General features: G+C 63.2%; 53 protein-coding genes and 1 riboswitch (2 of these 54 running past the window's edge). Of the genes, 31 read left to right on the top strand and 22 right to left on the bottom strand.

What is annotated here, in order from left to right:
* Positions 1–384: the 5' portion of a flagellar basal body-associated protein FliL gene (gene fliL / locus M0D67_RS11800; RefSeq protein ID WP_154559840.1), read on the bottom strand. 123 nt of this gene lie to the left of the window's left edge; only the first 384 of its 507 coding nucleotides appear in the window; the start codon lies at positions 382–384; its stop codon lies off the left edge, out of view.
* A 10-nt stretch (positions 385–394) separates the two neighbouring features.
* Here fliL and M0D67_RS11805 point away from each other — a divergent pair, with 10 nt between their 5' ends.
* Positions 395–610, top strand: a complete 216-nt coding sequence (locus M0D67_RS11805) for a hypothetical protein (RefSeq protein ID WP_266238861.1) — start codon at positions 395–397, stop codon at positions 608–610.
* A gap of 748 nt (positions 611–1,358) precedes the next feature.
* On the opposite strand, the gene M0D67_RS11810 is transcribed toward M0D67_RS11805, so the two are convergent.
* The 6 genes from M0D67_RS11810 to fliF all read right to left on the bottom strand — a co-directional run bounded on the left by M0D67_RS11810 (position 1,359) and on the right by fliF (position 8,547).
* On the bottom strand, positions 1,359–2,897 hold the full coding sequence (locus tag M0D67_RS11810; protein ID WP_266238862.1) for a flagellar hook-length control protein FliK: 1,539 nt from the start codon (positions 2,895–2,897) through the stop codon (positions 1,359–1,361).
* A 61-nt stretch (positions 2,898–2,958) separates the two neighbouring features.
* Complete coding sequence (fliJ, locus tag M0D67_RS11815; RefSeq protein WP_154559838.1) at positions 2,959–3,408, bottom strand: flagellar export protein FliJ; 450 nt, start codon at positions 3,406–3,408, stop codon at positions 2,959–2,961.
* Positions 3,409–3,410: 2 nt separating this feature from the next.
* Entirely contained in the window at positions 3,411–5,099 is a 1,689-nt protein-coding gene (fliI, locus tag M0D67_RS11820) for a flagellar protein export ATPase FliI (RefSeq protein ID WP_171927623.1), read from the bottom strand.
* The gene (gene fliH, locus M0D67_RS11825; RefSeq protein WP_171927622.1) at positions 5,093–5,776 is read right to left on the bottom strand and encodes a flagellar assembly protein FliH; all 684 of its coding nucleotides are present in this window, start codon (positions 5,774–5,776) and stop codon (positions 5,093–5,095) included. Before fliH ends, fliI begins: the two co-directional genes overlap by 7 nt.
* Positions 5,763–6,758, bottom strand: a complete 996-nt coding sequence (fliG, locus tag M0D67_RS11830) for a flagellar motor switch protein FliG (protein WP_054040817.1) — start codon at positions 6,756–6,758, stop codon at positions 5,763–5,765. Before fliG ends, fliH begins: the two co-directional genes overlap by 14 nt.
* Complete coding sequence (gene fliF, locus M0D67_RS11835; protein ID WP_171927621.1) at positions 6,748–8,547, bottom strand: flagellar basal-body MS-ring/collar protein FliF; 1,800 nt, start codon at positions 8,545–8,547, stop codon at positions 6,748–6,750. The genes fliG and fliF overlap by 11 nt, the downstream gene beginning before the upstream one ends.
* A gap of 237 nt (positions 8,548–8,784) precedes the next feature.
* Between fliF and fliE the strand changes: the two genes are divergently transcribed.
* The 5 genes from fliE to M0D67_RS11860 all read left to right on the top strand — a co-directional run bounded on the left by fliE (position 8,785) and on the right by M0D67_RS11860 (position 12,050).
* Positions 8,785–9,120, top strand: a complete 336-nt coding sequence (gene fliE, locus M0D67_RS11840) for a flagellar hook-basal body complex protein FliE (protein ID WP_171927620.1) — start codon at positions 8,785–8,787, stop codon at positions 9,118–9,120.
* Positions 9,121–9,415: 295 nt separating this feature from the next.
* A complete protein-coding gene (gene fliS / locus M0D67_RS11845; RefSeq protein ID WP_093640913.1) occupies positions 9,416–9,850 on the top strand; it encodes a flagellar export chaperone FliS in 435 nt (144 codons plus the stop codon).
* Positions 9,847–10,173: a flagellar protein FliT gene (locus M0D67_RS11850; protein ID WP_154559833.1), complete on the top strand. Its 327-nt coding sequence runs from the start codon at positions 9,847–9,849 to the stop codon at positions 10,171–10,173. Before fliS ends, M0D67_RS11850 begins: the two co-directional genes overlap by 4 nt.
* Before the next feature lie 81 nt (positions 10,174–10,254).
* Entirely contained in the window at positions 10,255–11,685 is a 1,431-nt protein-coding gene (locus tag M0D67_RS11855; RefSeq protein ID WP_171927619.1) for a flagellar hook-length control protein FliK, read from the top strand.
* A complete protein-coding gene (locus M0D67_RS11860) occupies positions 11,685–12,050 on the top strand; it encodes an EscU/YscU/HrcU family type III secretion system export apparatus switch protein (RefSeq protein ID WP_154559831.1) in 366 nt (121 codons plus the stop codon). The genes M0D67_RS11855 and M0D67_RS11860 overlap by 1 nt, the downstream gene beginning before the upstream one ends.
* A gap of 116 nt (positions 12,051–12,166) precedes the next feature.
* On the opposite strand, the gene M0D67_RS11865 is transcribed toward M0D67_RS11860, so the two are convergent.
* Both M0D67_RS11865 and M0D67_RS11870 read right to left on the bottom strand, forming a co-directional pair.
* Positions 12,167–13,585 (bottom strand): coniferyl aldehyde dehydrogenase, encoded by a 1,419-nt coding sequence (locus M0D67_RS11865; protein WP_171927617.1) that lies wholly within the window; start codon positions 13,583–13,585, stop codon positions 12,167–12,169.
* 43 nt (positions 13,586–13,628) lie between these two features.
* Positions 13,629–15,326: an isovaleryl-CoA dehydrogenase gene (locus tag M0D67_RS11870; protein ID WP_171927616.1), complete on the bottom strand. Its 1,698-nt coding sequence runs from the start codon at positions 15,324–15,326 to the stop codon at positions 13,629–13,631.
* A gap of 308 nt (positions 15,327–15,634) precedes the next feature.
* Between M0D67_RS11870 and M0D67_RS11875 the strand changes: the two genes are divergently transcribed.
* Together M0D67_RS11875 and M0D67_RS11880 are read left to right on the top strand one after the other, a co-directional pair.
* Positions 15,635–17,284: a GMC family oxidoreductase gene (locus M0D67_RS11875; RefSeq protein WP_171927615.1), complete on the top strand. Its 1,650-nt coding sequence runs from the start codon at positions 15,635–15,637 to the stop codon at positions 17,282–17,284.
* Between the two features lie 172 nt (positions 17,285–17,456).
* The gene (locus M0D67_RS11880) at positions 17,457–19,181 is read left to right on the top strand and encodes an OmpA family protein (protein ID WP_266238863.1); all 1,725 of its coding nucleotides are present in this window, start codon (positions 17,457–17,459) and stop codon (positions 19,179–19,181) included.
* Between the two features lie 142 nt (positions 19,182–19,323).
* Here the strand turns inward: M0D67_RS11880 and M0D67_RS11885 are convergent, their stop codons facing one another.
* Positions 19,324–20,298, bottom strand: a complete 975-nt coding sequence (locus tag M0D67_RS11885) for a LysR family transcriptional regulator (protein WP_171927613.1) — start codon at positions 20,296–20,298, stop codon at positions 19,324–19,326.
* 224 nt (positions 20,299–20,522) lie between these two features.
* Between M0D67_RS11885 and M0D67_RS11890 the strand changes: the two genes are divergently transcribed.
* From M0D67_RS11890 to M0D67_RS11950, 13 genes are all read left to right on the top strand, one after another.
* Positions 20,523–21,320, top strand: a complete 798-nt coding sequence (locus M0D67_RS11890) for a glycosyltransferase family A protein (protein ID WP_171927612.1) — start codon at positions 20,523–20,525, stop codon at positions 21,318–21,320.
* A 154-nt stretch (positions 21,321–21,474) separates the two neighbouring features.
* A riboswitch (S-adenosyl-L-homocysteine riboswitch) is annotated at positions 21,475–21,609 on the top strand.
* A 33-nt stretch (positions 21,610–21,642) separates the two neighbouring features.
* Positions 21,643–23,058, top strand: a complete 1,416-nt coding sequence (gene ahcY / locus M0D67_RS11895; RefSeq protein WP_154559824.1) for an adenosylhomocysteinase — start codon at positions 21,643–21,645, stop codon at positions 23,056–23,058.
* 152 nt (positions 23,059–23,210) lie between these two features.
* Entirely contained in the window at positions 23,211–23,564 is a 354-nt protein-coding gene (locus M0D67_RS11900) for a phage holin family protein (RefSeq protein WP_028198543.1), read from the top strand.
* Between the two features lie 11 nt (positions 23,565–23,575).
* Positions 23,576–24,406, top strand: coding sequence for a methylenetetrahydrofolate reductase [NAD(P)H] (gene metF / locus M0D67_RS11905; protein WP_171927611.1), 831 nt, complete (start codon positions 23,576–23,578; stop codon positions 24,404–24,406).
* A 310-nt stretch (positions 24,407–24,716) separates the two neighbouring features.
* Positions 24,717–26,360 (top strand): ABC transporter substrate-binding protein, encoded by a 1,644-nt coding sequence (locus M0D67_RS11910; protein WP_171927610.1) that lies wholly within the window; start codon positions 24,717–24,719, stop codon positions 26,358–26,360.
* Positions 26,361–26,562: 202 nt separating this feature from the next.
* Entirely contained in the window at positions 26,563–28,191 is a 1,629-nt protein-coding gene (locus M0D67_RS11915) for an ABC transporter substrate-binding protein (protein ID WP_171927609.1), read from the top strand.
* Positions 28,192–28,323: 132 nt separating this feature from the next.
* Complete coding sequence (locus M0D67_RS11920) at positions 28,324–29,334, top strand: ABC transporter permease subunit (RefSeq protein ID WP_154559820.1); 1,011 nt, start codon at positions 28,324–28,326, stop codon at positions 29,332–29,334.
* Positions 29,335–29,341: 7 nt separating this feature from the next.
* The gene (locus M0D67_RS11925; protein WP_171927608.1) at positions 29,342–30,259 is read left to right on the top strand and encodes an ABC transporter permease subunit; all 918 of its coding nucleotides are present in this window, start codon (positions 29,342–29,344) and stop codon (positions 30,257–30,259) included.
* 1 nt (position 30,260) lies between these two features.
* On the top strand, positions 30,261–31,265 hold the full coding sequence (locus tag M0D67_RS11930; RefSeq protein WP_266238864.1) for an ABC transporter ATP-binding protein: 1,005 nt from the start codon (positions 30,261–30,263) through the stop codon (positions 31,263–31,265).
* Entirely contained in the window at positions 31,262–32,281 is a 1,020-nt protein-coding gene (locus M0D67_RS11935; protein ID WP_154559817.1) for a peptide ABC transporter ATP-binding protein, read from the top strand. Before M0D67_RS11930 ends, M0D67_RS11935 begins: the two co-directional genes overlap by 4 nt.
* Entirely contained in the window at positions 32,274–33,425 is a 1,152-nt protein-coding gene (locus M0D67_RS11940) for a TraB/GumN family protein (RefSeq protein WP_171927606.1), read from the top strand. Before M0D67_RS11935 ends, M0D67_RS11940 begins: the two co-directional genes overlap by 8 nt.
* A gap of 202 nt (positions 33,426–33,627) precedes the next feature.
* Positions 33,628–33,906, top strand: a complete 279-nt coding sequence (locus M0D67_RS11945; RefSeq protein ID WP_171927605.1) for a BrnT family toxin — start codon at positions 33,628–33,630, stop codon at positions 33,904–33,906.
* Positions 33,907–33,957: 51 nt separating this feature from the next.
* Positions 33,958–34,215 carry a BrnA antitoxin family protein gene (locus tag M0D67_RS11950; RefSeq protein WP_097390646.1) on the top strand — a complete coding sequence of 86 codons (258 nt, stop codon included), beginning with the start codon at positions 33,958–33,960 and terminating at the stop codon, positions 34,213–34,215.
* A gap of 98 nt (positions 34,216–34,313) precedes the next feature.
* Here M0D67_RS11950 and M0D67_RS11955 read toward each other — a convergent pair whose 3' ends face one another.
* The 6 genes from M0D67_RS11955 to pxpB all read right to left on the bottom strand — a co-directional run bounded on the left by M0D67_RS11955 (position 34,314) and on the right by pxpB (position 40,839).
* Positions 34,314–36,119, bottom strand: a complete 1,806-nt coding sequence (locus M0D67_RS11955) for a tetratricopeptide repeat protein (RefSeq protein ID WP_266238865.1) — start codon at positions 36,117–36,119, stop codon at positions 34,314–34,316.
* A 218-nt stretch (positions 36,120–36,337) separates the two neighbouring features.
* Entirely contained in the window at positions 36,338–37,294 is a 957-nt protein-coding gene (locus M0D67_RS11960) for a DUF979 domain-containing protein (protein WP_171927603.1), read from the bottom strand.
* Positions 37,291–38,040 (bottom strand): DUF969 domain-containing protein, encoded by a 750-nt coding sequence (locus M0D67_RS11965; RefSeq protein ID WP_154559812.1) that lies wholly within the window; start codon positions 38,038–38,040, stop codon positions 37,291–37,293. Before M0D67_RS11965 ends, M0D67_RS11960 begins: the two co-directional genes overlap by 4 nt.
* Before the next feature lie 324 nt (positions 38,041–38,364).
* Complete coding sequence (gene pxpA, locus M0D67_RS11970; protein WP_154559811.1) at positions 38,365–39,117, bottom strand: 5-oxoprolinase subunit PxpA; 753 nt, start codon at positions 39,115–39,117, stop codon at positions 38,365–38,367.
* Positions 39,118–39,136: 19 nt separating this feature from the next.
* The gene (locus tag M0D67_RS11975) at positions 39,137–40,189 is read right to left on the bottom strand and encodes a biotin-dependent carboxyltransferase family protein (RefSeq protein WP_266238866.1); all 1,053 of its coding nucleotides are present in this window, start codon (positions 40,187–40,189) and stop codon (positions 39,137–39,139) included.
* Complete coding sequence (gene pxpB / locus M0D67_RS11980) at positions 40,186–40,839, bottom strand: 5-oxoprolinase subunit PxpB (RefSeq protein WP_266238867.1); 654 nt, start codon at positions 40,837–40,839, stop codon at positions 40,186–40,188. Before pxpB ends, M0D67_RS11975 begins: the two co-directional genes overlap by 4 nt.
* 207 nt (positions 40,840–41,046) lie before the next feature.
* Between pxpB and M0D67_RS11985 the strand changes: the two genes are divergently transcribed.
* A complete protein-coding gene (locus M0D67_RS11985) occupies positions 41,047–41,559 on the top strand; it encodes a winged helix DNA-binding protein (RefSeq protein ID WP_115783482.1) in 513 nt (170 codons plus the stop codon).
* 58 nt (positions 41,560–41,617) lie between these two features.
* Here M0D67_RS11985 and M0D67_RS11990 read toward each other — a convergent pair whose 3' ends face one another.
* Complete coding sequence (locus M0D67_RS11990; protein WP_266238868.1) at positions 41,618–42,160, bottom strand: 5-formyltetrahydrofolate cyclo-ligase; 543 nt, start codon at positions 42,158–42,160, stop codon at positions 41,618–41,620.
* A gap of 77 nt (positions 42,161–42,237) precedes the next feature.
* Here M0D67_RS11990 and M0D67_RS11995 point away from each other — a divergent pair, with 77 nt between their 5' ends.
* The 4 genes from M0D67_RS11995 (at position 42,238) to M0D67_RS12010 (ending at position 47,156) form a co-directional block, all read left to right on the top strand.
* Positions 42,238–44,205 (top strand): lytic transglycosylase domain-containing protein, encoded by a 1,968-nt coding sequence (locus M0D67_RS11995; RefSeq protein ID WP_266238869.1) that lies wholly within the window; start codon positions 42,238–42,240, stop codon positions 44,203–44,205.
* 81 nt (positions 44,206–44,286) lie between these two features.
* Positions 44,287–45,240, top strand: coding sequence for a complex I NDUFA9 subunit family protein (locus M0D67_RS12000; RefSeq protein ID WP_266238870.1), 954 nt, complete (start codon positions 44,287–44,289; stop codon positions 45,238–45,240).
* A gap of 30 nt (positions 45,241–45,270) precedes the next feature.
* A complete protein-coding gene (locus M0D67_RS12005) occupies positions 45,271–45,924 on the top strand; it encodes a glutathione S-transferase family protein (RefSeq protein WP_171927598.1) in 654 nt (217 codons plus the stop codon).
* Complete coding sequence (locus M0D67_RS12010; RefSeq protein WP_171927597.1) at positions 45,921–47,156, top strand: multifunctional CCA addition/repair protein; 1,236 nt, start codon at positions 45,921–45,923, stop codon at positions 47,154–47,156. Before M0D67_RS12005 ends, M0D67_RS12010 begins: the two co-directional genes overlap by 4 nt.
* A gap of 777 nt (positions 47,157–47,933) precedes the next feature.
* On the opposite strand, the gene M0D67_RS12015 is transcribed toward M0D67_RS12010, so the two are convergent.
* Together M0D67_RS12015 and M0D67_RS12020 are read right to left on the bottom strand one after the other, a co-directional pair.
* The gene (locus tag M0D67_RS12015; RefSeq protein ID WP_171928508.1) at positions 47,934–48,128 is read right to left on the bottom strand and encodes a DUF2905 domain-containing protein; all 195 of its coding nucleotides are present in this window, start codon (positions 48,126–48,128) and stop codon (positions 47,934–47,936) included.
* A gap of 22 nt (positions 48,129–48,150) precedes the next feature.
* Positions 48,151–49,341 carry a class I SAM-dependent methyltransferase gene (locus tag M0D67_RS12020; RefSeq protein WP_266238871.1) on the bottom strand — a complete coding sequence of 397 codons (1,191 nt, stop codon included), beginning with the start codon at positions 49,339–49,341 and terminating at the stop codon, positions 48,151–48,153.
* A 13-nt stretch (positions 49,342–49,354) separates the two neighbouring features.
* Between M0D67_RS12020 and M0D67_RS12025 the strand changes: the two genes are divergently transcribed.
* The 5 genes from M0D67_RS12025 (at position 49,355) to glmS (ending at position 55,041) form a co-directional block, all read left to right on the top strand.
* Entirely contained in the window at positions 49,355–50,173 is an 819-nt protein-coding gene (locus tag M0D67_RS12025) for an SDR family oxidoreductase (protein ID WP_266238872.1), read from the top strand.
* Positions 50,174–50,269: 96 nt separating this feature from the next.
* Positions 50,270–50,665, top strand: coding sequence for a dihydroneopterin aldolase (locus M0D67_RS12030; protein ID WP_063497570.1), 396 nt, complete (start codon positions 50,270–50,272; stop codon positions 50,663–50,665).
* Between the two features lie 3 nt (positions 50,666–50,668).
* The gene (gene ttcA, locus M0D67_RS12035) at positions 50,669–51,667 is read left to right on the top strand and encodes a tRNA 2-thiocytidine(32) synthetase TtcA (RefSeq protein WP_266238873.1); all 999 of its coding nucleotides are present in this window, start codon (positions 50,669–50,671) and stop codon (positions 51,665–51,667) included.
* 134 nt (positions 51,668–51,801) lie between these two features.
* Entirely contained in the window at positions 51,802–53,163 is a 1,362-nt protein-coding gene (glmU, locus tag M0D67_RS12040; protein ID WP_154566327.1) for a bifunctional UDP-N-acetylglucosamine diphosphorylase/glucosamine-1-phosphate N-acetyltransferase GlmU, read from the top strand.
* A 60-nt stretch (positions 53,164–53,223) separates the two neighbouring features.
* Positions 53,224–55,041 carry a glutamine--fructose-6-phosphate transaminase (isomerizing) gene (glmS, locus tag M0D67_RS12045; protein WP_154566328.1) on the top strand — a complete coding sequence of 606 codons (1,818 nt, stop codon included), beginning with the start codon at positions 53,224–53,226 and terminating at the stop codon, positions 55,039–55,041.
* Positions 55,042–55,122: 81 nt separating this feature from the next.
* Here the strand turns inward: glmS and M0D67_RS12050 are convergent, their stop codons facing one another.
* From M0D67_RS12050 to M0D67_RS12060, 3 genes are all read right to left on the bottom strand, one after another.
* Positions 55,123–55,713, bottom strand: a complete 591-nt coding sequence (locus tag M0D67_RS12050; protein WP_154566329.1) for a hypothetical protein — start codon at positions 55,711–55,713, stop codon at positions 55,123–55,125.
* Positions 55,714–55,810: 97 nt separating this feature from the next.
* Entirely contained in the window at positions 55,811–56,071 is a 261-nt protein-coding gene (locus tag M0D67_RS12055; protein ID WP_093641155.1) for a DUF6723 family protein, read from the bottom strand.
* 213 nt (positions 56,072–56,284) lie between these two features.
* Positions 56,285–56,464, bottom strand: partial view of a glutathione S-transferase family protein gene (locus tag M0D67_RS12060; protein ID WP_266238874.1) — the end only. 468 nt of this gene lie beyond the right edge of the window; only the last 180 of its 648 coding nucleotides appear in the window; the start codon falls outside the window, past its right edge; its stop codon occupies positions 56,285–56,287.

Raw genomic sequence — 56,464 nt, forward strand, 5'->3', positions numbered from 1 at the left:
CGCGAGTTCTTCCGGATGTTTGTTCGACAGTGCGAGGAGGATGCGGCTGCGCACTTCCGGCATATGGTCGGAGAGTTCCTGCTGGGTTTTCGGGTCGTTGAGCTTGAGCGTCAGGCCGATCCGTAGGAAGTGTTGCTGGCCGTCGTCCGATTGCAGGTTGACTGTCATCGATTCGAGCGGGAAGAAGAGCGGCACGGCGAGCGGCGCCGGTGCGCTGGCGGTTGGCGCTGACGCGGGGGCCGGGCTGCGCTTGGACATGAAGAACCACACACCCGCGCCGGCAGCGCCTGCGGCGATGATCGCGATGAGGACGATCAGGATGATGCGCTTCAAGGGGCCCGGGGAAGCGGGCGCGGCTTGCTGGTTTGCGGTCGTGGTTGCCATGAGGTTTGCTTTGCTTGCCTTTAGTGCTGATGATGGTGATTGTTGTTTATTTGCCTGCGGCGCGATGGGTCGAAAAGAAGGGTTATTGAGGGCTATCTCTTGTTTTTGCCTTTCAGGCGGGGATTGCCTGACGGCGCTGGTTTTAGGTTTTTTTGCCTTCGGTGGGGGAGGGGTTGCCTGCGCGGCGCTTTTTGTCAGTGTTCTTAGGGCTTTGGCCTTTCCTTGATTTGTTAGTGGTGTATTAGCGTTGCCCCTGTGCGGGGCGGCACCTACTTTTCTTTGCATGCCGCAAAGAAAAGTAGGCAAAAGAAAGCGGCTCAAACCGCTAATGCTAAGTGGGAACCGTGGTCTGCTGCGGGTAGTGGTGCATCTGGAATCTGTGTTCGTGCACCTGCATACGCCAGTGACAAGGGAGTCATACTTCCGGCGGCGCTGCGCGCGCCGAAGAGCAGTTCATAAAACCACCCGCTACGTTTCAACTCCCATGTTTCACTCGGAACCACGGTTTGCCATTGCATATCACTATCAATAGGCACAGCTACGAGTGTTGCGACACACGGCCTTCATTGGAAGTGAGGGCTGCATGACTGCAGAGGCGCTTCGCCGAGGCGAAGCCGACTGCTCCCACAGACCTGAACCGAAGCCCTTGGTTTCCCTGGCAGACCCGTCCGCGACGCACGTAGTGCGGAGTGGGAGCGGATGAGTCCTTTGTCACTAACGCGGAGTGTGCGAGAACACGGATTCCAGATGTACCACTACCGCTTGCAAACTACGGTGCCCACTTAGCAGTAGCGGTTTGAGCTGCTTTCTTTTGCCTACTTTTCTTTGCAGCCGGCAAAGAAAAGTAGGTGCCGCCCCGCACAGGGGCAACGCTAATAGACCACTAACAAAACAAGGAAAGGCCAAAGCCCTAAGAACACTGACAAGCAAGCGCCGCGCAGGCAATCCCCCGCCCGACCGGGCAAAACCCCAGATTAAGCAAACGTATCCACCAACCCAACAGTCCGCCGAACGGCAACATTAGCAACGTTAGAGTCAGAATCAGAACCACCAGCGCCGCCGGCAAAACCCCCAGCACCACCGCGCGCCCCAGAGCGCCCCGAATCTGCACTTTGCGGCTGCCCGCCCTGCCGGGCAAACCCATCGCTAACACTAGCGCTCCCAAGCCCAATACCGTTGGACTCCATCGCCTCGCGAAGCTTCGGCAACGCCGCCTCGACAGCCTCCCGCACCTGCTGGTGCTGCGAAACAAACAACGCATGTGCATGGTTATCGGCAACCTGCAACACAACCTGTAGCGGCCCCAGATCCTTCGGATTCAAAGTCAGCTCGGCACTCTGCGAATGCGCATTCGACAAAAACACCACCTTCTGACTCAACGCGTCTTCCCAATCCGTCGTGCCCACCTGCGGTGACAACATATTCGCCACTTCGGCAGCACCGGTATTACCCGTCGTCTGCACGGCCGCCGTTGTACTCGCGGCGCTCGCCGCAGCCTGGCCAGCCGCCAGCGCAGCAGTCGCGACATCCGCTGCACTCTTGAAGGACGCCAGATCGTCAGCCTGCGCACCACCGGCCGTCGCAGTCGCCGTCGCGCTCAGCGCGTCAGCCGCTGCCTTCGCTGCCGCCGATGGATCCGCCACGGTCGTGGCAGCAGCCGTCAACGCGGTCTTGCCTGCGCTCGATCCCTTGCCGTCGCCGAACAAACCGGCTGCCAGTGTCTTGCCGTCCGCCGTTCCGTTGAGTCCGTTACTCGTGCCAGCACCCAAACCGTTCGCCGCCGTTGCGGCATTCGCTGCCGCGCCGCTCGCCAGTGCCTGTGGCGGAACCACGCCCTGGCCGCTCGCCAGCGCGGCCAGCGCCGCCTGCAAGGCGTCCTGCGCCGACTTCGAATCGGTCGCGCCAGTCTTTTTGCCCGTGGTGGTGCCCGTCGTCGTGTCCGTGCCCGTGCCGGGCAGCGTGGTCGCAGCGTCAGTCAGCGCCGTGGCGGGATCAGCGGTCGTCGGGTCGGTGGCGCTATTCGCATTGGCCTGCGCTTGAGCCTGCGCCTGTGCAGCGGCAGCCGCTGCTGCGGTGGCAGCATCGGTCTGCATAGTCGTGTTGCCGGACTTCGCGGGCGTCGCGCCGGTCTTGTCGGTCGAGGCTTGCTGCGTATTGGCAGCGGAAGCGGACGACGAAGCCGACGATGAGCCGGACGAGGAAGCGCTCGTCGAATTGCTGTTGTCCGTGTTGCTGCTCGCGGCATCCTGGCTCTTCGTCGAAGGATCGGGCGGCGGCGGCGCGTCATGCACGCTGGACGAAGCTGCCGAGGACGACGAAGCGGACGCGGACGAAGAGGACGACGGAGCCGGCGGCTTGCTCGCACTCTGCGCGGCCGCGTTGTTTTGCAGATCGATGCTCTGCTGCAGGGTTTGCGAGAACGGCTTGGCGTTCGCCGCAGCGGCCATCGCCGCGCTGGTGGACGTGCTGCTGGCCGAGCCGAGCAGTGAGCCGATCTGTGAAAGAAGCGACATAGGGAATCCTGTCAATCTGTCAAACGGGGTGTTCGGTCAATCGAAGCGGTGCCCGGGCGCATCAGACGCCCTCGACACGCATCCTCAGAATGCGGGCGGCGTGTTCGTCTGAATCGCGCTGGTCGCGCCGCGCCATGGTTTTCGCTTCGGCGGCAACGCCGCGCGCCTGCAGCACTTCATACGAGCCGAGCTTCTGCTTCTGGCGCTGCCAGTCGGGCTTGGCAGCCTCGACGCGCGCATTGGCCGTCACCAGCAGGTTGCGCTGCTGTTCGATGGCGGCATCGAGCGTGTCGATGAATGCCTGGAAATTGCGCATGTTGCCGGCGGGCATGCCAGTCTGGGCGGTCGCCGTGAAACGCGCGTGATATTCGTCGCGGTACTGCACCAGCGAGTCGAGCTGCGACTGCACGTCGTTGCGCTCGCGCTGCGCGCGGCCCAGACGTTGTGCGGCGGCGTCCACATCGTCCTGGGCCAGGCCGATAAGCGTCTTGATCGGAAAGTGTTTCGCCATCGTCAGCCTCCTTGGGCAAACAGAGCGTCCAGCATCTCGAGACTCGGTTCAAAGTGCGCGCATTCGCGAAAACCTTGTTGCAAAAACGCTTCCATCCGCGGATACAGCGCAATCGCCCGGTCGAGCAGCGCGTCGCGCCCACTCGAATAGGCGCCGACGTTGATCAGATCGCGGTTGCGCTGATAGCGCGACAGCATCTGCTTGAACATACGCGTCTTCTCGAGATGGTTATCGTCGATCAGCGCGGTCATTGCCCGGCTAATCGAGGCTTCGATGTCGATCGCCGGATAGTGGCCGGCCTCGGCGAGCGAGCGCGACAGCACGATGTGGCCGTCGAGAATCGCGCGCGCGGAGTCGGCGATCGGGTCCTGCTGGTCGTCGCCTTCGGTCAGCACGGTGTAGAAGGCGGTGATCGAACCGCCGCCCGCCGGGCCGTTGCCGGTCCGCTCGACGAGCGCCGGCAGCTTGGCGAACACCGAAGGCGGATACCCTTTGGTGGCAGGCGGCTCGCCCACGGCGAGCGCGATTTCGCGCTGCGCCATCGCGTAACGGGTCAGCGAATCCATCAGCAGCAGCACGTGCTTGCCCTGGTCGCGGAAATATTCGGCGAGCGAGGTCGAGTACGACGCGGCCTGCATCCGCAGCAACGGTGAGACGTCGGCCGGCGCGGCGATGACGACCGAGCGTGCGAGGCCTTCCTCGCCAAGAATCTGTTCGATGAATTCCTTCACTTCGCGGCCGCGTTCGCCGATCAGGCCGATCACGATCACTTCGGCGCTGGTGTAACGCGCCATCGTGCCGAGCAGCACCGATTTACCGACGCCCGAACCGGCGAACAGGCCCATGCGCTGGCCACGGCCCACGGTCAGGAGCGCGTTGATCGCGCGCACGCCGACGTCGAGTACCTTGTGAATCGGCTCGCGGTTCAGCGGATTGATGACCGGCGAGGACAGCGGCGCATCGGCATGCGCGCCGAGCGGGCCGAGGCCGTCGAGCGGGCGGCCGGACGCGTCCAGCACGCGGCCGAGCAATTCCCAGCCGACCGGCAGGCGCTTCGCGCCCGCCATCGGATCGGCGATCGGCGCGCTTTCGAGCGGGTACACGCGTGCGCCAGGCAAGAGGCCGATCACTTCGGTGGTCGGCATCAGAAACAGTTTGTCGCCGGAGAAACCGACGACTTCGGCTTCGGCCATCGCCAGTGAGCTGCCGAAGGGCAGTTCGATCATCACTTCGGCGCCCACCGACAGGCGGAGGCCGACCGCTTCAAGCACCAGACCGGCGGCGCGCGTCAAACGTCCGCAGGCACGCATCGGCTTGGCGATTGCGTTGCGGGCGCGCAGCGCGTCGAGCCGGCCGCGCCAGGCTTGCATGTGCGGATTGCTGTCGAGTGCGGGATCGTACGGGGCGGCGGCGGGAGGCGGGGAAGCGGGACTCGAAGAATCGGCGGATTCACGGCGCGCAGCGGAGGATTCGCGGCTCGCCGCCGCGCCCTTCGCCTGGTGTCTGGCGCCCGGATGCCCGTGAGCGGGATCGCGCAGCGCTGCGTCGATGGCTGCGACGGCAGCAGCAGCGGGTGTCACCGCGGCCGGCACATCCGCCAGTGCCTCGGCGCCGAACGACGCCAGCGCCAGCTCGCGTTCGAGCGGCGTCAGATCGCTGGCGCGGATCTCTTCGAGTGTCGGCTTCACCATGTGCTCACCTTGCCGAGTGCGGCGGCGACGCGCTCCCAGCGCGTGTCGATACCGGCGTCGACTTCACCGGTGCCGGCTTGCGCGCGGCAGCCACCGCGCTCGACCGACGGATCGGTACGCACGGTCCAGCCGCGCGTTTGCAGTTCTTCCATCAGATAGGCTTCGACGACCGGCAGGTCGGCGGGGCTGACGATCAGCGCCGGCGCGCCGACCAGCGCCGGTTCGGTGGCCAGCACCTCGCGGGCGGCGGCAATCAGCGCGGTCGGATCGTGCTGCACATGCTGGCGCACCACCTGTTGGGCGATGTCCAGCGCCAATGCGACCAGCGTCTCGGAGATCGCGCCTTGCGTGCCGTCGAGTGCTGCCTTGAAGGTTTCGGCCAGCGCGGCGAGGCGCGCCGCTTCTTCACGTGCTTCGCTCTGGCCTTGCTCGAAACCCTGTGCGTGGCCTTGCTCATAACCGGCCTGATAACCGAGCGCCTGCCCGGCCACGTGACCCGTCGCGATGCCCTGTGCATGCGCGGCGTCGCGCAGACGTTCGAGTTCGGCTTCGAACGCGCCGTCGTCGACTTCGGGTTCGGGCGGCGCCGGCGGCACCGGATCGAACGAGGCCATCTCCCAGCGCTGGTAGGCCGAGAGGCGCTCCTTCGCTGTGGAGTTCTGATCAGACATATGCATCTTCCGCCTTGCCGCCTAGAACGATCTGGCCGCTTTCCGCCAGATTGCGCACGATCTGCAGGATGCGGCGTTGCTGCGTCTCGACTTCGGAGACGCGGACCGGGCCGCGCGCATCGAGGTCTTCGGCGAGCAGTTCGGCAGCACGCTGCGACATGTTCGACAGGAACTTCTGGCGCAGCGCGGGCGGCGCGCCCTTCAGCGAGATGATCAACGCCTCGGACTCGACTTCCTTCAGCAACAGCTGGATCGCGCGGTCTTCCAGATCGAGCAGGTTCTCGAACACAAACATCTGATCAATGATCTTCTGCGCGAGTTCCGCGTCGTATTGGCGAACGTTCTCGATGACGCCTTCTTCATGGTTGCTCGACATGAAGTTGAGAATTTCGGCCGCCGTGCGGATGCCGCCCATCGGGCTGCGCTTCAGGTTGTCGCTGCCGGACAGGAGGCCCGTCAGCACATCGTCGAGTTCGCGCAGCGCGGCCGGCTGGATGCCGTCGAGCGTGGCGATCCGCAGCAGTACGTCGTTACGCAGCCGCTCGGTGAAGCAGGCGACGATTTCCGAAGCCTGATCGCGGTCCAGGTGAACGAGAATGGTCGCGATGATCTGCGGGTGCTCGTTCTTGATGAGTTCGGCCACCGCCGCGGAGTCCATCCACTTGAGGCCTTCGATACCGCTGGTATCGCTGCCCTGCAGAATCCGGTCGATAATCGCGCCGGCCTTGTCGTCGCCGAGCGCTTTGGTCAATACCGACCGGATGTAGTCGCTCGAATCGAGCGAGAGAGCGGTGTGCTTCTCGGCCTCGCGCACGAACTCCTGCAGGACCTCGTCGATCTGCTCGCGCGTGATGTTCTTCAGCGCGGCCATTGCCACGCCGATCTTCTGGACCTCACGCGGCCCGAGGAATTTGAACACCTGCGCGGCTTCTTCCTCGCCGATCGACATCAGCAGGAGCGCGCTCTTCATTACGCCTTCAGCGCTCATCGGACACCCAGTTTTTCACGACGGTTGCGACGATCTTCGGATCCTGGCGGGCGATGTTGCGCGCGAATTCCAGATTCCGTTCGTATTTGTGTTTCGAGTTTTCCAGCGCGAGCAATTCGTTGTCGCTTTCCAGTTCGGCGACGGTTGGCGCACCCGCCCGCTCGGCGGCGGGGATGCCGTCCAGCAGCACAGGCTCGTCCGGCGATGGCAGCGCGGCGGCGACGACCGGCTCCGGCGGCGGGAAAGCGCGGCGCAGCGCGGGCTTCACCATCACGAAGTACAGGAACAGGGCGACTGCGCCGATCCCGAGGTAGGTCGCGATCTGCTTGGCAAGCGCGATCATGTCCGGCGTGCGCCACCACGGCAGGTCGGCGTCCGGGTCGATGTCGGCGGTGAACGGGCTGTTGACCACGTTGACCGAGTCGCCGCGCGCCTGATCGAAGCCCATCGCGTCCTTCACCAACTGGTTGACCTGCGCGAGCTTGTCGGCGGTGACCGGTTGCATCGTCGCGTGGCCCTTGGCGTCGACCACCCGCAGATAGTTGACCACCACCGCCACCGACAGGCGCTTGATGCCGCCCATCGGTTGTTCCAGATGCTGCACGGTCTTGTTCAGTTCGTAGTTGGTGGTCGAATCCTTGCGGTCGCTGACCGGCGTCGTGGTCACGCCGCTCGCGCCGTTGCCCGCCGTGATCGGTGCGGAGGCCGGTTGCGGCGGCTGGTTCGACAGCGCGCCCGGCACGCCCGAGGCCCCGGCTTGCGACATTTCGGTGGCGGTGCTCGTTTGCTGACTGCGGATCGCCGACTGCTGCGGGTTACCGTTCGGGCCGTAGTTTTCCGAGGTCTGCTCGGTGTGCGAGAAGTCGATATCGGCGCTGACCTGCGAGTGCGCGTTGCCGGAGCCGAACAGGGGCGACAGGATCGCGTCGATGCGTTGCTGGGTGTTGCGCTCGATCTGCTGGCGGTACTTGAGTTGTGAGGCGTCCAGACCGCTGCCGGTGGACGGCTGCGTCAACAGGTTGCCGTCCTGGTCGAGGATGGTCACGCCCTTCACCGGCATATCCGGCACCGCCGAGGACACCATATGGGTGATCGCCAGCACCTGGCCTTCGTCGAGTGCGCGGCCCGGGTAGAGGTTGACCAGCACGGAAGCGGACGGCGCCTCCTTGTCGCGCACGAACACGGAAGGCTTCGGAATGGCCAGATGCACGCGCGCCGACTTCACCGACGAAATCGACTCGATCGTGCGCTCGAGTTCACCTTCCAGCGCGCGCTGGTAATTGATCTGCTCGGCGAACTGGCTGATGCCGAACTTCTGGTTGTCCATCAGTTCGAAGCCGACCGAGCCGCTCTTGGGCAGGCCTTGCGAAGCCAGACGCAGACGCATTTCATGCACCTGCTCGGCCGGCACGAGGATCGCGCCACCGGCATCGGAGAACTTATAGGGAATGTTGGCCGCCTGCAGCGCGGTGATGATGGCGCCGCCGTCGCGGTCCGACAGGTTGCTGTAGAGCACCTTGTAGTCCGGTGCGCGCGACCACAGGAACAGACCCGCGACGATGGCGACCAGCAGCGCGACCGCGAAAATCAGCGGGGCGCGCGGGTTGCCGCGCATTTGCGCGAGACCTGACAGACGCTGGCCGAAGTTGCCGCCCAGGTTGCTCCCAAGGCCGCCGAGGTCCGCGGCACCGCCGGCCTGGCCGGTGCCGGCAGCACCGGCGCCCGGCTGCGCGCCGGCGAGGCCCATGCGGGCGTCGGGGTTGATCAAAGAGTTGGCTGACGAATCCATGCGTCGGGTATCTCCGGGATGCCTTTGCGTTCTGCCGTTTGAGCGCGCCGAGGGTCGGCAGGCGTGCGGACAGACACTTTCACCATTGAAATTATCCGCAGCGCGGCTCAACCCGATTGCTTGAATAGAGCCGGGTTTCCCCCCTAGTTTCGGGGCTTTCCCTGATGACCCACTGCTATGCTTTCGTTCAGATCGGTACGGTTTCCGGCATGCCGGTCGTCATTCCCTGGAGAGAACATGACTTTGCCCGTGAACGCGCTCTCGTCGGCGCTGCAACAGATGCAGTCGATGGCGGCGCAAGCGGCCGGCGGCAACACACCGGTGGCCGGCCAGTCCGGTGCGGCGACGGCCGGCGGTTTCGCCTCGGCGCTGAAGGCCTCGTTGGACAAGATCAGCGGCGATCAGACCAAAGCGGCCGGCGAAGCGCAGGCGTTCGAACTCGGCGCGTCGAATGTCTCGCTGAACGACGTGATGGTCGACGGGCAGAAGGCCAACATCGGCTTCCAGTTCGGCCTGCAGGTGCGCAACAAGCTGGTGACGGCCTATAACGACATCATGCAGATGCAGGTGTAAGTGCGCCTCGGGCGACAGGGCTGTTCCGCCCGCCCGAACGCATGCGCCCAGATGCAACGCTGTGTGGCTTCACGACAGGACTGTCCGCCCGATGCGCCCTCGAGGCGCTTCGTGGCAGGCGGCCTTGCCACGCTCAGCGCGGTATCGCCCCTATCGGCCCCTTAATCCTCCTTACAACGGCCTAAAGCTTTCCCGCTGCCTATCCGATAACCAGATACAGGCAGAAATCCGGGTGCGGCAACGTGCACGGATGGGGTGCCGCGACCAACCGCAGTAGAAGAAAGGAGGAGCGCCGATGTTTTCCCCAGGACACTCTGGAGCCAATGCGTACGCGCGCGTCGGCGTCGAGACAGGGGTGATGGGCGCGAGTCCGCATCGTCTGATCGTGATGTTGTATCAGGGCGCCCGGCAGGCGATTGCGCAAGCGCGCATGCATGTGCAGCAAGGCAATGTGTCGGCGCGTGGTGAGGCGATCGGCAAGGCGATTCAGATCGTCGAAAGCGGGCTGCAACTGTCGCTGAACCTTGAGGTGGGCGGTGAGATTGCAGAGCGGTTGGACGCGCTATATAGCTATATGTCGCGGCGGCTGCTCGAAGCCAATATAAAACAGAGCGAGGCGATGCTGGTCGAAGTCGACGGCCTGCTGGCGACGCTCGAAGAGGCATGGATCGGGATTGCCCCGGAGATCGCGCGGATGGCAGCCCAGCCGGCCGCGGAAAGCATGAGATGACATCGAACGCAGAATATTTCGCCCGCTACGAGGCGATTGCAGCGATTTCCCGCCGCATGCTGACGGCTGCCCGGCGAGCCCTGTGGAACGATCTGGTCCACTTGCAGGAGGACTATCGGAAGCTGGTGGACGCGTTGAAAGACGCGGAAGCCGGCGTCAGACTGGACGATGCGGAGCGCCTGCGCAAATACGCGCTGATCCGTCAGATCCTGGCTGACGACGCTGCGATCCGCGATCTGGCGAATCCGCGCATGGCCAATCTGTCGGCGCTGTTCGCCGGACGGCCGACTCGTGTGCTCAAGGAACTGTACGGGGCGCGCTGAGTTTGCCCGCGAGCAAGGCGCTGCTTGAGTCCGCCTGACTGGATCTGAGCGCGTTGCTGTCAATGTGACCAAGGAATCGGTATGAACGGAATCGACGCGGTCGTCACTTCGCTGCTCGCGAACCGGGTCGACAGTCTGCTCAATCTCACGCCGGGTAGTGCGACCGCCTCGCAGACTGGCGCGGCGGGCGTCGATACCGAGATTCTCAATACCACCCCTGTTGCGCCCCCCGCCACGCCGCCGGCTTCCGCACAAACCGCGCTGTCCGCCGTCGCGCTCACGCTCAATGCGATCGTGAACTCTGGCGGCGAGGCAACCCCGGCGGTGCTCGGCCAGATGCCGATCTGGCCGGCCGCGCCGGCGCTCGACGTCGAAGCCGGCGGCTTTGCGCTGTTCGATACGGCCGCCACGCCTGCTGCTTCATCCGCGAATCCGAATACCGCCGCTACCACCGGTACGACGGCCACCGCCAATGTGGCGGCGGCTCAAGTGCCGGTCGCGGCACTTGCGGCCGCGCTCGAACAGACGGTCGGCGAAAGCGGCCTGTTCTACGAATCCCATCTCGCGCAATGGCTGGCCGGCCAGCGCCCGCCCGCCGCACTGGCCGGCGAGGCGCAAAACAAGCTGGTGGCCGCCGCCGCGCAAATGCCGCTCGACTGGGCGAGCGACGCCGATCCGGCTTCTCCCGCTAATGCGACAGGCCGGCCAGGCATGGGTGCGGCGTCCAACGGTCCGGCCAACGGCGCGCCGGATGGCAACGCGGCAGCCCGCGCGATGCCGTCGATCCAGACCGCGCAGGCCGCGCGCTTCGTGGCCGGCGAGGTGCTGGCGAGTTCTCTGTCCGACCTGAACGGCCAGCCGGCGCACTCGAGCGTGCACAGCGCCGCGGCGCAACTGGCCGACGACGGGTCGTCGCAAAACTCGCAATCGATGGCAGCCGCGGTTCATCCCGCGACGGTTCCTTTGGTGCGTCAGCAACTCGATCTGCTCGCCACCGGGCAGTTTCGCTGGACCGGTGAAGCATGGCCGGGCGCCAAGCTTGACTGGACCATCGAGCAGGAAGGCGACGAATGGGACCGCAGCGGCGGCGGCACGGCGAGCGAGGACGATCAGCCGTGGCGCACGCGGCTGACGCTGTCGCTGCCCACGCTCGGCACCGTCGATGCGGACCTGACGCTGACCGGCATGCGGCTGGTCGCGCGCGTGCAAGCGAGTCCGGCCGGTGCGGCCCGATTGGCGGCGCAGGGTGAGAACTTTCGGCAGCGGCTCGCGGCAGCGGGCATCGAACTGAACGGACTGACGATTCGCGAGATCGGCGGCGGCATACCGGCTAGCACGATGGGTGTAGCGGGCGCGGCGGCGGCCGGGCAGGCAGCGGCCTCGGCTTATGCGCGTTCAGCGTCGGCTGCTGCGGCGGCCGCGGCGGCCGATAAAGCGCCGGCGGGGCGCCGCACGGCGCGTGTCGCCCGCCCGGGAGCTGCGCCGGTCGATGATTTCGATTGGGATATGTGATGAGCCGCAAACATCGCCGCAGCGCGGCCGCGCTCGTCTACGACGCACAAGGCAGCGATCCCGCACCACGCGTGATCGCCAAAGGCTACGGCATGCTGGCCGAGATGATTGTGCAGCGCGCCAAGGAAGCCGGGCTGTACGTGCACGAAGCGCCGGAAATGGTCTCGTTGCTGATGCAGGTCGACCTCGACACGCGGATTCCGCCGCAGCTTTATCAGGCGGTGGCCGAGTTGCTCGCTTGGCTGCATCGGCTGGAAAGCGGCGCGGAGCATGAGCCCGAAAGCGGCGTGGCCGCCGCGCAGGACGTCACGGATGTGGTCGCCACGGACATTGCGGACGTTTCCGGTGGGACGCCGAGGCGCTGAGTGGCGAACGCCCGCTGCTTAGCCCGCGGCCGTCGTCGCAGTACGCTGTTCTGCACGAGTTGCCCAGCCCACGGGTGCCCGCCGCGCGGATGGCCGCCCCACGGATGCCCGCCGCGTCAGAACCTCATCATCAGCTTCAGCAGCGCATTCACCCGCTTGCCGTACGGCGGCGAGATCCATCCGCGCGCGTTCAGGCGCGCCTGTGTCAGCACCGGCTTCATCTTCGAGAAGGTGACGAAGCCTTCGTAGCCGTGATACGCGCCCATCCCGCTCGCACCGACGCCGCCGAACGGCAGGCTTTCGCACGCCAGATGCATCAGCGTTTCGTTGATCGCCATGCCGCCCGCGATGGTGTCGCGCGTGACGCGGTCGATGGTCGCACTGTCGTCGGCATAGAGATACAGCGCGAGCGGGCGGGGACGCGTGTTGATCCACGCGATCGCATCGTCGAGCGTGTCGTAGGGGACGATCGGCAGTAGCGGGCCGAAGATTTCCTCCTGCATCAGCGCGCTTTCATCCGGCGCATTCGTGACCGCGATCAGCGGGAAGCGGCGGCTTGCCTCGTCGGGTGTGCTGTCGGTGAGCGTGTGCAGTTGCGCGCCGGCGGCCTGCGCTTCGTCGGCGAGACGTTGCAGCCGAGTGAAGTGCCGCTCCGAGATGATCGATGTGTAGTCGAGGTTGCGCGCAAAGTCGGGGTACATCGTCGCCATCCGCGCGCGTGCCCGTTCGATGAACGCCTGCTCCTTGCCGCGCGGCACCAGCACGTAGTCCGGCGCGACGCAGGTCTGGCCCGCGTTGAGCGTCTTGCCCGCGACGAGGTTATCCACCGCGTTGTCGAAGCGCGCGTGCTGACCGATGATGGCCGGCGACTTGCCGCCCAGTTCGAGCGTGACCGGCGTCAGATGTTCGGCGGCGGCGCGCATCACTTCATGGCCGACCTTGGTCGAGCCGGTAAACAGCAGATGGTCGAACGGTTGCGCGCTGAACGCGGCGGCCAATCCAGCATCGCCGTTCACTACGGCGACGTGGTCGCGCGCGAAGGTCTGGCCGATCAACTGCTCAAATAGCGCCGAGGTGCGCGGCGTCAGCTCCGACATCTTGATGATGGCGCGGTTGCCGGCCGTCAGCGCGCTAATTAGCGGGCCGACTGCGAGCAGCACCGGATAATTCCACGGCACGATGATGCCGACCACGCCGAGCGGCTGCGGCACCACTTTCGCGCGCGCCGGCATCAGCCATTTGTTGGTGCTGCGGCGTTGAGCTTTCATCCAGCGTTTGCCGTGTCTGAGCGCGGCGTCGATCTCACCCTTGATCAGCAGGAATTCGGCGAGCAGCACTTCCTGTTTCGCGCGATTGCCGAAGTCGGCGTTCATCGTGTCGGCGAGTGCGTCGCGGTTGTCGAGCATGACTTTGCGCAGCACTTTCAGATGGCCGGCACGTGCTTCCCATGACGGATACGGCGCGCGCAAATACGCATGGCGTTGATCGCGCAGCAGCGCTTCGAGCGCGACGACTTCTGGCAAATCGTTCTTCATGTGTGTCCACTCCCTGATGGATAACGTGCGCGTTGAGTCGCGCTTATTGGTGTGTTGTGCTGTTAAATGCCCGCTCGATGATCGCGGCGTGGTCGAACGTCGCCGGCAGCGTGCCGTACACGCGGCCGCTCTCGCCGCAGCCGTCGGCGAGACGCGTCGCGATGAAGGCATCGGCGACTTCCGGCGGCGCGTGCTTCACCAGCAAGGTGGCTTGTGCGATCAGCACGATCTGCTGCGCGATCCGTCGTGCGGAGGCTTCGCGATGTTCGGCGGGTCCGTTAAGCGTGGCGGCGAGCTTGCCGAGCGCGGCGCTCAAAGCCGGGTGCCCTTGTGCATCCGCTTGCCAGGCGGCGAATAGGGCCTGCGCCGCTTCGGGCTCGCGCTCCATGGCACGCAGCACGTCGAGGCACATCACGTTACCCGAGCCTTCCCAGATCGAATTGACGGGCGCTTCACGATAGAAGCGCGCCATCGGACCGGTTTCGACATAACCATTGCCGCCCCAGACTTCCATCGCCTCGCCGGTGAATTCGAGGGTGCGCTTGCAGACCCAGAACTTCGCTGCCGGGGTGACGATCCGGCGCCACGCGCGCTCGGCGGGCGCAGCCGACGATGCATCGGCCGACGCTTCGAACGCGCGCGCGAGCCGCATGAACAGCACCGTTGCGGCTTCCGATTCCAGCGCCAGGTCGGCGAGCACATTGCGCATCAGCGGCTGATCGGCCAGTTGCCGGCCGAAGGCGCTGCGGTTTCGGGCATGGTGGATTGCCTGCACCAGCGCCGCACGCATCAGGGCCGCGCTGCCGATCACGCAATCGAGCCGCGTGTAGTTCGCCATTTCGATGATGGTCGGCACGCCGCGGCCTTCGTCGCCGATCATGATGCCGAACGCGTCGAAGAATTCGACCTCGCTGCTGGCATTCGAGCGGTTGCCGAGCTTGTCTTTCAGACGCTGGATCTGCACGGCGTTCGTGCTGCCGTCCGGTGCGAAACGCGGCACGTAGAAGCACGACAGGCCTTCGTGATCGTCGGTGCGGGCCAGCACCAGATGCGCGTCACATTGCGGCGCGGAGAAAAACCATTTGTGGCCGACAAGGCGATATTCAGCGCCACGGCCGCTTCCGCGCGTGGCATAGGCACGCGTCTGGTTGCTGCGCACGTCCGAGCCGCCTTGTTTTTCGGTCATACCCATACCGATCATCGCCGAGGTTTTTTGCGTGAGCGGCAGGTCGCGTGGATCGTGTTCGCGGGCGTAGAGCTTGTCGCGCAGCGTCTCGAACAACGCGGGTTCGCGTTGCAGCACCGGAATGCTCGCGAAGGTCATCGTCAGCGGGCAGAGGGAGCCGGATTCGAGTTGCGCATGCAGGAAGTAGCCGGCGCAACGCGCGACCATCGCGCCGCGTTGCGGATCCGAAAACGGCAACGCGTGCAGGCCTTCGCGGCGCAACAGCCCCAGCAGCGTATGCCACGAAGGATGAAACTCGAGCGCGTCGATGCGTTCGCCGCGCGGGCTGTGCGTGATCAATTCGGGCGTATGGCGGTTCGCCAGTTCGGCGAGCGCGAGTGTCTCCGGCGTGGTGAGCGCCGCACCGTGCCGCAGCAGCGCCTCGCGATGCCACGCGGCCCCTTCGCGTTCGAGCGCGGCGGACAACGCCACGTCGCTCGAAAACAGGTTGTAATCCGCTAGCGGAGGCGCCTGATTTGTCACGTCGTGAGTGTGGCCGATGCTGTGCCGTTCCATCTGCTGTCTCCGTTCACCGGATGCGCGCCGTCGCTGATCGACGGTGTGCTGTTTTATCGTGGCGTGTCGTGCCGCACGCTCTGAGGACGGTGCGCGGGGCGCCGTGTTTGAATGCCCTGCGCGGCGGCCTGACGGGCGCACGCGCGTCTTTCATCATAGGGTCGCGGGAGGGCTTTCGTTTAGAGGGATCGCTCTGACACGAACCCGCCGTCGCAACCGAACGCTCCCTACAATGCCGATAAAACGCACGTAGACAAGTGTGTACTAGACAGGGTCCGCGAGCAACGCGGGCCCAATTGGAGGAGCGGATGCAATACGACTACATCATCGTCGGTGCGGGCTCAGGCGGCTGTTCGCTCGCGAGCCGTCTGGCGGATAGCTGCCCGGACGCCACGATTGCCCTGATCGAAGCCGGTCCGCATACGGACCGCAATCTGTTCGTGAACATGCCGGTGGGCGTGGCGGCCGTCGTGCCGCACAAACTCAAGACCAACTACGGCTATCTGACGACGCCCCAGCCGGGGCTCGCCGGACGCCAGGGCTATCAGCCGCGCGGGCGGGGCTTCGGCGGATCGAGCGCGATCAACGCGATGATCTATACGCGCGGCCATCCGCTCGATTACGACGAATGGGCGCAACTCGGCTGCGAAGGCTGGTCGTGGGCCGACGTACTGCCGTATTTCCGCCGCGCCGAAGGCAACGAGCGCGGCGCCGACGCATGGCATGGCGCGAACGGCCCGCTGACGGTGTCCGATCTGCGCTATCGCAATCCGTTTTCGAAGCGTTTCGTGCAGGCCGCGACCGAAGCCGGTTACAAACCGAACAGCGATTTCAACGGCGCGGACCAGGAAGGCATCGGCTTCTATCAGGTGACGCAGCGCGACGGACGGCGCTGCAGTGTCGCGCGCGCTTATATCTACGACCGCGAGCGCCCCAATCTCCATACGATCGCCGATGCGACGGTGCTGCGCGTGACCTTCGACGGCAAGCGCGCGAGCGGCGTCGAGATCGTGCGCGGCGGCCGTACCGAAACGCTGGAAGCGCGTGCCGAAGTGGTGCTGTCAGCGGGCGCGTTCAATTCGCCGCAACTGCTGATGTGCTCGGGCATCGGGCCGGCCGCGCATCTTCAGTCGCTCGGCATCGCCGTGCTGCACGATGCCCCCGAGGTCGGCCAGAACCTGATCGACCACGTCGACTTCACGATCAACAAACGGGTGTCGTCGATCGAGCCGACCGGCTTTTCGATTCGCGGCATTGCGCGGATGCTGCCGCAGTTCGTGACCTTCATGCGACATGGGAAGGGCATGCTGTCGAGCAATGTCGCCGAAGCGGGCGGGTTTCTGAGGAGCCGGCCGACGCTCGATCGCCCGGACCTGCAACTGCATTTCTGCGCGGCGATTGTCGACGACCACAACCGCCATATGCACTGGGGCCACGGTTATTCGCTGCACGTGTGCGTGCTGCGGCCACATAGCCGCGGCACGGTGACGCTTGCGAGCGCCGACGCGCGTACCGCACCGGTGATCGATCCGCGTTTTTTCAGCGACTCGCGCGATCTCGACCTGCTGGTGGAAGGCGCGCAGATGGCGCGGCGCATTCTCGACGCGCCGTCGCTGGCGCTGCATGGCGGCAAGGAGCTGTACACCCATGCCGGCCAGACCGAGGAGGAATTGCGCCGGACCATCGCCGAGCATGCCGACACGATCTATCACCCGGTGGCAACCTGCCGGATGGGCGGCGATGCGCAATCGGTGGTCGATCCGCAGTTGCGGGTGCGCGGCGTGACGGGGTTGCGGATCGTCGATGCTTCCGTGATGCCGACGCTGATCGGCGGCAACACGAATTCGCCGACGGTGATGATCGGCGAGCGCGCGGCCGAACTGATCGCGGCGACCCGGTTCGAGGGGCATACGGTGCCGGCGATGAAGTCGACGGGCGTCACCGGCGTGGCGGCTTGAGAGAGCAGCAATATTCTTAATCTTGGTCGCAAATATAAGAATATTTAGGCGAACGTCGGTTAATTCGTCATAAATTGTGCCGTTTCGTTTATGAGATTTCCCCAAACCTATAATCGCGCCGCGAAAAAGAGCGCGTCAGGTGACGCGTTCGGGAAATCAAGGAAGCGAAGCGATGAGTATCAATGTGATTCAGCTGATTCAGTCCGCGTTGACGGACGGCGTCGTGCGACAGATGGCGGCCCGCTTCGGGCTGCCGCCGGACGCGACCCAGAAGGTGCTTGCAACAACCGGGCCGGCGCTGGTCGCCGGTCTGATGCAGAAGGGCGCAACGCTCGACGGCGCGCGTTCGCTGTTCGCAACGATCCTCTCGCCTGAGGTGAACGGCCACATCGCCGAGCAGTTGCCGCAACTGCTCGGCAGCACCACCGGGGTGAGCCAGTTGGAAGGTGTGGGGCGGCAGTTGCTCGAGCGCGCATTCGATCGCCGCGTCGATACGCTCAGCGACGAGGTCGCCACTCAAACCGGCGTCCCGGCGCATGCGACGCACGCCATGACGGGTATCGTCGGCGCAACGCTGCTGGGCCTGCTGAAGCGGCATTTTCTCGAAGGTCAGGGCAACGTCGGCCAGTTGCCAACGCTGCTGGGCCATCAGTTGCCGGCCATTGCGCCGTATCTGAACGACCGTCTGATGGCCGGGCTTGGCCTGACTGGACTCGGCGCGTTCACCGGCAATATTCTGTCGCAGCTTAAGGCGGTCTCGGCGCACATCGACCATCCGACGCCTGCCGCCAAGCCGGTGGCCGAAGCCCTGTCGAGCATCCGCGTGCCAGCCGACGCGGTGGTGCGCGAAGAGCGCCGTTCGCGCAAGTGGCTGTGGTGGTTGCTCGCGGCGATTGCTGCGGTGCTTGCTTTCCTGTTCCTGCGCGGTTGCCATAGCGAGCAACGAGGCGAACAAAGCAGCGAGCGCAGTAGCGCGGGAGCCGCGGCAACTGTGCAGCCGGCGTCCGCATCGGCGGAGGCCTCGGCCGCCGCGGCTGCAACGCCTGCCGCTGTAGCTGCAAGCGCCACCAGCGAAGCGCAGCAACCTGCCGCCGCGCCCGCGCCGACCAAAGACAGTCAGCTCAGCTTCACCGTCGACGCCGCCGGCAAACCGACGCTTACGGCCACGGTTGGCAGCGAAGCCGAAAAGACCCATCTGATCGACGCGCTGACAAAGCATTTCGGGGCTGACCGTTTCGTCGCAAACGTCACGGTCGATCAGGACACCAAGCAGGCCGACTGGCTCGTTCATCTGGACGGCCTGCTGCCGCTGATGGCATTGTCGGGCGCCGAGGTGAAAGTGGATGGCGCGCACGTCGAACTGAGCGGCAGCGCGGCAAACGCGAAGCTCGGCTGGCTCGATAAACTCAAATCGCTGTTCGGCGCCTCGTATCAGATCGGTTCGTTCAACGTCGAACAGGCGGTCGCGAACGCAACCGAAAACTTCCGCGGCGCGATCAAGGGCCTCCTCGCGCCGGACAGCTCGTGCGTAACAGCGGACGTGGTCAAGGTGTTGAACCTGCAGGTGATCAACTTCGCAAGCGCCGGTGCTCGCGTGCCGGCCTCGGCGCTGGAAGATCTGAACCAGTCGGCGCAAGTGTTGAATGCCTGCGCGCGTAACGGCAAGACGGCCAAGCTCGAAGTGGCCGGCTATTCGGACAATGTCGGCGGTGCGCAAGCCAATCTGCAACTGTCGAAGAAGCGCGCCGAAGCGGTTCGCGCGTATCTCGTGAAGACGGGTGTGCCGGCGGATTCGCTGGTCGCGCAAGGTTATGGCGATGCGCGTCCGGTCGCGAGCAACGACACGGCAAGCGGCCGTTTCGCCAACCGCCGCATCGAGTTTGTCGCGCAGCAGTAATGACGGTGCTGACTGAGCCTTGAAGATAAGTCTCTGAGATGCGCCCGTCGCGATAGGCTTCCGAGGTGGTGCTTGGAGATAAGTCTTCGAGGTCAGCCGTGTCTTGAAGACATGCCGCCCGGTTCGCGCCGGGGGCATGTTGTCATTCGGCTGGCCGCGTATGCGGCGGTGTCTTAGCGGGCGCCGTGATGCCGGTCATACCGATGCCCGGCCCCACCATGAAATCGTCGCCGGCCTGGCCTGGCAGCGTCTCGCGCGCTACCTCCAGCCATGCGCGCGCCGCGTGTGACAGATAGCCGTTGCGGCGCCAGCCAATCGCCACTTCCCATGGAATCTCCGGTTCCACTACGGGGCGGCAGGTGAACTGCGCCGCGTCGAGCCGTCGGCAATACGGCGCAGGCAACAGCGCGATACCGACCCCGGCCAGCACTAACGCCGCCATGAAATCCCAGTGCCCGCTGCGCCCGACGATGGTCGGCGCAAAGCCGGCGGTCCGGCACGCGTTCAGCACGACGTCGTTGAGCGCGAGGCTCTCGCCATAGAACACGAACTGCTCGTTGGCGAGCTCGGCGAGCGGAACTTCGTGCAGATCGTCCCAGCGCGAGCCGGTGCGCGCGACCAGCCACAGCAATTGCCGGGTCATCGGCAACACCTCGATGTTCTCCGGGTCGACCGGTTGTAACACGCCACCTAACTCCAGTTCGCCGTGGATCAGCGCGGTCTCGATCGCGCGTGAACCCTGCTCGAACAGCTTCAGCTCAATTTTCGGATAGCGCTGGCGGAAGGCGGCGATGGCCGGCGTGAACAGCGAGCCGCCCATTGGCGGAATGCCGATGGTCAACTCGCCGCGGCCGAGCGTATCGAGGTCATTCAACTCGGCCTGCAACTGCGCGTGCGCGGCCAGCACGTCCTGACCGCGCTGATAGACGATCCGGCCGGCGTCGGTCAGCACCATTTGGCGCCCATCGCGTAGCAGCAACGGCGAGCCGATTTCGTCCTCCAGCGACTTGACCATCTTGCTGATGGTCGGCTGCGTGACGAACATCTGCTCGGCGGCGACGGTGAAGCTCTGTTGACGGACCACTTCGACGAAATACCGCAGCGCTCGTAGTTCCACGATCTCAGGCTCCAGAATTCCAATTTGGAATGATCCGAGCGATTGTAAGTCATCGTATTTATGTTGCGGGGTAAGCTGATGGCGACGCTTCGTGTCGGCGCCGTTTGCGCGCAGTGCGTTGGCCGGTGCGGTCGCGCACGTCGCTTTTCCAGGATGGACCTGACGGGAAGCGGGCTACCATCGACGGTTCTCTATCGTTCGGCCCGCAGCGCCTGTTTCAATCCATGAAGCCCATCTCGATCATCATTCCCTGCTACAACGGCGCGGCGACGCTCGCCCGTGCGCTCAAAAGTTGCCTGATTCAGCCGGAAGCCGCGCAGATTGTCGTGGTGGACGACGGCTCGACAGATGCGTCCACCGACCTGGTCGCACACTACGGGCGACTCGACCCACGCGTGTGCTTGCTGCAGATGCCGTACAACGGCGGCCCGGCTCGGGCGCGCAACTGGGGCGCGATGCATGCAGCTTACGGTCTGCTCGCCTTCCTCGACGCCGACGACGAATACCTGCCCGGCGCGCTAGCCGCCGCGAGCGCGTTTCTCACGCAGAACCCGAACGAAGTGTCCGTGCGGCTCGACGTCGACTACACGGATTTTCCGGCCGAGCTCACCAACCATCCCGACTTCGGCAAGCACGCCGCAACGCTCAGCAACACGGTGCCGAGCAGCCTGATCATCCGCCGCGCAGCGTATGCCGCGCTCGGCGGCTTTCCGATGGACAACGCGTTTCGTCGCATCGGTGGCGAAGATGGCGCGTTTTCGTGGGCCTTGCGTGACATTTTCGGCAACCGGCGCCTGGATGACGCGAAACGCGTGCGCATGCACTATCACGCGGGCATTCACGCCGAACGCTATTTCCGCATCGTTCTTGGTTTGCAGACACCGGATCCTGCCGACGTGGCCGACGCGTTCCGCTTTTCGAGGCAGTTTCTCGAATCCGCGCGCGCGGGCATCGAGCAGTTGCGCACGGCAAGCGTCGCTGCCGGGGCGGCCGCCTCTGCTCCCCCGAATCACGCTGCGTAGATTCCAAACACCGACGTGGCTCGAGCGCAGGGCCGAGGCGCGCTGCGCCCGGCCAGCACCGCCTGCCGCCAAACACCCTGGAGTCACAAAAAGCTCCAACTCCGCCAGTCCAGCCTCACCCCGAAGCCATCTCGATTTGCTACAATCGCCGTTCGTCTTCGAGGAGCGTTGCGACGGGTACCGCGAATCAGCATATTCGCCGGCCGCCCGCCAGGCTCGGAGGCTTCAATCGGAGGGCCAGGATGCGCATTGCGCTCCCATCCACCGCATCGAACCGCGCTCACGTCAAATTTCTAGTCAATTCTTTAGAAAGGAGGGCGTGATGAACGCCGCAGTTCTCGATTCAAAGCAAGATTTTCTCGTCGCCGATATGTCGCTTGCAGCCTGGGGCCGCAAGGAACTGAATATCGCTGAAACCGAAATGCCCGGCCTCATGCAGACGCGCGAGGAATACAAGAGCTCGCAGCCGCTGAAGGGTGCGCGCGTCGCGGGTTCGCTGCACATGACGATTCAAACCGGCGTGCTGATCGAAACCTTGACGGCACTCGGCGCGGACGTGCGCTGGGCATCGTGCAATATCTTCTCGACGCAGGATCATGCAGCCGCCGCGATTGCGCAAGGCGGCGTGCCGGTGTTCGCATTCAAGGGCGAATCGCTCGACGAATACTGGGAATTCTCGCACCGCATTTTCGAATGGCCGAATGGCGAATTCGCCAACATGATCCTCGACGACGGCGGCGACGCCACGTTGCTGCTGATCCTCGGCTCGAAGGCTGAGAAAGACCGTTCGGTGATCTCGAAGCCGGAAAACGAAGAAGAAGTCGCGCTGTACAAGTCGATCGCCAAGCATCTCGACGCCGATCCGGTGTGGTACTCCACGCGTCTCGCGCACATCCAGGGCGTGACCGAAGAAACCACGACCGGCGTGCACCGTCTGTACCAGATGGAAAAGGAAGGGCGCCTGCCGTTCCCGGCCATCAACGTGAACGATTCGGTCACGAAGTCGAAATTCGACAACCTGTATGGCTGCCGCGAATCGCTGGTCGACGGTATCAAGCGCGCAACCGACGTGATGATCGCGGGCAAGATCGCGGTCGTGGCGGGTTACGGCGACGTGGGCAAGGGCTGCGCGCAATCGCTGCGCGGTCTGGGCGCGACGGTGTGGGTCACGGAAATCGATCCGATCTGCGCGTTGCAGGCAGCGATGGAAGGCTATCGCGTCGTGACGATGGAATACGCGGCGGACAAGGCCGACATCTTCGTGACGGCGACCGGCAACTTCCACGTGATCGGCCACGATCATATGGCTGCCATGCGCAACAACGCGATTGTCTGCAACATCGGTCACTTCGACTCGGAAATCGACGTTGCATCGACGCGCAAGTACCAGTGGGAAAACATCAAGCCGCAAGTCGACCACATCATTTTCCCGGACGGCAAGCGCGTCATCCTGCTGGCTGAAGGGCGTCTGGTGAATCTGGGTTGCGCAACGGGCCATCCGTCGTTCGTGATGTCGGCATCGTTCACGAATCAGACGATCGCGCAGATCGAGTTGTTCGTGCACGGCGACAAGTACGAAAACAAGGTCTATGTGTTGCCGAAGCACCTTGATGAAAAGGTCGCGCGTCTGCATCTGGGGCGTATCGGTGCGGAACTGACGGTGCTGTCGGACTATCAGGCGAGCTATATCAGCGTCGACAAGAACGGTCCGTTCAAGCCGAACCACTACCGCTACTAAGCAACCGCTTCCAAGTAGCATCAAGCGCGCGGGCGGTTTTAAAGCATGACAGTTAGACGACAAGGCGGCGCGTAAAGCGCCGCTTTGTTCACCATGCCCGCCTCGTCCCGCGCTTTTTCCCGTTATCGGACAGCCTGCCAAAGGAGCTCTACATGACCGTGCTGCTGACCTGGCTGATCAACGCGCTTGCGCTCCTGATCATCACCTACCTCGTACCGTCGATTCATATCCGGAGTTTCGGCACCGCCCTGATCGTCGCGGTGGTGCTCGGATTGATCAATACGATCCTGCGTCCGGTGCTGATCCTGTTGACGCTGCCCGTCACGATCGTCACGCTTGGACTCTTCATTCTGGTGGTCAATGCGCTGTGCTTCTGGCTGTGCGCGTCGCTGCTGAAGGGATTTGAAGTGTCGGGTTTCTGGTCGGCGTTCTTCGGCTCGATTCTGTACAGCATCGTTTCGTGGCTGCTGTCCGCGCTTATTTTCGGCAACCGCAGTATCGGTTGATCTACTGAATCATGAACCCGATCGAACTTTCATTCGAATTCTTCCCGCCGAAAACGCAGGAAGGCGTCGACAAGCTGCGCGCCACCCGCGCGCAACTCGCCGCGCTCAAGCCCAAGTTCGTGTCCGTCACGTTCGGCGCCGGCGGCTCGACGCAACAGGGCACGCTCGACACCGTCGTCGAGATGGCGAAGGAGGGGCTCGAAGCGGCGCCCCACGTCTCGTGCATCGGCTCCTCGAAAGAGAGCCTGCGCGCGATCCTCAACGAGTACCGCGCGCATGGCATCCGCCATATCGTCGCGCTGCGCGGCGATCTGCCGTCCGGCATGGGCGCAGTGGGTGAGCTGCGTTACGCGTCGGAACTGGTGAGCTTTATCCGCGCCGAATTCGGCGACTGGTTCTGGATCGAGGTGGCCGGCTATCCGGAGTACCACCCGCAGTCGCGCTCGCCGCGTCACGATCTGGAAAACTTCGCCCACAAGGTGAAGGCCGGCGCCAATTCGGCGATCACGCAGTACTTCTTCAACGCCGACGCGTACTTCCGTTTCGTCGACGACGCGAGGAAGCTCGGCGTGGACGTGCCTATCGTGCCGGGCATCATGCCGATCACGAACTTCTCGCAATTGATGCGTTTCTCGGAGATGTGCGGTGCGGAAGTGCCGCGTTGGATCGCGCGCCGTCTGGAAAGCTTCGGCGACGACCGCGAGTCGATTCGCGCGTTTGGGCTGGACGTGGTGACGGACCTGTGCGGGCGTCTCATCGAGGCGAAGGTGCCGGGCCTGCACTTCTACACGCTCAATGGCGCTGCGGCGACCAAGGCGATCTGCGAACGGCTGGGCGCTTAACGCTTCGGATCCGTCGTACATGGCCGCGCGGCTTACTTGCCGCGCGGTTTTTTTATGGTTGAAATCTGACGCTGCCGCGCCTCGCGTCTGAAATGTGCCCGCGCATTCTGTGCCTTACGTTGCGCCGGCGTGCAATGCAGCGCCAACGGCGCGGGCAATCCGAACTCCGCGTCAGGCATCGCATACTGCTGCGATGCAACAAACATGCCCATTTGGGCATTTCTTGCGAAGCGTAAGCCCTCATTGAACCCGATTTTTGAGCTGTCTATGATCAAAGCGCAGCTGACGTGGCTGCAGTGCGGAGAACATGATGACAGTATCCCGATTGCTGTTTGCAGTTCGCCATACCTGCCTTCCAGCCTTGAGCATGTGCGCGGCCCTGGCTGCCGGCCTTTCGCCCGTCGCTGTTCAGGCGGCCGCCTTGCCCGACAAAACCCTCGTGTTCTGCTCCGAGGGCAGTCCAGCGGGCTTCGACACCGCCCAGTTCACCACCAGCGTGGAATTCACCGCCGGCTCGTACACGGTCTATAACCGGCTGATCGAGTTCGCGCACGGCAGTACCGATATCGAGCCTGGCCTTGCCGAGAAATGGGACGTGTCGCAGGACGGCCTGACCTACACTTTCCATCTGCGGCACGGCGTGAAGTTCCAGACCACCTCGTTCTTCAAGCCCACTCGCGAATTCAACGCTGACGACGTCGTCTTTACTTATCAGCGGATGCTCGATCCGGAACAGCCGTTCCGCAAAGCCTACGCAGTGCCGTTTCCGTATTTCACCGACCTTGGCCTCGCGAAGAACATCACCAAGGTCGAGAAGCTCGATCCGTATACGGTGCGTTTCACGCTGAAGGAAGTCGATGCGCCGTTTTTGCAGCAGATCGCGATGCCGTTTGCGTCGATTTTGTCGGCTGAATACGCCGATCAGTTACTGAAAGCAGGTAAAGCGTCCGATATCAATCTATATCCGGTCGGTACCGGTCCATTCATTTTCCGCAGCTATACGAAGGACGATTCAATTCGGTTTGACGGCAATCCCGATTACTGGAAACCGGGCGTCGTCAAAGTCAGCAAGCTGATATTCGCGATTACCGTCGACCCGGCCGTGCGGTTGCAAAAATTGAAGCGCGGCGAGTGCCAGGTGATGTCGTATCCGCGTCCCGGTGATATTCCAGCGGTTAAAGCCGATGCATCGCTCGCCATTCCGAGTCAGGTCGGTTTCAATCTCGGCTATATCGCGTACAACAACACCAAGAAGCCGCTCGACAATCTGATGGTGCGCCGCGCGCTCGATATGTCGATCAACAAGAAAGCGATTATCGAATCGGTGTATCAGGGCGCCGGCCAGGCGGCGACCAATCCGATGCCGCCGACGCAATGGGGCTACGACAAGAATCTGAAGGACGCCCCGTACGACGTCGACAAAGCGAAAGCGCTCCTCAAGGAGGCGGGCTACCCCGACGGCTTCGATCTGACGCTGTGGGCCATGCCGGTTCAGCGGCCTTACAACCCGAACGCGCGTCTGATGGCGGAAATGCTGCAGGCGGATTGGGCGAAGATCGGCGTCAAGGTGAAGATCGCTACTTACGAATGGGGTGAATATATTCGCCGCGGTCATTCGGGCGAGCATGAGGCAATGCTGATCGGCTGGACCGGCGACTATGGCGACCCGGATAACTGGTTGGGCGTATTGCTCGGCTGCGACGCAGTGAACGGCAGTAATTTTTCCAAATGGTGCTACAAGCCTTACGACGATCTGATCCGGAAGGGTCGCAGCACGACCGATCTTGCCGAGCGCACCAAAGCTTATACGGAAGCCCAGGAAATCTTCAAAGACCAGGTGCCGTTCACGCCAATCGCCCATTCCACGGTGTATCAGCCCATCAGCAAGAACGTCACGGGCTTCAAGATCGACCCGTTCGGCCCGACGCAATTCATGAACGTCGGCCTGAAATAAGAGCAGGCGGGCGGTTTTCCGGCCGAGCCCGCCTCGCCTCGCAACAGCCGTACGCTCCAGCCAGCGCCGGCGTACGGCCGCCCACATGCCCTAACTGTTTCCGATCGTCAACAGGGGTATTTTCCTCCGCTTGTTGCCGTGAGCCAAGCTCAAGTAAGATCGCGCTACGCCGGCGGGAGCCGGCCCCGAACCTGGAGGAAACATGAAGCAAAACAACCTGTTGCGCGCCGCGCGTGTTACGACGCTCGTCGCTGCTGCAGCGGCATCGATGCTGGGCGCTACGAGCGCGCATGCCGAGATTCCGAACAAAACACTCGTTTACTGCTCAGAAGGCAGCCCTGCGGGTTTCGATCCGGCCCAGTACACCACGGGTGTCGACTTCACGGCCAACACGTTCACCGTTTATAACCGCCTCGTCGAGTTCGAACGCGGCGGCACGAAAGTCGAGCCTGGCCTGGCAGAAAAGTGGGATGTCTCGGCGGACGGCAAAACCTACACGTTCCATCTGCGCCACGGCGTGAAGTTCCAGACCACGTCGTTCTTCAAGCCGACGCGCGAATTCAACGCGGACGACGTCGTGTTCACGTTCCAGCGCATGCTGGACACGAACCAGCCGTTCCGTAAGGCGTACCCGGTCCAGTTCCCGTACTTCACGGACATGGGCCTCGACAAGCTGATCACCAGCGTCGAAAAGGTCGACCCGTACACGGTCAAATTCACGCTGAAGGAAGTCAACGCGCCGTTCATCCAGAATCTGGCAATGGAATACGCGTCGATCCTCTCGGGTGAATACGCGGACCAGTTGCTGAAGGCCGGCAAGGCGGCCGACATCAACCAGAACCCGGTCGGCACGGGCCCGTTCATTTTCCGCAGCTATACGAAGGACGCGACGATCCGCTTCGACGGCAATCCGGATTACTGGAAGCCGAACGAGGTGAAGATCTCGAAGCTGATCTTCTCGATCACGCCGGACGCCGGCGTGCGCGTGCAGAAGATCAAGCGCGACGAATGCCAGGTGATGAGCTATCCGCGTCCGGCCGACATCGCGCCGCTGAAGGCTGAAGCGAACATCGCGATGCCGTCGCAGCCGGGCTTCAACCTCGGCTACCTCGCATACAACGTGTCGCACAAGCCGGTCGACAAGCTCGAAGTGCGTCAGGCGCTCGACATGGCGATCAACAAGAAGGCGATCATCGAGTCGGTGTATCAAGGCGCAGGCCAGGCCGCGACGAACCCGATGCCGCCGACCCAATGGTCGTACGACAAGAACCTGAAGAGCGCCGCGTACGATACGGACAAGGCCAAGGCACTGCTGGCGAAGGCCGGTTATCCGAACGGCTTCGACATCACGCTGTGGGCGATGCCGGTCCAACGCGCGTACAACCCGAACGCCCGTCTGATGGCGGAAATGATCCAGGCCGACTGGGCCAAGATCGGCGTGAAGGCGAAGATCGTCACGTATGAATGGGGCGAGTACATCAAACGCGCGCACGCAGGTGAAGACGACACGATGCTGATCGGCTGGACCGGCGACAACGGCGATCCGGACAACTGGCTCGGCACGCTGCTCGGCTGCGAAGCGGTGAACGGCAACAACTTCTCGAAGTGGTGCTACAAGCCGTTCGAGGATCTGGTCCAGAAGGGTCGCGAGTCGTCCGATCAGGGCGCGCGCACGACGGCGTACACGCAGGCGCAGCAGATTTTCGCGCAGCAACTGCCGTTCTCGCCGATCGCTCACTCGACCGTGTACCAGCCTGTCAGCAAGAAGGTGGTCGACATGCGTATCGAGCCGCTCGGTTATGCGCGCTTCGACGGCGTCAGCGTCAAGTAACAGTTATACAGTCAAGCTTACGCAGTAGCTTTTCGCACGGTTAGAAAACTGGTCGAAATGGTCCGGCGGCCGGGGTCACAAGCCCTCGTCGCCGGTTGCGTTTTTTCTTCATCAAGACCATAGGGACGAACCATGTTCCGCTTTGTTTTGCGCCGCATCGGCATGGTGATACCGACGTTCATCGGCATCACGATCCTCGCGTTTGCGCTGATTCACCTGATACCGGGCGACCCCATCGAAGTGATGATGGGCGAGCGCGGCGTCGATCCCGCCATGCATGCCGCCGCGATGCATCGCCTCGGGCTCGACGAGTCCTTGCCGATTCAATACGTTCACTACATCGGTCGCGCCATGCACGGCGACCTCGGCACCTCGATCATCACCAATACCAGCGTGATGGGCGAATTCCTCGCACGTTTCCCCGCTACCGTCGAACTGTCGATCTGCGCGATGCTGTTCGCGTTGATCGTCGGCTTGCCCTCGGGCGTGTTCGCGGCGCTCAGGCGCGGCACGGTGGTCGATCACGGCGTGATGGGCACGGCGCTCACCGGCTACTCGATGCCGATCTTCTGGTGGGGCTTGATCCTCATCATGTTTTTTTCCGTCGACCTTGGCTGGACGCCGGTGTCGGGCCGCATCGCGGTGGAATACGACATTCCGCACGTGACTGGCTTCATGCTGATCGACGCGTTGATGTCCACCGACGAAGGCGCGTTCAAATCCGCGGTCAGTCATCTGATTTTGCCGGCCATTGTGCTCGGCACGATTCCGCTGGCGGTCGTCGCGCGGATGACACGTTCGTCGATGCTCGAAGTGCTGCGCGAAGACTACATTCGTACTGCGCGTGCGAAGGGTTTGTCGCCTGGTCGCGTGATCGTCGTGCATGCATTGCGTAATGCGCTGATTCCGGTCGTGACCGTGATCGGCCTGCAGGTCGGCACCTTGCTCGCAGGCGCCGTGCTGACGGAGACGCTGTTTTCGTGGCCGGGTATCGGCAAGTGGCTGATCGACGCGATCGGCCGGCGCGACTATCCGGTGGTGCAGGGCGGTATCCTGATGATCGCTACGCTGGTGATCGTTGTGAACCTCGTCGTCGATCTGTTGTACGGCGTGCTGAATCCGCGCATTCGCCATACGAGGTAACCTGACCATGGCAGACATTCAAAATACAGTCCCCACAGCGGTGACGCCGCCCAGCGGCCGCGCCATCGCCGCCCGCGAATTCTGGGCGAATTTCTCGCGTAACCGTGGTGCGGTCACCGCCGGCGTCATCGTGCTGGTGTTGATCTTCATCGCAATCTTCGCACCCTTGATCGCGCCGCATAGCCCGATCGAGCAGTATCGCGACTCCGTGAAAATCCCGCCCGCCTGGCTCGACGGCGGTAACTGGAAGTTCGTTCTCGGCACCGACGAAGCAGGCCGCGACATCCTCTCGCGTCTGATGTACGGCGCGCGGCTGTCGTTCTGGATCGGCTTTGTCTCGGTGGTGCTCGCGCTGATTCCGGGCATCGTGCTCGGCTTGATCGCGGCGTTCTTCGAGAAATGGGCCGATACGCCGATCATGCGCATCATGGACGTGCTGCTCGCATTGCCCTCGCTGCTGCTGGCAGTCGCGGTGGTCGCGATCATCGGTCCGGGTCTCGTCAACACGATGCTGGCCATCGCGATCGTCGCGTTGCCGGGGTATGTGCGTTTGACGCGTGCGTCGGCACAAGGCGAATTGCAGAAGGAATATGTGACGGCTTCGCGGGTTGCAGGCGCGGGCACGCTGCGTTTGATGTTCTCGCAAGTGCTGCCGAACTGCACCGCACCGTTGATCGTGCAGGCTACGCTGGGCTTTTCGTCGGCGATTCTCGATGCCGCCGCGCTCGGCTTCCTCGGTCTCGGCGTGCAACCGCCGTCGGCGGAGTGGGGCGCGATGCTGGCCTCGGCGCGTGACTATATCGACAGCGCCTGGTGGATCGTCACGATGCCGGGTCTTTCCATCCTGATCTCGGTGCTCGCGATCAATCTGCTCGGCGACGGGCTGCGCGACGCACTCGATCCCAAACTGAAACGGATGGCTTGACATGACCAATTTATTGACCATCCGCAACCTCGCGGTGGATTTCAACGGCCTGCCCGCTGTGGATCGGATCAACCTCGATGTCGCGCAGGGCGAAGTGGTCGGCGTAGTCGGCGAATCGGGCTCGGGCAAGAGCGTGACGATGATGGCGCTGATGGGCCTAATCGACGCGCCGGGCAAAGTCACCGCCGACGAAATCACCTTCAACGGCAAGAATCTGCTGAAGGCGTCGGCGAAGGAACGCCGCAAGATCATCGGCAAAGACATCGCGATGGTGTTCCAGGACGCGCTCACCAGTCTGAATCCGAGCTACACGGTCGGCTATCAGATCAAGGAAGTGCTGAAGCTGCACGAAGGCCTGCGCGGTAGCGCGTTGGACAAACGCGCGCTGGAGTTGCTCGACCAGGTCGGCATTCCTGACGCTAAGAGCCGCATCACGTCGTTCCCGCATCAGATGTCGGGCGGCATGAACCAGCGCGTGATGATCGCGATGGCGATTGCCTGCAATCCGAAACTGCTGATCGCCGACGAACCGACCACCGCGCTCGACGTGACGATCCAGGCGCAGATCATGGAACTGCTGATCAAGCTGCAGAAGGAACGCGGCATGGCGCTCGTGCTGATCTCGCACGATCTGGCGGTGGTGTCCGAGGTCGCGCAGCGTGTCGCGGTCATGTACGCTGGCGAAGTGATCGAAACGAACCGCGTGCCGGACATCTTCGCCGCGCCGCATCATCCGTACACGGAAGCGTTGCTGGCGGCGATTCCCGAACACAATGTCGGCGCGGTGCGGCTCGCCGCACTGCCGGGCATGGTGCCGGGGCGTGATGATCGTCCGAAAGGGTGTCTGTTCGCACCGCGCTGCAAGTATGTGGTCGACGACTGCATGAAGGCGCGACCGGCATTGACACCGATGCAAGGTCACGCCGAAGTGGCGCGCGTGCGCTGCATCAAACCCCTGAACCTGAGCGGCGACGCCAACATTCACACCCATGGAGGCGCACGATGAACGCAGTACTCGAACCGCGGCGCCAGTCGGACCATGCGGGCGATCACGTCCTGGTTGCCGACAAGCTTGCACGTTACTACACGGTGAAGCGCAGCATGTTCAGCCAGGGCACGGTCAAGGCTTTGAACGGCGTGTCGTTTGCGCTCGACCGCGGCAAGACCCTGGCGGTGGTGGGCGAATCCGGTTGCGGAAAATCCACCCTTGCACGTCAACTGACCATGATCGAAAAGCCCAGCGCGGGCCGTCTGTTGATCGACGGTGAAGACGTGGCGGGCGCCGATCACGCGAAGATCGCGGCGCTGCGGCGGCGCGTGCAGATGGTGTTTCAGAATCCGTTTGCCTCCCTGAATCCGCGCAAGACAGTCGAGCAGACGCTCAGCGAGCCGCTCGCGATCAACACGCAACTGAGCACGACCGAACGCGCCGAACGGATCGCGCAGATGATGCGTACGGTCGGCCTGCGTCCGGAGCATGCCAAGCGTTATCCGCATATGTTCTCAGGCGGTCAGCGGCAACGCGTGGCCATCGCGCGCGCTATGATCCTCGATCCGCAGATCGTGGTCGCCGATGAGCCGGTGTCCGCGCTCGACGTGTCGATCCAGGCGCAGATTCTCAATCTGTTCATGGACCTGCAGGAGCAGTTCAAGACCAGCTACGTGTTCATCTCGCACAATCTGTCGGTGGTGGAGCATATCGCCGACGATGTGATGGTCATGTATTTCGGTGGCGTGGCGGAGCTTGGCGACAAGAAGCGGATTTTCTCGAATCCGCGTCATCCGTACACGCGTGCGCTGATGTCGGCCACGCCTTCGATCTTCGAAGCGGATCGCACCATCAAGATCAAGCTGCAAGGTGAAATGCCGTCGCCGCTGAATCCGCCATCGGGCTGCACGTTCCATCAGCGCTGCCCGTACGCGATCGACCGTTGCCGCAGCGAAGAACCGAAGTTGCGTGAAGTGGATGGCCGTCAGGTGTCGTGTCACCGCGCCGAGGAGGTGGGGGACATGGATGCCTGATGCAGTGGCGGCGCGTCGTCTTGCGCGCCGCTCGCGCGATGGTGGCCGCCACGCTGCTTTCGCGCGGCGCTGGGGAGCGTTTGCACTGACCGGTGCCACGCTCCTCGGCGTATGTTCTGCTTTTCACCTGAGCGCAGGGCCGATCGGCCTCGCGCATGCCGCTGGGGCGGCTGCCAATACGCCCGCCCAGGCAGGACGGCCGGCGATGCCGGTGCCAAGTCTGCCGGCGCCGCCACGCGCCACCTTGCCGGGCTTCAATCCTCCGCCCGCTACGCCCGGCACCACGGCGAGCGGTCCGGTGCGCGCGCAGCCGGCGCGCATGCCGTTCTATGTCGCGACACGCGGCACCACGACCATCTACGTGCTCGGCACGTTGCATGTCGGCGACCCAGCCGACTATCCGCCCGGGCAACCGTTCCGCGCGCCGATCCTCGGCGCCCTGGCGGCCTCGCCGACGCTGGCGCTCGAACTCTCACCCGACGAACTGCTGGTCTCGCAAGACGATGTGTCGAAGTACGGCGTATGCCGTCGCGACTGTCTGCCGGGTCTGCTGCCCGAACCTTTATGGCGCAAGCTGGCCTTGCGCCTGCGCGGCAATCCCGCGGCGCAGGATGAAATCAAGAAGATGCGGCCGTGGCTCGCGTCTCTCGTCGTCGAAACCTACGATTCGTTGAGTGCAGGCTTGCAGACCGAGTACGGCACGGAAGCGCAATTGCAGAACGTCTATATCAGGACGCGCGGCAAGATCGTCGGTCTCGAGACCTTGCCGCAGCAAATGCGTGCGTTCACCGGACTCACGCTTGCGCAGCAACGCGAAATGCTCGCGCAGGACCTGGTGCAGACGCCCGCGGAAAACGTCGACGATGTGAAGACGTTGCACCGGCTGTGGCGAGTGGGCGATGCCGATGCGATTGCGGCGTGGCAGGCCGCGAAGTCCGAAAAGCTGGCGCGCGACAAGCGGATCTCCGATTCGATCGACAACCGGATCGTGTACGAACGCAACCGGCGCTTCGTATCGCGGATGCTGCTGATCGCCGGGCCGAACAAGCCGGTGTTCGTGGCGATCGGCGCGTTGCATCTGGGTGGCCGCAAGGGCGTGCTGCAGCTTTTGCGGCAGCACGGGTTCGTGGTGGATGCGGGGTGAGAGTCGTCCCAGCCTTACGCTGCGAAATCTGCAGCGTGGCTGATCACAGTCCTAACCGGGGTAGGCCGTTCGGCCAGATCAGGAACCGGTAATTTCACAGCCAGTCCGACGCTGACGTGTGTCGCAAACTGCTCGCGGCTCATGCGGACATAGCTACGCGTGCGTGCTATGATGTATGTACAGACGTCAATACAGGTGCTGTGTGCGGTTTGAATGGGACGAACTCAAGAATCAAATCAACATTCGTAAGCATGGCATCGATTTCCGAGATGCGGTCGACGTGCTCGATCATCCCGTGCTGACGGCGATAGACCAGCGGGAAGACTACGGTGAGGATCGCTGGATCGCGCTAGGCTGGATGGCCGCCATCGTAGGCGTGGTGGTGTACGTCGAACGCAGTGCGGATGTGATCCGTATCATTTCGGCGCGCAAGGCGACGAAGCACGAGGTCAAACGCTACAAGTACAGCGTCTGGAATTGACTGGCACGGTGGGTAGCGTGGGAATGGCTGAAAAGGAGCAGAGGCGAAATTATGGGTAAAACATCGGGAACCGACTGGAAGCGACTTGCAAAAGCAGGCGACGCGCAAATCGACACGAGCGACGTGCCCGAATTGGGCGACGACTTTTTTGACCGTGCCGAGTTGCACGTTCCGCCGAAACAGGCTGTGACCATGCGCCTGGACGCGGATGTACTGAGCTGGTTCAAAGAACAGGGGGCGGGCTATCAAACGCGCATCAACAAGTTGTTGCGCGCCTACATGCTGGCGCAGCAGCGTCGCCGTCCTTAAGGCGCGGCGCCGCGGCGTTCTGTCTGCGTACGAAGGTGCGTACGAAAGGATTGAGAAGGCGCTGCGCAGCAACGCCTGAAATCTGCGCAGCGTAGGTTTTATAGACTGCCGTCGCGTAGTTCTTCCGATACGCGTTCGACCACGGGCGCCCAATCGCCCAACCTGGTCTGCCGGAACAACTTCATCGCCGGATACCACGGCGAATCGCTGCGCTCTTCGAGCCAGCGCCAGTCCGAGTTGGCGGGCAGCAGCACCCACACCGGCTTGCCCAGTGCGGCAGCCAGGTGCGCCACGCCGGTGTCCACGGCGATCACAAGATTGAGATTCATGATGAGCGCGGCGGTGTCGTCGAAGCTCTTCAGATCTGCGGTGAAATCGTGGGCGCGGAAAGCTTCAGGTGCATCAGCCAACTGATCGTGCGCTGGCCCCTTTTGCAGCGCGTACCACGCGATGTCATTCAGCTCGCTTAGCTGGCTCAGGTTGGCCAATGCCATCGAGCGATAACGATCGTTGCCGAACGTCGGGCTGCCGGACCACACCAGGCCCACTTTGCGTTTTGCTTTGCCGGCTGCGTCTGCCCGTTTGCGCCATGTCTTGATCTTTGCCTTGTCGGCAAAAATGTACGGCACATCCGCGGGAATGGTCGACAGTTCGGTGCCGACGCACGACGGCACGCTCATCATCGGCACCCAGAAGTCGTACGGGCCTTCAGGCTTGCTACTGAACGCGCGATGCACGCCCGGGATGCGCTCGACCAGCGGCAGAAGCGGCTCGCGCACACAGAGATCGACCGTGGCGCCGAGTTGCTCGAGCACGCGCGCATAGCGCAGAAACTGGAAGTGGTCGCCGAAACCCTGTTCGCCGACCAGCAACAGACGGCGCCCGTCGAGCGGCTCGCCATGCCACTCCGCAACACCCGGCACGGCGATCGCCTCGTAGTCGCTCTTGCGCCAGCGTTGCGCAAATTCCGCCCAACCCTGCTTGTAATCTCCGCGCTTGAGCAACAGCCACGCGAGGCCCTGATGCGCGTCCGCGTAGTTGGGATCGAGCGCCAGTGCATGACGGTAGAAGCCTTCTTCTTCATCCAGGCGGCCCTGCGCGCCGAGAGATCCGCCGAGGCAAACCAGATTGGTCGGGTTCGGCTTGAGTGCGACTGCACGCCGATACTGCGATTCGGCACCGGCGTAGTCACCGAGCTTGCCGATCAGGCTGCCCAGATTGATGTGGGCCTCGGCATAATCGCCACGCAGTGCCAGTGCCCGTTCGAAACTGGCGATGGCGGCGGCGTGGTCACCTTGCGCGTTGTACGCATTGCCAGCACTGAAATGCGCTTCCGCCGAGTGCGGATCGAACGCCAGCGCGTGCTGATAGCAGGCCAGCGCCTCGTCGTAGCGGCCGAGCTTGTTCAGCGCCGTGCCGAGGTTCAGATGTGCGTCGACTAGCGACGGATTCGCCGTCAACGCTAGCCGGTATTGTTCGATCGCTACTTCGAGCGAGCCTTGCGCTTGCAGCGCAACGCCGAAGTTGTTGCGCGCGTCGGCGAAATCCGGCTGCAACTGCAGCGCCTGGTCATAGCAGATCATCGCTTCTTCGCGATGGCCGAGCGCAGCGGCGACGAGACCACGGTTGCTCCAGCAGGCGGCGTCGGTGCGATCGAGTTTGAGCGCTTCGCTCATCAACTCGGCGGCGAAACCATGGTCGCCGCGCTGATGTTGCAGTACGCCGAAGTAATGCAGCACTTTGGCATGCGTTGGGTCGAGTGCGAGCGCTTCGCGGTAAAGAGGCTCGGCCGCATCGAGGCGGCCGGCCTGATGTGCTTCGAGCGCGGCCTCAATGAGAGAGGTGAGGTAAGCGGAGGGCGGCGCGTCGGTGGGCGCGGTGTCGGGGTGGGCTTGATGTTCCATGAGGGACCTGCTGGAAAGCGCTGACGGCGCGCGTTGCGCGCGTCGCCAGCGCATGTGGATGGAAGAGCATCCACCAGCTTATGTTCAGGCCCCTTCCCTGGCGATCGGACGCCTCCGAATTCGGCGGCGTCCATTTGCCGCGGACTCACGCGCATGCATCGACCACAGCGAAAGTCCTATGCGATATCGGAGGCTGTCACGCGGCTCGGTCAACGACCCTACAGGAACATCAGGAAATTCAACAGGAAGATATTCACAACCAGCAAGGTCAGCGCGGTGGGCACCTGCACCTTAATTACCGCATTCTTATCCGGCAATTCCAGCAGCGCGGCCGGCACCATGTTGAAGTTCGCGGCCATCGGCGTCATCAGCGTGCCGCAGTAGCCCGAGAACATGCCGATCGCGACCATCACCGCCGGGTTGCCGTGAAACACGCCGACCAGGATCGGCACACCGACGCCGCCTGTCATCACCGGGAACGCGGCGAAGCCGTTACCCATCACCATCGTGAAGAGCGCCATGCCGATGCAGTACACGGCCACCGCGATAAAGCGGTAGTCGAGGCTGATGTAGGCCGTGGTCACGTGAGCCACCGCCTTGCCGACGCCGGCGTCCGAGAACACGAGACCGAGCATGCCGAGCATCTGCGGCAGCACCGCGGCCCATGACAATGCGTCGACCAGGCGGCGCGCCTCTTTCATCGACTGGCCAACGGTATCGCGCGTCATCACGCAGGCAATCGCAAGTGCGATCACGCAGCCGATGCCGAAACCGATCAGCGTGACGTTGGCCTTCTCGAACAACGGCATGCCGCCAAAGATCAGATGGCTGGCCGATAGCGTAATGATCACGGTGACGACGGGAATCGTCAGCGCGGGTACAAACAGCTTGTTACCCAGACGCGCGGCGCTTGCCTTGCGCGCTTCGAGCGACAGCACCTTCGGCTTGGCTGCGGTCACGCCGCCGAATCCTGCGGCCAACGCCATCACGATCACCAGCACGCCGACCACCGACGGCGGCAGCTTGTCGCCGATCAGGAAGATCAGCGCGTAAAGAATCCAGAAACCGCCGGCGGTGAAACGGCGCGGGTGTTCTTTATCCGTGACGATCATGCCACCGATCACGAGCAGCACGACGCCGAGCAGCCAGAACAGATAGGTAATCGTGAAGGTCATGCTTTGTCTCCTGCGGCGGATTGCGTCGGCGCGACGGAGGCGGTGTTCGCGGCGGCATTGCCGCGCAGTTCGCGTTCGAGTCTGCGGTCGAGCAGATAGAGGCGGAAGCCGTGAATGATGAACGCGCAGATCGCGGTCGGAATGCCCCAGACGGCCACGTGAATCGGCTCGACGATGATGCCGGCTTCTTTCAGGAAGGTCGTCATCAGCACGATTGCGCCGAACGCGACGAAGATGTCTTCACCGAAGAACAGGCCGACGTTGTCGGTCGCCGCGGAGAAGGCGCGCAATTTGAAACGCACGGCGTCGCTGATCTTGCCGAAGCGCGTTTCAGTCGCGCCTTCAGCCATCGGCGCGATCAGCGGACGCACCATCTGCGGATGGCCACCGAGACCGGTCAGGCCGACCGCGGCGGTCAGTTCGCGCACCAGCAGATAGACGATCAGCAAGCGCCCTGCGGTCGCGGCCTTGATGCCGCCGATCCACGCTTGCGCACGCTCGCGCAGGCCGTGCCGTTCCAGCAGGCCGATCACGGCCAGCGGCAGCAGGATGATCAGCGGGATATTGCGGGTCTTGATGAAGCCGGTGCCGATTTCAGCGAGGATCTTTTCAGGCGGGAAGTGCGCGGCCAGACCGGTGATGATCGCGGCAACCGCCACGATCAGCATCGGATTGAACCGTAATAAAAAGCCGACGATGATGACGGCCACGCCAATGAGCGGCCATAGACTGACTGTTGTCTGCATCTGGATCTCCAAACAGGGTTTCAACCTCGCCGCTTGTGGCGGCTAACGTGGGCCGGCGCCTGATGATCCACGCGCCGTCTTGCTGCCACGGCTCTTGATGGCCGCGTTGCTTCGACTACACCTGCACCTGCACCTGCTGCTTGTTTGCTGATTGTTTGCCGCTTATCTGCTGCTCATTTGCCGCTTATCTGCTGCTCATTTGCTGTTCCACCGCGGGAACTGCAATGCGTCCTGCACCTGACAAACGCCCCGCACGGAGCGGGGCGTTCGGGGTTGGGTAACGGTTGAATCGCGCTGTCTGGTTCGCAATGATCGACGCGCGAGTCAGACGCTCGCGGCGCCGGCCGCGTGAACATCAATGCCCGCGTCCTCTAGCGCGCTGCGGATGCGCCGTGCGAACGCCAGCGCGTGCGGGCCGTCGCCGTGCAGGCAGATGGTTTGGGCGTTGAGCGGCACCCAGTGTCCGTCGACGGCCTGCACGCGGCGCTCGCGCACCATGGCGAGCGTGCGCTCCAGCACCACGTCTTCGTCGTCGAGCAGCGCGCCCGGTTCCTTGCGCGGCACGAGCGAGCCGTCGGCGCGATAGCCGCGGTCGGCGAATACTTCTTCGACGGCAGTCAGGCCGGCTGCCCGGGCAGCCGTCACGAGTCCGCTGTTGGCGAGCGCGAACACCGCCACCGACGGGTCGAAATCGTGAACCGCCGAGACGATCGCATCGGCGATCTTCGCGTCGCGCGCGGCCTGGTTGTATAACGCTCCGTGTGGCTTCACGTGCGCGATGCGCCCGCCTTCGGCCTGCGCGATCGCCGACAGGGCGCCGAGCTGATACAGCACGCCTGCGTAGATATCGTTGGCCGGCAGATCCATTTCCTTGCGGCCGAAATTCTCAGGATCGTTAAAGCTCGGATGCGCGCCGATCGACACGCCTTTTTGCACCGCCCAGCGCACGCAGTCGCGCATGGCGTTAGGGCCGCCCGCGTGCCAGCCGCACGCGATGTTGGCCGAGCTGACGAGGTCGAGCAGCGCCTCGTCGGAACCGCAGCCTTCGCCGAGGTCGGCGTTCAAATCGATTTCCATGGTGTTCCCCTACATAGTGTTACAGCGTTGCGACCGCCTGCTGGCGCGCGCAACGTTCTTCGTGCATGGCAATCGCGGCGTCGATCTGCCGCAAATACGTGCGCTCTTCCAGCAAAGCCTGGCGTGCCTCATAGGGCGTCGTCGGGATGAAACGAATGGCGGCGTTCAGGCGAACCTGCGCGAGCTTCCATAGATCGGCCTGGATCACGGCGCCGATCTTCGGGTAGCCGCCGGTGGTCTGCGCATCGCTCATCAGCACGATCGGCTGGCCGTTCGGCGGGACCTGAATCGTGCCGGGCAGCACGGCGTGCGAGAGCAGATCGTTTTTCCGGGTGCGCTTCAGTTCCGTACCGGCGAGGCGGTAGCCCATACGGTTGCTGTTCGGTGTGACCAGCCATTCATCGGACCAGAACGATTCGTGCGCTTCTTCAGTGAAGCTATCGTATTCCGGGCTTTGCAGCACGCGGATCGGCACGGCCCACGGCACGCCGGACGGATGCCGGCCGCGCCGCAGCGGTTCGTGAACCAGCACGAACTTGCACCAGGCGGGCGCCTTCACGCCGAACTCGGGCGCTTCGGGGGTAAAGCCGAGGTGGCCGCGTTGCGGCGGCGCGCCGACCGGCAGACGGTCGCCGTCGCGCAACGCCCGGCCGCCGAGTCCGCCGAAATGGCCGGCGAGATCAGTGCTGCGCGAACCGAGCATCGGCAACACGTCGATGCCGCCCGCGATGCAGACATAGCCGCGCATGCCGCGTTTGGCCGCTTGCAGAACCAGCTCCTGGCCGGCCTGCACCGGCAGGCTCCACCATGAATAGACCGGCTTGCCGTCGAGCGTTGCGCCGAATTCGGTGCCGGTGATGGCCACGCGAGTGGCGCGCAGAAAGCGCAGCACGGTCGGGCCGAAGGTAATTTCCAGGCCGGCCGCATCGGGCCGGTTGCCGACCAGCCGGTTGCCGACTTCAAGCGACAGACGGTCGAGCGCGCCACCCATCGCGACGCCGAGATGCCGGTAGCCGTGACGGCCGAGATCCTGAATTGTGGTCAGCAGACCCGCGCGAATCACATCGATCATGCGTGTATCCCCGCGACGGTAAAGCGCACCCGGTCGCCCGGTTGCAACAGCGTGGGCGGACGCCGAGACGGATCGAACAGGGGCAGTTCAGTGCGGCCGATCAACTGCCAGCCGCCGGGAGAGGTCGCCGGATAAATGCCGGTCTGCTCACCGCCGATACCGACCGAACCGGCAGGCACTTCCAGCCGCGGCGACGAACGGCGCGGCGTGTGCAGCGCTGTGTCGAGCCCGCCCATATAGGCGAAGCCCGGCTGAAAACCGAGGAAGAACACCACGTACTCGCCGTCCGCATGACGTTGCACGACCTCGCGCATGCTCAGGCCGGTGTGATTGGCGACCGCTTGCAAGTCGGGGCCGAACTCGCCGCCGTATTGCACCGGAATGTCGACTTGACGACCGGCTGCGGGCACGTCGCTTACCGCGTTCCAGGCTGCTTGCAGAAGGTTCACCAGCGCTTCGCGATCGGCTTCGAGCGGATCGAATACGAGCGTCAGATTGTTCATGCCCGGCACAACCTCCAGCACGTGCGGCCAGTCGCGCGCAGCCTCGGCGGCAGCCCACACGCGCCGCTGGCAGTCCAGCGTGGCAGGCGGCGGCGCCTCGCAGACTAGCGCGGCATCGCCGAGCGGAAAGATTTTTGGTTGGCTCATCGCTTAACGGCCCAGGTTGAGTCGGAGATGTCGAGCATATCGGACCCTGTGCCTATTTATCGGCATAGGGTCCGTGATGTCTGAAGCGTACATTATCAATAAAATCTCAACAAATTCTCAATAAGCGTTTTCGCCAGGGTCCCGAGAATGGGCTGCTCGTCGTACACTCCCGACACCTTCCCATCCTGTTTCTCGAGAATTTTCACCATGTCGCGCCATCCCACCAAGATCGTTTCCTCGGAACATCTCGTGTCCGACACAAGCGCGGAGCTGTCCGAGCTGGAGTACGCACTCATCATGGCGGGCAACGCATTCAACCGGTGGATGGTGCGCTGCATGTCGGCGGCCGGCGAAAAGGACATGACCGCGATCGAAGTCTCGCTGCTGCACCACGTCAGCCATCGCGAGCGGCGCAAGAAGCTGGCGGACATCTGCTTCGTGCTGAACATCGAAGACACGCACGTCGCCACTTACGCGTTGAAGAAGCTCGTAGCTAGAGGGTATGTAAAAAGCGAAAAGACCGGCAAGGAAGTGTTCTTCTCGGCGACCGATGCAGGCCGTGAGCTTTGTCTGAAGTACCGCGAGGTGCGCGAGAGCTGCCTGATTTCGACGCTGAAGGAAAGCGGCCTGACCAACGAGCAGATTGGCGAGGCGGCGCAACTGATGCGCAATGCGTCCGGACTGTACGACACGGCCTCGCGGGCGGCGGCGTCTTTATAACGGGCTTTGTCCTCGGCGGTGGGAGAAGGATGCGCCTCGCACGGCGCTCTTCAAACGCTTAATCCGCCGGCTGTGGATAGAGACCGGCTTCCGTCACGATCAGATCGAGCGGGATGTCGTGGGCCTCGCGCTGCAATGCGTCCGTGCGGCACGCTTCATAGGCGATGCCGACCGTGACCGGCTTCTTCGGCCCCGGCCATGCGGCCAGCGTGCGATCGTAGTAGCCACCGCCGTAGCCGAGCCGGAAGCCGTCGGCGTCGAAGCCCACGCACGGCACGAACAGCAGATCGGGAAGCACCACACGCCCCGAAGTGGGCTCGGCGATCTTGTGATGGCCGATCTTCATCGCCATATCCGGCGCCCATGCGTGAAATTCGAGCGGCGCGCCGCGCTCCTTGACGATCGGCAAACCCGCCTCGCGTTGCGAGTCGGCCGCGAGCCAGATCGCAATCGCGGCGCACGCGTCGAATTCGCCCGCCAACGGCCAATAGAACCCCACGCTGCTCACGCCGTAGTGCTTCAACGCATCGAGAACGCGACGGTTGAGCGCGGCGTTGTGCGCCGGCTCGGAAGCCGCTTGTAGCCTTGCTTCCAATAGCATTCGACGCAGCGCCTTTTTCGATTCTGCGACGGGGTTGCATGCTATGCTTGGGTTCAATTCGCGCTCCAGAAACAACGATGTCAAAACGCCTCTATCGAGTATATCGCGCGGCCGGTCTGGCGCTTGCCGCTGCGGCACTCGTCGCGTGCAGCACGGCCTCCGCCGTCAAGCCCATTCCCCTTTCGCAACTCACGAACGACGACCAGACCTTCGTCCAGCTTCGCGAAGCCGCCCGCAATAATGACGCGGCGCGCGCAGCGCAACTGGCGAGCACGATCCCGAACTATCCGGCGCCTTCGTATCTGGAGTACTTCCAGCTCAAGCCGCAATTGTTCGATTCCAGCGGCCATGCGCGTATTGACGCACCGGATGCGCCGGTGCAGTCGTTCCTGCAGAAGTACGACGGCCAGGCCGTCGCCGACCGCATGCGCAACGACTACCTGACGGTGCTCGGCGCGCGTCACGACTGGCGTAACTTCGATCAGCAATACGCGCGTTTCGTGCTGAACGACGATACGCAGGTTAAGTGCTACGCGCTCGAGTCGCGTGCCGCGCGGGGTGAAAACGTCGCCGACGCGGCGCGCGCGCTGCTGGTCGATCCGAAGTGGTACGGCGACGGCTGCGTCGATCTGGTTACCGCGCTTGCGGTCAACCAGCAATTCAGTTCCGACGACGTGTGGCAACAGATCCGCCTCGCGTACGAACAGAACTACACGAGCACAGGCAGCAAGCTCGTCGATGCGCTCAGCAACCAGCCGCCCGATCCGGTGCTGTTCGGCCAGGCCACGAGTACGCCGCCGTTGTTGCTGGCGCGCGGTGTCGGTCCGGATACGCAATCGCACCAACTCGCGTTGCTGGCGATCACGCGCATGGCGCGCAACGATCCGGCCATGGCAGCGGCCACATTCGCCTCGGTGGCGCCGTCGTTGAGTTCGCCCGAGCGCGCAATCGGTTGGGGCACGATTGCGTATCAAGCCGCTGCCAAGCAGATGCCGAGCGCGGTGGACTGGTACCGCCTGTCGGTGAATGCGCCGCTGTCGAACCCGGCGTACGAATGGCGCACCCGCACCGCGCTGCTCGCCGGCGACTGGACGATGGTGCGCTGGTCGATCGAACAGATGCCGGCGGCGCTGCGCAATCAGCCGTCGTGGGTCTACTGGCACGCCCGCGCGCTCAAACAAGCCGGCGACACGACCACGGCCAACCAGGAATTCGAGTCGATCTCGCAGGGCTTCAACTTCTACGGCCAACTGGCTGCGGAAGAGCTTGGCCAAAAGATCACCGTGCCGCCGAAAACCACCGTGACCGACGCCGAAATCCAACAGGCCGGCAACACGCCGGGCTTCGATCTGGCGCAGCGTTTCTATGCGCTGAATCTGCGCCTCGAAGGCAATCGCGAATGGAACTGGCCGCTGCGCGATATGAGCGACCGGCAACTGCTCGCCGTTGCCGAATACGCGCGCCGTATCCAGTTGTATGACCGCACTGTCAACACGGCGGATCGCACGAAGAGCGAGCACGATTTCTCGCTGCGTTATCTGTCGCCGTTCAAGGATATCGTCGAGCGCGATGCGCAGTCGAATGGGCTCGACGTCGAATGGGCGTACGGGCTGATTCGCCAGGAATCGCGCTTCATCATGAACGCGCGTTCGGAAGTTGGCGCGAGCGGTCTGATGCAATTGATGCCGGGCACCGCGCAACTGGTGGCAAAGAAGATCGGCCTCGGCCCGATTTCGCGCGAGCAAATGAACGACATCAACACCAACATCCTGCTCGGCACGAACTACCTGTCGATGATCTACAATCAGTTCGACGGGTCCGCCGTGCTGGCTACTGCGGGTTACAACGCGGGCCCGGGCCGTCCGAGCAACTGGCGGCAATCGTTGCAGCATCCGGTTGAAGGCGCGATCTTTGCCGAGGCGATTCCGTTCCAGGAAACACGCGATTACGTAAAGAATGTGTTGTCCAACACGGTCTACTACGCGGCATTGTTCGAAGGCCGTCCGCAATCGCTGAAGGCGCGTCTGGGTTATATCGCGCCGTAAGCGCCGTGCCGCCGCCGCATCACTCTGATGCGGCGGTGCGCCACGCCAGCCGTTGCCGCGGCTTCCACTAGGGAGTCGAAAATGCGACATCAAGCCATTGCGATCATCGGCGGTTCCGGTTTTATCGGCAGCCATCTCGTCAATGCCCTCGTTGAAATGGGCAAAGATGTGCGCATCGCCACCCGGCGGCGCTATAACGCCCGCCATCTCACCCTGCTCCCCATCGACGTGATCGAAGCCGACGTGTTCGATCCGGTGCAGCTCGCGCGTTTCGTCGAAGGCGCCGATTGCGTGATCAACCTCGTTGCGACGCTGCACGGCAAACGTGGCACGCCGTACGGCCCGGAGTTCGCCCGCGCGCACGTCGAATTGCCGACCAAAATCGTTGCGGCTTGCGAAGGCAAGGGCGTGCACCGGTTGATTCATATCAGCGCGCTCGGCGCCGACTTGAATGGGCCGAGCATGTATTCGCGCTCGAAGGGTGACGGCGAAAAGGCCGTGCACGCGGCGAATCTGGCGTGGACGATTTTCCGTCCGTCCGTGGTGTTCGGTCCTGAAGACCAGTTCCTCAACAAGTTCGCGTTCCTGCAGCGGATGTTCCCGGTGATTCCGCTTGCGATGCCGGACGCGAAATTCCAGCCGGTGTACGTCGACGACGTGGCAAAAGCGATCTGCAACGTGCTCGATCTCGACGCGGCCAGCGGCCATACCTACGACCTCGGCGGGCCGACCGTCTATACACTCGAAGACCTCGTCAAGTATTGCGGCGACGTGATCGGCCGGCATGCGCGAATCATTCGCCTGCCGGAGGCGTTGGCGCGCTTGCAGGCGTTGACGTTTGAAATGGCGCCGGGCGAACCGGTGATTTCGCGCGACAATCTCGATTCGATGAAAGTCGACAACGTGTTGAGCGGACCGCTTGCGCCTGAACTCGGCATCGAACCCGCCAGCATTGAAACGATCGCGCCCGTGTATCTGACCGGCGCGTCGACGCGTTCGCGCTTCGACGCGTTTCGCGCGAGCGCGGGGCGTTGAACCTTTTTATCTCTTCCTTTCATATCAGGCATGAAGCTGCTTATCGGTGACAAGAACTACTCGTCATGGTCGATGCGTCCGTGGCTGCTGGTCAAACATTTCGGTATTCCGTTTGAAGAGGTGCTGATTCATCTGTATGAATCCGGCACGAAGTCCGCGATTCTGGCTTACGCGCCGACGGGGCCGGGCAAGCTGCCGTGCCTGATCGGCGAAGATGGATCGGCTACCTGGGATTCGCTGGCGATCGCCGAGACGCTGGCTGAGCGCTTCCCGCAGCATGCGCTGTGGCCGCGCAACCCGGCGGCGCGTAGCCACGCACGCAGCATCAGCGCCGAGATGCATTCGGGTTTCGGCGAATTGCGCTCGAACATGTGGATGAACATTCGTGCGTCGTTTCCGGGTAAGAACGCAACGCCGGGCGCGCTCGCCGACATCGCACGCATCGACGCGATCTGGAGCAGGTGTCTCGATACCTACGGCGGTCCTTTCCTGTTCGGCGAGTTCAGCATCGCCGACGCGATGTACGCACCCGTCGTGATGCGCTTCAACACGTGGCAACCGGCGCTCTCCGAAGCCGCCGCGGCTTACGTTCGTCGCGTGACGGCGTTGCCGGCGGTGAAGGCATGGATCGACGACGCGCTGCGCGAAACGCATGCCATTCCGTACCAAGACGTATGCCTATGAATATCTACGCAGTAGGCGGCGCGATCCGTGACGAGTTGCTGGGCGTACCCGTGCAGGACCGGGATTACGTGGTGGTTGGGGCGACGCCCGAGCAGATGGTGGTGCAGGGCTATCGTCCGGTGGGCAAGGATTTTCCGGTGTTTCTGCATCCGCAGACACACGAGGAATACGCGCTTGCACGCACCGAGCGCAAGACGGCCGCGGGCTATCACGGCTTCCAGTTCTTCTACGCGCCGGATGTCACGCTCGAAGAGGATCTCGCTCGCCGCGACCTGACAATCAACGCGATGGCGCGCGAAATGCGCCCGGACGGCGAACTGACCGGTCCGGTGATCGACCCGTTCAACGGCCGGGGCGATTTGCAGGCGCGGCTGTTTCGCCATGTCAGCGATGCGTTCCTGGAAGACCCCGTGCGGATTTTGCGGATTGCGCGGTTCGCGGCGCGCTTCGTCGATTTCACGGTGGCGCCGGAGACGATGGCGCTGATGCGCAAGATGGTGGCCGACGGTGAGGTCGATGCACTGGTCGCCGAGCGCGTGTGGCAGGAGGTGTCGCGCGGGTTGATGGAGAAGAAGCCGTCCCGCATGTTCGAGGTGCTGCGGGAATGCGGCGCGCTGGCGCGGATTCTGCCGGAGATCGAAGCGTTGTTCGGCGTGCCGCAGCGGGCTGACTATCATCCCGAAGTGGATACGGGCGTGCACGTGATGATGGTGGTCGACCATGCCGCGCAACAGGGTTACGCGTTGCCGGTTCGGTTCGCAGCGCTCACGCATGATCTGGGCAAGGCGACGACGCCGGACGACGTATTGCCGCGGCATATCGGGCATGAGGGGCGCAGCGTGGATTTGCTGAAGCCTTTATGTGAGCGGCTGCGGGTGCCGAATGAATGCCGCGATCTGGCGCTGCTGGTCGCGCGGGAGCATGGGAATATTCATCGCGTGATGGAGATGGGGGCGGCCGCGTTGGTGAGGCTGCTCGAGCGCAGCGATGCGATTCGGAAACCGGCGCGGTTTGCTGAAGCCTTGCAGGCTTGTGAGGCGGATGCGCGTGGGCGGCTTGGGTTTGAGATGCGGGAGTATCCGCAGGCTGAGCGGTTGCGGATTGCGCTTGTTGCTGCGCGGGGGGTGGATGCTGGTGCTGTGGCTAAGCGGCTCGTTGACTCGCCTGCGGGGATTAAGGATGCCGTGCATCAGGAGCGCGTTCGCGCTGTTGAAGGGGCTCTTGTTGCTTGAGGTTTTTTTGCCTGCGCGGCGCTTTTGTTCGTGTTCTTAGGGCTTTGGCCTTTCCTTGAATTGGTAGTGGTCTATTAGCGTTGCCCCTGTGCGGGGCGGCACTTACTTTCTTTGCCGCCGCAAAGAAAGATAAGCAAAGAAAGCGGCTCAAACCGCTAATGCTAAGTGGGCACCGTAGTCTGCTACGGGCAGTGGTGCATCTGGAATCTGGGTTCGTGCACCTGCAGGCGCTTGTGACAAGGGCGTCATACTTCCGGCGGCGCTGCGCGCGCCGAAGAGTACTTCTTAAAACCACCCGCTAGGTTTCGGCGCTCGCGCCTCGCCACTGAACCGTGGCTCGTCATTGCATTGCCACCGCCACAGCCGTGACTGTGACCGTGATTGCGGGACACGGACATATCACTTCAAGTAGGGGTTCCCGGGTGAATGCAGGGGCGCTTCGCCGAGGCGAAGCCGATGGCCCCCACGGACCTAAACCGAAGCCTCTGGTTTCCCATGCATACCCGTCCGCGACGCACGCAGTGCGGAGTGGGAGTGGATGAGTCCTTTGTCACTAACGCAGAATGCGCGAGGACACGGATTCCAGATGCACCACTACCCGTAGCAAACCACGGTGCCCACTTAGCATTAGCGGTTTAAGCCGCTTTCTTTGCTTATCTTTCTTTGCGGCGGCAAAGAAAGTAAGTGCCGCCCCGCACAGGGGCAACGCTAATAAACCACTACCAATTCAAGGAAAGGCCAAAACCCTGAGAACACGGACAACAAGCGTCGCGCAGACTACAAAACCCTCGCGATCAGCGACAAAACCATCGAAACCACAAGCGTCGACATAAACGGAAACGGGTACTCCCGCCCGAAGAGGCGCAACGTAACATCACCAGGCATCCGCCCAATCCCGATCTTCCTGAGCCACGGCCAGCAGGCCGACAACACCGCCACCGCAACAAACGTAGTCAACAGCCAGCGGATCATCGCCAATCCCTAAGGCAAAAAATCACAACGTATGTGACCGGTCGCCGCCGGAAAACACCTGCAGCGTGTCATCCAGCCCGCGCGAAAACGCGATCACCTTGAACAGCTCACCCATCTCCGCCTCGGACAACAACTTCTGGACTGCATTCGCCGCAGGCAAAAACCTCGCCGTGTCCGTTGGATCGAGCGCCGATAACGTCTCGGTAATCCCCGCGTTCAACAAGAACCGCGCTTGCGACGTGAACCCCAACAAATCCGCACCAGCCTCGACGCCGGCTTCGGCGATGCCGGTAAATTCCACGTGCGCGGTAATGTCCTGCAAGCCCGGATAGACAAACGGGTCACCATGCGCCCGGTGCCGGTAATGGCACATCAACGTGCCCTGCGCGCGTTGCTCATGGTAGTACTCGTGGCGCGGAAAACCATAATCGATGAAGAACGCCGCGCCACGCGTGAGCATCGTGCAAATGGTCCGCGTGAATGCACGGGCGGCGTCGTGCGTTTCGGTGACGTAGTCGACACCGGTAGTTTCGATCTCAGCCAGAAGCGCAATGTCCGCAGCCTCCGATACCAACCGGTCGTCGAACGCAAAGGCCTCGTCGCGCCACGTCACGCCGCGTTCGTGCCAGGCGCCGCCGGTAAAGGCGAAAAGCCGTACGGGCATCGCGTCCAACACTTCGTTGCCGATCACCACGCCTTCGAATCCTTCCGGCAACGCGTCCAGCCAGCGCACCTTCGCGGCCAGCGCCGGTGCCGTGGCTTCGATCGTCTCGCGTTGGCGTTCGCGCAACTCACCGGACAAATCCACGATCGAGTAGCTGTCGAATTCGACGGCCAGAACGTCGAGCGCATTCAGCAAGCCGGCGGCGAGTTTCCCCGTACCGGCGCCGAATTCCATCAGCGCGCGCGTGCCGCTCGCCTCCAAGGCCTCGGCGAGCGGGCGCGCCAGCGTCGCGGCGAAGAGGGGCGACATTTCCGGCGCCGTGACGAAGTCGCTGCCGTCGTCGCCGCGCAGGCCGAATTTGCGGGCGCCGCCGCTGTAATAGCCGAGTCCCGGCGCGTAAAGCGCGCGCTCCATGTAGCGGTCGAATGGCAGCCAGCCGCCTGCCGCTTCGAGCTCCGCGCGGACCTCTGCGACCAGCGCTTCGGACTGCGCAAGCGCGCTCGGGCCGGGAGCAGGTAAACTATCGGGTTGGTGAGCTTTCGGATTCATCCCCGCATTGTAAATGACCGCCCCTCTGGACACCGCCGCCGCCCGCGCGCCTGAAACGCCGCGCATCGTGCTGATTACCGGCGCCGCCCGCCGCATCGGGCGCTCGCTCGCGCTCGGCTTCGCCGCGCGTGGCTGGGACGTGGCGGTCCACTACGGCGCGTCGCGGGAGGCGGCTGACGAAGTAGTCGCGGAAATCGTCGCCCTTGGCCGCCGGGCGGTGGCTTTGCACGCGGAATTGGGCGACGAGGCCCAGGTCGAGCAGCTTCTGCCCGCCTGTATGGCCGCGCTGGGCCGCCCGTCGTGTATTGTCAACAACGCCTCGCGCTTCGAAGAAGACACGGCGCAGAACGTCGGTTACGACCTTCTGCTGAAGCTGACCGCGATGAATCTCGGCGCGCCGCTCGTGCTGGCGCGTATGCTGTTCGAGGCCACGCCGGAAGCCGCGCGCACCGATGAAAGCCAGCGCGGCGTGGTCATCAATGTGCTGGACCAGAAGCTGTACAACATGAACCCGGACTACCTGTCCTACACGCTGTCGAAAGCAGCGTTGCAGACAGCGACGGTTGCGCTGGCGCAGGCGTTGGCGCCGAAAGTGCGCGTGGTCGGGCTTGCCCCTGGTCTGACGATGCAATCCGCCGATCAAACGCCGGCTGGTTTTGAAGAAGCTCACCGTGCTACACCTTTGGGCCGCGCGTCGCGGCCGGAGGATATTGTCGCCGCCGCGCTGTATCTCGCCGATGCAGCGGGCGTCACAGGAACGACGCTGGTGGTCGACGGCGGGCAGCACCTCGTGCCGCTGCCGCGCGACGTTATGTTTTTGACGGGCGCCTGAAGCGCATGCGTGCTGGTTGCCGGGTGAGCCGGCGGCCGCCCGCGCCCTGAAGCGCCCACTTGAGTGCTCCGCACTCTTTTTTCGACTGGAACGAACATGTTTGCCGCTCTTTCGCATCCCCGGCTCGCCGATTGCCGCCGGCTCTTTCTGCGCAATTACGAAGTGCACATCAACATCGGCGTGCACGACTTCGAAAAGCGCGGCGAACAGCGCGTCGTGATCAACGTCGAACTGTTCGTGCCGCTCGCGCTGTCCACGCCGGTTCAGGATAAATTGAACGAAGTCGTCGATTACGACTTCATGCGCTCGACCATCGCGCGCCGCGTCGAGCAAGGTCATATTCACCTGCAGGAAACCCTCTGCGATGACCTCGTCAAGGCGCTCCTCGATCATCCGCAAGTGCGCGCTGTCTGCGTGTCGACCGAAAAGCCGGACGTTTATCCCGACTGCGACGCCGTGGGCGTCGAAGTCTTCCGTATCAAAGAGGATTGAGCCATGAATGCTCAGGAAATCCTGAACGACTCCGCGGCCCCCGAGGCTGTGCAGGCGGGACACGCCTCAGCGGTCAAAGCGCCGCTCACGCGCCGCGAGCAGAAAGAAGCCTACGAGAACAACAAGCTGTTCAAGCGGCTCGCGCGCCAGGTCGGTGAGGCGATCGGCGACTTCAACATGATCGAGGAAGGCGACAAGGTGATGGTGTGCCTGTCGGGCGGCAAGGACAGCTACGCGATGCTCGAAATCCTGATGCGGCTGCGCGAACGCGCGCCGATCAACTTCGACATCGTCGCGGTGAATCTCGACCAGAAGCAGCCGGGCTTTCCGGAGCACGTGCTGCCCGAGTACCTGAAGCAACTCGACATTCCGTTTCACATCGAGAACCAGGATACGTACAGCATCGTCAAGCGGCTGGTGCCGGAGGGCAAGACCACCTGCTCGCTGTGCTCGCGCTTGCGTCGCGGGATTCTGTATCGCGTGGCGGGCGAGCTCGGCGCGACCAAGATCGCGCTCGGCCATCATCGCGACGACATTCTGCAAACGCTGCTGCTCAACATGTTCTACGGCGGCAAGCTGAAGGGCATGCCGCCCAAGCTGCAATCAGACGACGGCAAGAATATCGTGATCCGTCCGCTCGCTTACGTGAAGGAAACCGATCTGGAAAAGTACGCGGAGTTGCGCGAATTCCCGATCATTCCGTGCAACCTGTGCGGCAGCCAGCCGAACCTGAAACGCGCGGAAATGAAGGCGCTGATCCGCGATTGGGAGAAGCGTTTCCCGGGCCGCATCGAGAACATGTTCAATGCGTTGTCGAACATCGTGCCGTCGCATCTGATGGATCACAAGCTGTTCCCGTTCGCCGGCCTGCGTGCAAGCGGCGAGGCCGATCCGCAAGGCGATATCGCTTTCGACGAGGAGCCGTGTTCGACCGATTCCGGTGAGGGCGCAACCTTCAACGGATCGAAGCCGATCTCGATCGTTCAGTTCGACGATATGTAACCAGGCCGTGAAGTGCCCTGAAATCAAAGGTTTCCGGGTGATTCGGCAGGGTAATAAGGCCGCGCGAGCGGCCTTATTCGTTATAGGTCGCATGATAGAATCGTCGGCTCCAAACTTGTCTGATTGCCGACGCCATGAACATCGTGATTTTGGCGGCAGGCACCGGTAAGCGCATGCGGTCCGCGCTTCCCAAGGTGCTCCATCCCCTGGCTGGCCGGCCGCTCCTCGCTCATGTCATCGACACTGCTCGTGCGCTCAAGCCCACGCGTCTGGTCGTAGTGGTCGGTCATGGCGCCGAAGCCGTGCGTGAAGCGGTAGCGGCGCCGGATGTCCAGTTCGCCGCGCAGGAGCAGCAACTCGGCACGGGTCACGCCGTGCAACAGGCGTTGCCGCTGCTCGATCCGTCCGAACCCACGCTGGTGCTGTACGGCGACGTGCCGCTCACGCGCGCCAGCACGCTGCAGGCGCTGACCGATCGCGCGGGCCGAGGCGGCTACGGTGTTCTCACCGTCACGCTCGACGACCCCAGCGGCTACGGCCGCATCGTGCGCGATCAGCACGGCAAGGTGTCGCGCATCGTCGAACAGAAAGACGCGACGCCCGAGCAGCTCAAGATCGCCGAGATCAACACCGGCATCATCGTCGCGCCGACCGAGCGTCTGGGCGCATGGCTCGCCGCGTTAAAGAACGACAACGCGCAAGGCGAGTTCTACCTGACCGACGCGGTCGAGATGGCGATCGAAGCCGGACTCGAAGTCGTCACCACACAGCCTGACGAAGAGTGGGAAACGCTCGGCGTGAATAGCAAGCAGCAGCTTGCCGAACTCGAACGGATTCATCAGCACAATGTCGCCGAGACGCTGCTGGTGGCCGGCGTGACGCTTGCCGATCCGGCTCGAATCGACGTGCGCGGCACACTCGAATGCGGCCGCGACGTCTCGATCGACGTGAACTGCGTGTTCGAAGGCCGCGTCACGCTGGCTGACAACGTGACGGTCGGGCCGAACTGCGTGATCCGCAATGCGACGATCGGCGCCGGTACGCGCGTCGACGCGTTCACGCATATCGAAGGCGCCGAAGTGGGTGCGAACGTCGTGCTCGGCCCTTATGCGCGGCTGCGTCCGGGCACGTCGTTGCAGGATGAGTCGCACGTCGGCAACTTCGTCGAGGTGAAGAACTCGGTGCTCGGTCATGGCTCAAAGGCGAACCATCTGACGTATATCGGCGATGCGGATGTCGGGGCGCGCGTGAATATCGGTGCGGGTACCATCACCTGTAACTATGACGGCGCGAACAAATTCCGCACGATCATCGAAGACGACGTGTTCGTCGGTTCGGACACGCAACTCGTTGCGCCCGTGCGCGTCAAGCGCGGTGTGACGATCGCGGCGGGCACCACGGTCTGGAAGGATGTCGAAGAAGACATGCTGGTCCTGAACGATAAGACTCAAACAAGCAAGTCGGGCTATGTACGCCCGACCAAGAAGAAAAGTTGATGGGCGTGACGCGCGCATGAAGCGCGCTCCCTGAAACCCAGCACTGAAAAGGAATAAGCCATGTGTGGCATTGTCGGCGCGGTTGCGCAACGTAACATCGTTCCCGTCCTGATCGAAGGACTGCGTCGCCTCGAGTATCGCGGCTACGATTCGTGCGGCGTGGCGGTACTCGGTAGTGATGGGCCGCGTCGTGCTCGCAGCGTCGCGCGCGTGGCCGATCTGGACGAGCAGGTGAAGGAGAGCCACCTCGAAGGCATCACGGGTATCGCGCATACGCGCTGGGCGACGCACGGCGCGCCGGTAACCGACAACGCCCACCCGATCTTCTCGAAAGACGCACTCGCGTTGGTACACAACGGCATCATCGAGAATTACGAGTTGCTGCGTGAAATGCTGCGGGGCAAGGGTTACGTGTTTGTCTCTCAGACCGACACGGAGGTTATCGCTCACCTGATTCACAGCCTGTATCGCGGCGATCTGTTTGCCGCTGTGCGCGAAGCGGTCGGGCAATTGCACGGCGCGTACGCGATCGCGGTGCTGCATAAGGATCAGCCGCATACGGTGGTCGGCGCGCGGCAAGGTTCGCCGCTGGTAGTGGGGCTCGGCAACGGTGAGAACTTCCTCGCGTCAGATGCGCTGGCGCTTGCCGGCAGCACCGAACGCTTCATCTTCCTCGAGGAAGGCGACGTTTGCGAACTGTCGCTCGAGGGCGTGCGTATCGCCGATCGTGACGGTTACGAAGCGCAGCGCGAAGTGCGCCAGGTCGCGGCGTATGGCGGCGCGGTCGAACTCGGCCCGTATCGCCACTTCATGCAGAAGGAAATTTTCGAGCAGCCGCGTGCGATTACGGACACGATCCCGCAAGGCGATTCGTTCGACGCGGCGCTATTCGGCGACGGCGCGGGGAAGGTGTTCGCGGACATCGACAACCTGCTGATTCTCGCGTGCGGCACGAGCTATTACTCGGGGCTGACCGCGAAGTACTGGCTCGAGTCGGTCGCGAAGATCCCGACCCAGGTGGAAATTGCCAGCGAGTATCGCTATCGCGAGTCGGTGCCGAATCCGAAGTCGCTGGTGGTGGTGATCTCGCAGTCGGGCGAGACGGCCGATACGCTGGCGGCGCTCAAGCATGCGCAGTCGCTGGGGCACAAACATACGCTGGCGGTGTGCAATGTCGGCACGAGCGCGATGGTGCGCCAGACGGAATTGTCGTTCCTCACGCATGCGGGTCGCGAGATCGGTGTGGCGTCGACCAAGGCATTCACGACGCAACTGGTGGCGCTGTTCGTGCTGGCAGCGACGCTTGGAAAGCTGCGTGGGCAGGTGAGCACGGAGCAGGAAGCCGAGTATCTGAAGCAGTTGCGCCACCTGCCGGCGGCGTTGAATAGCGTGCTGGCGCTGGAGCCGCAGATCATTGCGTGGTCGGAAGAGTTTTCGCGCAAGGAACATGCGTTGTTCCTCGGGCGTGGCCTGCATTATCCGATCGCGCTCGAGGGTGCGTTGAAGCTGAAGGAGATTTCCTATATCCACGCGGAAGCGTATCCGGCCGGCGAGTTGAAGCACGGGCCGCTGGCGCTCGTGACTGAAGCAATGCCGGTGGTGACGGTGGCGCCGAATGACGCGCTGCTGGAGAAGCTGAAGTCGAATATCCAGGAAGTGCGTGCGCGCGGCGGCCAGCTTTATGTGTTCGCGGATGCTGATACGAAGATCGTGAATGATGAAGGCCTGCATGTGATCCGGATGCCGGAGCACTACGGCTTGCTGTCGCCGATCCTGCACGTGGTGCCGCTGCAGTTGCTGGCTTATCACACGGCTTGTGCGCGAGGCACGGACGTCGATAAGCCGCGGAACCTGGCGAAGTCGGTCACTGTGGAGTGAGGGTGATAGGCTGCTATCGCTCGCATCATGCTGAAAAAACGGTCGCCTGAGGGCGGCCTTTTTTTGCCCCGATAGCGCACCTCACTTCCTCACCACCTCCACCGCAGCCGCCGACACAAACTCCGCGCGCACACTGTCTCCGACTTTCAACTCATCGAGCGGAATACTCTCCGCCGCCCTCAGTACCTGCTGATGCTTCGGCCCACGCAGCGTCACCATCCGGCTTTTACGGTCGATCTTCAACACCGTCGCGACAATCTGTACCCTATGCGCCGACGATGCGTATCCCGCTGAGGCCGGTATCGCCACCGTCGTCTCGATGCGTTCACGCACGCCTTTGGTCGCCACCTTGTCGACTTGAAGCAGCAGCGCCTGCTGGTACGCAACGTTCAGCGTGTCGCCGACCCGCAGTTTCCTGACATCGGCCAACTGGGGATTGACGTCGACATCCGCAAGATTGCCGCGCGGACCGCGTAGGGTGACGCTGTTGGTGGCCGGGTAGATGGCTACTACGTGGACTTGGGCGTGAACGACTTCGGCTTTGCCGAGCGCCGTCTGACCGGCATTGGCGTCCGACGTCTGGGCGAAGCCGGATTGACAGAAAGCGGCCATCAGCACGGCCGCACTCCCCATGACAACGGGCAATGAGCCCACTTTGCGCAGACGAGGCATTCGTTGCTCCCGAAATGACCACTTCAAATGACGATTCCGAGTGACTAACCGAGCAACCCGCCTAAGGGACCAAAGCGCACCCGCCGAGCGCCCGCGCTTACAACTCCGGACGCGCCAGGTCGCTGGTCACGATGTGCTCGCCATACACCTGTGCCGCCGCGACGGCTTCCAGCTTGGTCGCGTAGGGTCCGAGTTCCGGCGCGCCGTCGAACGGGAACAGCACGCGGCCATCGGTGGTTCGAACCACTTTCAACACGCCGAAAAAACGCCGGTAGCCGGCCAGTTTCGACGTCGCTGACACTTCGAAATCTTCCTCCGACGTCGCGGGGACGCTGGGAATGAATACGGTCTTGCTCATACCTGAAAACATCTCTTGTTCAATGGGCTGGCGCCTGCTGAAAAGGTCAAGGCGCGCCCGGTTGTCCCGGGAAGACATTCACCGGCGGGCTTCATTGTCTCAAATCCGGGCGCATCGAGCCGGATGCCGGATCGGCCGACCGATCAACTGGCCAGCCGGTCAGGTGCCAACATCGCTGATCACCGCGGCATCCCCGGCAGCCGGCCCGCAACATCAAGCCCCTTTGACCGCCGCCTCATGCTCGGCCGCCAGCGCGACATCCCGCTCGCTCACCTTCACGAAGCTCGGCCGCGAGCAGACGCGCTGGGTGTACTCGAGCACGACTGGCGTCTCAGGCACCAGCTTGAACATCATCCCCCAATGCAGCGCGATGCCCCACAAAATATCCGCGGC

It is taken from the genome of Paraburkholderia sp. SECH4 (genome assembly GCF_030511745.1).
GTDB lineage: Bacteria > Pseudomonadota > Gammaproteobacteria > Burkholderiales > Burkholderiaceae > Paraburkholderia > Paraburkholderia madseniana.

Bases quoted from the DNA above. Each gene is read 5' to 3' on its own strand.
- M0D67_RS11810 (WP_266238862.1), bottom strand. From the start codon at position 2,897: ATGTCGCTTCTTTCACAGATCGGCTCACTGCTCGGCTCGGCCAGCAGC.
- fliJ (WP_154559838.1), bottom strand. From the start codon at position 3,408: ATGGCGAAACACTTTCCGATCAAGACGCTTATCGGCCTGGCCCAGGAC.
- fliI (WP_171927623.1), bottom strand. From the start codon at position 5,099: ATGGTGAAGCCGACACTCGAAGAGATCCGCGCCAGCGATCTGACGCCG.
- fliH (WP_171927622.1), bottom strand. From the start codon at position 5,776: ATGCATATGTCTGATCAGAACTCCACAGCGAAGGAGCGCCTCTCGGCC.
- fliG (WP_054040817.1), bottom strand. From the start codon at position 6,758: ATGAGCGCTGAAGGCGTAATGAAGAGCGCGCTCCTGCTGATGTCGATC.
- fliF (WP_171927621.1), bottom strand. From the start codon at position 8,547: ATGGATTCGTCAGCCAACTCTTTGATCAACCCCGACGCCCGCATGGGC.
- fliE (WP_171927620.1), top strand. From the start codon at position 8,785: ATGACTTTGCCCGTGAACGCGCTCTCGTCGGCGCTGCAACAGATGCAG.
- fliS (WP_093640913.1), top strand. From the start codon at position 9,416: ATGTTTTCCCCAGGACACTCTGGAGCCAATGCGTACGCGCGCGTCGGC.
- M0D67_RS11850 (WP_154559833.1), top strand. From the start codon at position 9,847: ATGACATCGAACGCAGAATATTTCGCCCGCTACGAGGCGATTGCAGCG.
- M0D67_RS11855 (WP_171927619.1), top strand. From the start codon at position 10,255: ATGAACGGAATCGACGCGGTCGTCACTTCGCTGCTCGCGAACCGGGTC.
- M0D67_RS11860 (WP_154559831.1), top strand. From the start codon at position 11,685: ATGAGCCGCAAACATCGCCGCAGCGCGGCCGCGCTCGTCTACGACGCA.
- M0D67_RS11865 (WP_171927617.1), bottom strand. From the start codon at position 13,585: ATGAAGAACGATTTGCCAGAAGTCGTCGCGCTCGAAGCGCTGCTGCGC.
- M0D67_RS11870 (WP_171927616.1), bottom strand. From the start codon at position 15,326: ATGGAACGGCACAGCATCGGCCACACTCACGACGTGACAAATCAGGCG.
- M0D67_RS11875 (WP_171927615.1), top strand. From the start codon at position 15,635: ATGCAATACGACTACATCATCGTCGGTGCGGGCTCAGGCGGCTGTTCG.
- M0D67_RS11880 (WP_266238863.1), top strand. From the start codon at position 17,457: ATGAGTATCAATGTGATTCAGCTGATTCAGTCCGCGTTGACGGACGGC.
- M0D67_RS11890 (WP_171927612.1), top strand. From the start codon at position 20,523: ATGAAGCCCATCTCGATCATCATTCCCTGCTACAACGGCGCGGCGACG.
- ahcY (WP_154559824.1), top strand. From the start codon at position 21,643: ATGAACGCCGCAGTTCTCGATTCAAAGCAAGATTTTCTCGTCGCCGAT.
- M0D67_RS11900 (WP_028198543.1), top strand. From the start codon at position 23,211: ATGACCGTGCTGCTGACCTGGCTGATCAACGCGCTTGCGCTCCTGATC.
- metF (WP_171927611.1), top strand. From the start codon at position 23,576: ATGAACCCGATCGAACTTTCATTCGAATTCTTCCCGCCGAAAACGCAG.
- M0D67_RS11910 (WP_171927610.1), top strand. From the start codon at position 24,717: ATGACAGTATCCCGATTGCTGTTTGCAGTTCGCCATACCTGCCTTCCA.
- M0D67_RS11915 (WP_171927609.1), top strand. From the start codon at position 26,563: ATGAAGCAAAACAACCTGTTGCGCGCCGCGCGTGTTACGACGCTCGTC.
- M0D67_RS11920 (WP_154559820.1), top strand. From the start codon at position 28,324: ATGTTCCGCTTTGTTTTGCGCCGCATCGGCATGGTGATACCGACGTTC.
- M0D67_RS11925 (WP_171927608.1), top strand. From the start codon at position 29,342: ATGGCAGACATTCAAAATACAGTCCCCACAGCGGTGACGCCGCCCAGC.
- M0D67_RS11930 (WP_266238864.1), top strand. From the start codon at position 30,261: ATGACCAATTTATTGACCATCCGCAACCTCGCGGTGGATTTCAACGGC.
- M0D67_RS11935 (WP_154559817.1), top strand. From the start codon at position 31,262: ATGAACGCAGTACTCGAACCGCGGCGCCAGTCGGACCATGCGGGCGAT.
- M0D67_RS11940 (WP_171927606.1), top strand. From the start codon at position 32,274: ATGCCTGATGCAGTGGCGGCGCGTCGTCTTGCGCGCCGCTCGCGCGAT.
- M0D67_RS11950 (WP_097390646.1), top strand. From the start codon at position 33,958: ATGGGTAAAACATCGGGAACCGACTGGAAGCGACTTGCAAAAGCAGGC.
- M0D67_RS11955 (WP_266238865.1), bottom strand. From the start codon at position 36,119: ATGGAACATCAAGCCCACCCCGACACCGCGCCCACCGACGCGCCGCCC.
- M0D67_RS11960 (WP_171927603.1), bottom strand. From the start codon at position 37,294: ATGACCTTCACGATTACCTATCTGTTCTGGCTGCTCGGCGTCGTGCTG.
- M0D67_RS11965 (WP_154559812.1), bottom strand. From the start codon at position 38,040: ATGCAGACAACAGTCAGTCTATGGCCGCTCATTGGCGTGGCCGTCATC.
- pxpA (WP_154559811.1), bottom strand. From the start codon at position 39,117: ATGGAAATCGATTTGAACGCCGACCTCGGCGAAGGCTGCGGTTCCGAC.
- M0D67_RS11975 (WP_266238866.1), bottom strand. From the start codon at position 40,189: ATGATCGATGTGATTCGCGCGGGTCTGCTGACCACAATTCAGGATCTC.
- pxpB (WP_266238867.1), bottom strand. From the start codon at position 40,839: ATGAGCCAACCAAAAATCTTTCCGCTCGGCGATGCCGCGCTAGTCTGC.
- M0D67_RS11985 (WP_115783482.1), top strand. From the start codon at position 41,047: ATGTCGCGCCATCCCACCAAGATCGTTTCCTCGGAACATCTCGTGTCC.
- M0D67_RS11990 (WP_266238868.1), bottom strand. From the start codon at position 42,160: ATGCTATTGGAAGCAAGGCTACAAGCGGCTTCCGAGCCGGCGCACAAC.
- M0D67_RS11995 (WP_266238869.1), top strand. From the start codon at position 42,238: ATGTCAAAACGCCTCTATCGAGTATATCGCGCGGCCGGTCTGGCGCTT.
- M0D67_RS12000 (WP_266238870.1), top strand. From the start codon at position 44,287: ATGCGACATCAAGCCATTGCGATCATCGGCGGTTCCGGTTTTATCGGC.
- M0D67_RS12005 (WP_171927598.1), top strand. From the start codon at position 45,271: ATGAAGCTGCTTATCGGTGACAAGAACTACTCGTCATGGTCGATGCGT.
- M0D67_RS12010 (WP_171927597.1), top strand. From the start codon at position 45,921: ATGAATATCTACGCAGTAGGCGGCGCGATCCGTGACGAGTTGCTGGGC.
- M0D67_RS12015 (WP_171928508.1), bottom strand. From the start codon at position 48,128: ATGATCCGCTGGCTGTTGACTACGTTTGTTGCGGTGGCGGTGTTGTCG.
- M0D67_RS12020 (WP_266238871.1), bottom strand. From the start codon at position 49,341: ATGAATCCGAAAGCTCACCAACCCGATAGTTTACCTGCTCCCGGCCCG.
- M0D67_RS12025 (WP_266238872.1), top strand. From the start codon at position 49,355: ATGACCGCCCCTCTGGACACCGCCGCCGCCCGCGCGCCTGAAACGCCG.
- M0D67_RS12030 (WP_063497570.1), top strand. From the start codon at position 50,270: ATGTTTGCCGCTCTTTCGCATCCCCGGCTCGCCGATTGCCGCCGGCTC.
- ttcA (WP_266238873.1), top strand. From the start codon at position 50,669: ATGAATGCTCAGGAAATCCTGAACGACTCCGCGGCCCCCGAGGCTGTG.
- glmU (WP_154566327.1), top strand. From the start codon at position 51,802: ATGAACATCGTGATTTTGGCGGCAGGCACCGGTAAGCGCATGCGGTCC.
- glmS (WP_154566328.1), top strand. From the start codon at position 53,224: ATGTGTGGCATTGTCGGCGCGGTTGCGCAACGTAACATCGTTCCCGTC.
- M0D67_RS12050 (WP_154566329.1), bottom strand. From the start codon at position 55,713: ATGCCTCGTCTGCGCAAAGTGGGCTCATTGCCCGTTGTCATGGGGAGT.
- M0D67_RS12055 (WP_093641155.1), bottom strand. From the start codon at position 56,071: ATGAGCAAGACCGTATTCATTCCCAGCGTCCCCGCGACGTCGGAGGAA.